At 70.6% G+C, this 56,848-nt stretch carries 52 protein-coding genes and 1 pseudogene (1 of these 53 cut by a window edge); 35 read left to right on the top strand and 18 right to left on the bottom strand.

Annotation, left to right across the window (positions count from 1 at the left end):
- Positions 1–103: 103 nt before the first annotated feature.
- On the bottom strand, positions 104–1,702 hold the full coding sequence (locus OIE40_RS02950; protein WP_264699922.1) for an ABC transporter substrate-binding protein: 1,599 nt from the start codon (positions 1,700–1,702) through the stop codon (positions 104–106).
- 126 nt (positions 1,703–1,828) lie between these two features.
- On the opposite strand from OIE40_RS02950, the gene OIE40_RS02955 reads away from it, so the two are divergent.
- The 6 genes and pseudogenes from OIE40_RS02955 (at position 1,829) to OIE40_RS02975 (ending at position 7,039) form a co-directional block, all read left to right on the top strand.
- A complete protein-coding gene (locus OIE40_RS02955) occupies positions 1,829–2,560 on the top strand; it encodes a FadR/GntR family transcriptional regulator (protein ID WP_264699924.1) in 732 nt (243 codons plus the stop codon).
- A gap of 142 nt (positions 2,561–2,702) precedes the next feature.
- The gene (gene guaB / locus OIE40_RS02960; protein ID WP_264699925.1) at positions 2,703–4,226 is read left to right on the top strand and encodes an IMP dehydrogenase; all 1,524 of its coding nucleotides are present in this window, start codon (positions 2,703–2,705) and stop codon (positions 4,224–4,226) included.
- Positions 4,227–4,292: 66 nt separating this feature from the next.
- Complete coding sequence (locus OIE40_RS02965; protein ID WP_264699927.1) at positions 4,293–5,399, top strand: GuaB3 family IMP dehydrogenase-related protein; 1,107 nt, start codon at positions 4,293–4,295, stop codon at positions 5,397–5,399.
- A 275-nt stretch (positions 5,400–5,674) separates the two neighbouring features.
- Entirely contained in the window at positions 5,675–5,968 is a 294-nt protein-coding gene (locus tag OIE40_RS02970) for a chorismate mutase (protein WP_264699930.1), read from the top strand.
- A gap of 8 nt (positions 5,969–5,976) precedes the next feature.
- A pseudogene (locus tag OIE40_RS16980) lies at positions 5,977–6,255 on the top strand (GNAT family N-acetyltransferase); the annotation flags it as partial.
- 223 nt (positions 6,256–6,478) lie between these two features.
- Positions 6,479–7,039 (top strand): NUDIX hydrolase, encoded by a 561-nt coding sequence (locus OIE40_RS02975; RefSeq protein ID WP_264699932.1) that lies wholly within the window; start codon positions 6,479–6,481, stop codon positions 7,037–7,039.
- On the opposite strand, the gene OIE40_RS02980 is transcribed toward OIE40_RS02975, so the two are convergent.
- Positions 7,028–8,068, bottom strand: a complete 1,041-nt coding sequence (locus tag OIE40_RS02980) for a helix-turn-helix transcriptional regulator (protein ID WP_264699933.1) — start codon at positions 8,066–8,068, stop codon at positions 7,028–7,030. The two genes, OIE40_RS02975 and OIE40_RS02980, sit on opposite strands and share 12 nt — an antisense overlap.
- 62 nt (positions 8,069–8,130) lie before the next feature.
- Here OIE40_RS02980 and OIE40_RS02985 point away from each other — a divergent pair, with 62 nt between their 5' ends.
- Positions 8,131–8,736, top strand: a complete 606-nt coding sequence (locus OIE40_RS02985) for a TIGR03086 family metal-binding protein (protein WP_264699935.1) — start codon at positions 8,131–8,133, stop codon at positions 8,734–8,736.
- Positions 8,737–8,807: 71 nt separating this feature from the next.
- Here OIE40_RS02985 and cysE read toward each other — a convergent pair whose 3' ends face one another.
- Positions 8,808–9,365 carry a serine O-acetyltransferase gene (cysE, locus tag OIE40_RS02990; RefSeq protein WP_264699938.1) on the bottom strand — a complete coding sequence of 186 codons (558 nt, stop codon included), beginning with the start codon at positions 9,363–9,365 and terminating at the stop codon, positions 8,808–8,810.
- A gap of 105 nt (positions 9,366–9,470) precedes the next feature.
- Positions 9,471–10,400, bottom strand: a complete 930-nt coding sequence (cysK, locus tag OIE40_RS02995; RefSeq protein ID WP_264699940.1) for a cysteine synthase A — start codon at positions 10,398–10,400, stop codon at positions 9,471–9,473.
- Between the two features lie 96 nt (positions 10,401–10,496).
- Between cysK and guaA the strand changes: the two genes are divergently transcribed.
- Both guaA and OIE40_RS03005 read left to right on the top strand, forming a co-directional pair.
- Entirely contained in the window at positions 10,497–12,053 is a 1,557-nt protein-coding gene (guaA, locus tag OIE40_RS03000; protein ID WP_264699942.1) for a glutamine-hydrolyzing GMP synthase, read from the top strand.
- A 95-nt stretch (positions 12,054–12,148) separates the two neighbouring features.
- Positions 12,149–14,032, top strand: a complete 1,884-nt coding sequence (locus OIE40_RS03005) for a CASTOR/POLLUX-related putative ion channel (RefSeq protein ID WP_264699944.1) — start codon at positions 12,149–12,151, stop codon at positions 14,030–14,032.
- A 31-nt stretch (positions 14,033–14,063) separates the two neighbouring features.
- Here OIE40_RS03005 and OIE40_RS03010 read toward each other — a convergent pair whose 3' ends face one another.
- Entirely contained in the window at positions 14,064–16,043 is a 1,980-nt protein-coding gene (locus tag OIE40_RS03010; protein WP_264699946.1) for a S9 family peptidase, read from the bottom strand.
- 209 nt (positions 16,044–16,252) lie between these two features.
- Here OIE40_RS03010 and OIE40_RS03015 point away from each other — a divergent pair, with 209 nt between their 5' ends.
- The 5 genes from OIE40_RS03015 (at position 16,253) to OIE40_RS03035 (ending at position 18,893) form a co-directional block, all read left to right on the top strand.
- The gene (locus OIE40_RS03015) at positions 16,253–17,203 is read left to right on the top strand and encodes a ribokinase (protein ID WP_264699948.1); all 951 of its coding nucleotides are present in this window, start codon (positions 16,253–16,255) and stop codon (positions 17,201–17,203) included.
- Positions 17,204–17,213: 10 nt separating this feature from the next.
- Positions 17,214–17,465 (top strand): hypothetical protein, encoded by a 252-nt coding sequence (locus OIE40_RS03020; protein ID WP_264699949.1) that lies wholly within the window; start codon positions 17,214–17,216, stop codon positions 17,463–17,465.
- Between the two features lie 102 nt (positions 17,466–17,567).
- Positions 17,568–18,026 carry an FAD-binding oxidoreductase gene (locus tag OIE40_RS03025; RefSeq protein ID WP_264699951.1) on the top strand — a complete coding sequence of 153 codons (459 nt, stop codon included), beginning with the start codon at positions 17,568–17,570 and terminating at the stop codon, positions 18,024–18,026.
- 31 nt (positions 18,027–18,057) lie between these two features.
- Complete coding sequence (locus tag OIE40_RS03030) at positions 18,058–18,255, top strand: hypothetical protein (RefSeq protein ID WP_264699954.1); 198 nt, start codon at positions 18,058–18,060, stop codon at positions 18,253–18,255.
- 29 nt (positions 18,256–18,284) lie between these two features.
- A complete protein-coding gene (locus OIE40_RS03035) occupies positions 18,285–18,893 on the top strand; it encodes a hypothetical protein (RefSeq protein ID WP_264699956.1) in 609 nt (202 codons plus the stop codon).
- A gap of 28 nt (positions 18,894–18,921) precedes the next feature.
- On the opposite strand, the gene OIE40_RS03040 is transcribed toward OIE40_RS03035, so the two are convergent.
- The 5 genes from OIE40_RS03040 to OIE40_RS03060 all read right to left on the bottom strand — a co-directional run bounded on the left by OIE40_RS03040 (position 18,922) and on the right by OIE40_RS03060 (position 23,092).
- A complete protein-coding gene (locus OIE40_RS03040) occupies positions 18,922–19,881 on the bottom strand; it encodes a nucleoside hydrolase (RefSeq protein WP_264699958.1) in 960 nt (319 codons plus the stop codon).
- Positions 19,882–19,897: 16 nt separating this feature from the next.
- Complete coding sequence (locus OIE40_RS03045; RefSeq protein ID WP_264699960.1) at positions 19,898–21,121, bottom strand: NupC/NupG family nucleoside CNT transporter; 1,224 nt, start codon at positions 21,119–21,121, stop codon at positions 19,898–19,900.
- Between the two features lie 164 nt (positions 21,122–21,285).
- Positions 21,286–21,576 (bottom strand): PspC domain-containing protein, encoded by a 291-nt coding sequence (locus tag OIE40_RS03050; RefSeq protein WP_264699962.1) that lies wholly within the window; start codon positions 21,574–21,576, stop codon positions 21,286–21,288.
- On the bottom strand, positions 21,573–21,764 hold the full coding sequence (locus OIE40_RS03055) for a hypothetical protein (RefSeq protein WP_264699964.1): 192 nt from the start codon (positions 21,762–21,764) through the stop codon (positions 21,573–21,575). Before OIE40_RS03055 ends, OIE40_RS03050 begins: the two co-directional genes overlap by 4 nt.
- Positions 21,761–23,092, bottom strand: coding sequence for a PspC domain-containing protein (locus OIE40_RS03060; protein WP_264699966.1), 1,332 nt, complete (start codon positions 23,090–23,092; stop codon positions 21,761–21,763). Before OIE40_RS03060 ends, OIE40_RS03055 begins: the two co-directional genes overlap by 4 nt.
- A gap of 117 nt (positions 23,093–23,209) precedes the next feature.
- On the opposite strand from OIE40_RS03060, the gene OIE40_RS03065 reads away from it, so the two are divergent.
- The 4 genes from OIE40_RS03065 to pcrA all read left to right on the top strand — a co-directional run bounded on the left by OIE40_RS03065 (position 23,210) and on the right by pcrA (position 28,064).
- On the top strand, positions 23,210–24,469 hold the full coding sequence (locus OIE40_RS03065) for an ATP-binding protein (protein WP_264699967.1): 1,260 nt from the start codon (positions 23,210–23,212) through the stop codon (positions 24,467–24,469).
- A complete protein-coding gene (locus OIE40_RS03070; RefSeq protein ID WP_264699969.1) occupies positions 24,466–25,146 on the top strand; it encodes a response regulator in 681 nt (226 codons plus the stop codon). Before OIE40_RS03065 ends, OIE40_RS03070 begins: the two co-directional genes overlap by 4 nt.
- 87 nt (positions 25,147–25,233) lie before the next feature.
- Complete coding sequence (locus OIE40_RS03075; RefSeq protein ID WP_264699970.1) at positions 25,234–25,578, top strand: hypothetical protein; 345 nt, start codon at positions 25,234–25,236, stop codon at positions 25,576–25,578.
- 62 nt (positions 25,579–25,640) lie between these two features.
- Positions 25,641–28,064, top strand: a complete 2,424-nt coding sequence (gene pcrA / locus OIE40_RS03080; RefSeq protein WP_319805196.1) for a DNA helicase PcrA — start codon at positions 25,641–25,643, stop codon at positions 28,062–28,064.
- Between the two features lie 60 nt (positions 28,065–28,124).
- Here pcrA and OIE40_RS03085 read toward each other — a convergent pair whose 3' ends face one another.
- Positions 28,125–28,913, bottom strand: coding sequence for a M23 family metallopeptidase (locus OIE40_RS03085; protein ID WP_264699972.1), 789 nt, complete (start codon positions 28,911–28,913; stop codon positions 28,125–28,127).
- A 286-nt stretch (positions 28,914–29,199) separates the two neighbouring features.
- On the opposite strand from OIE40_RS03085, the gene sucC reads away from it, so the two are divergent.
- Positions 29,200–30,372: an ADP-forming succinate--CoA ligase subunit beta gene (gene sucC / locus OIE40_RS03090; protein WP_264699973.1), complete on the top strand. Its 1,173-nt coding sequence runs from the start codon at positions 29,200–29,202 to the stop codon at positions 30,370–30,372.
- A 14-nt stretch (positions 30,373–30,386) separates the two neighbouring features.
- Positions 30,387–31,277 carry a succinate--CoA ligase subunit alpha gene (sucD, locus tag OIE40_RS03095; RefSeq protein WP_264699974.1) on the top strand — a complete coding sequence of 297 codons (891 nt, stop codon included), beginning with the start codon at positions 30,387–30,389 and terminating at the stop codon, positions 31,275–31,277.
- Between the two features lie 355 nt (positions 31,278–31,632).
- On the opposite strand, the gene OIE40_RS03100 is transcribed toward sucD, so the two are convergent.
- Positions 31,633–33,426, bottom strand: a complete 1,794-nt coding sequence (locus OIE40_RS03100; RefSeq protein WP_264699976.1) for a hypothetical protein — start codon at positions 33,424–33,426, stop codon at positions 31,633–31,635.
- A 105-nt stretch (positions 33,427–33,531) separates the two neighbouring features.
- Here OIE40_RS03100 and OIE40_RS03105 point away from each other — a divergent pair, with 105 nt between their 5' ends.
- The 4 genes from OIE40_RS03105 to OIE40_RS03120 are packed head-to-tail and all read left to right on the top strand — an operon-like array spanning position 33,532 to position 37,315.
- Positions 33,532–34,824: a cell division protein PerM gene (locus OIE40_RS03105; RefSeq protein WP_264699978.1), complete on the top strand. Its 1,293-nt coding sequence runs from the start codon at positions 33,532–33,534 to the stop codon at positions 34,822–34,824.
- Positions 34,825–34,855: 31 nt separating this feature from the next.
- Positions 34,856–35,434: a phosphoribosylglycinamide formyltransferase gene (gene purN, locus OIE40_RS03110; protein WP_264699980.1), complete on the top strand. Its 579-nt coding sequence runs from the start codon at positions 34,856–34,858 to the stop codon at positions 35,432–35,434.
- Complete coding sequence (gene purH, locus OIE40_RS03115) at positions 35,431–36,978, top strand: bifunctional phosphoribosylaminoimidazolecarboxamide formyltransferase/IMP cyclohydrolase (protein ID WP_264699981.1); 1,548 nt, start codon at positions 35,431–35,433, stop codon at positions 36,976–36,978. Before purN ends, purH begins: the two co-directional genes overlap by 4 nt.
- 31 nt (positions 36,979–37,009) lie before the next feature.
- Positions 37,010–37,315, top strand: coding sequence for a DUF3017 domain-containing protein (locus OIE40_RS03120; protein ID WP_264699983.1), 306 nt, complete (start codon positions 37,010–37,012; stop codon positions 37,313–37,315).
- A 43-nt stretch (positions 37,316–37,358) separates the two neighbouring features.
- Here OIE40_RS03120 and OIE40_RS03125 read toward each other — a convergent pair whose 3' ends face one another.
- The 3 genes from OIE40_RS03125 to OIE40_RS03135 all read right to left on the bottom strand — a co-directional run bounded on the left by OIE40_RS03125 (position 37,359) and on the right by OIE40_RS03135 (position 40,870).
- Positions 37,359–38,039: a uridine kinase family protein gene (locus tag OIE40_RS03125; RefSeq protein WP_264699985.1), complete on the bottom strand. Its 681-nt coding sequence runs from the start codon at positions 38,037–38,039 to the stop codon at positions 37,359–37,361.
- Positions 38,036–39,754 (bottom strand): AMP-binding protein, encoded by a 1,719-nt coding sequence (locus OIE40_RS03130; RefSeq protein WP_264699987.1) that lies wholly within the window; start codon positions 39,752–39,754, stop codon positions 38,036–38,038. The genes OIE40_RS03125 and OIE40_RS03130 overlap by 4 nt, the downstream gene beginning before the upstream one ends.
- A 129-nt stretch (positions 39,755–39,883) precedes the next feature.
- Positions 39,884–40,870, bottom strand: coding sequence for a malate dehydrogenase (locus tag OIE40_RS03135; RefSeq protein WP_264699988.1), 987 nt, complete (start codon positions 40,868–40,870; stop codon positions 39,884–39,886).
- A 150-nt stretch (positions 40,871–41,020) separates the two neighbouring features.
- Between OIE40_RS03135 and OIE40_RS03140 the strand changes: the two genes are divergently transcribed.
- The 4 genes from OIE40_RS03140 to OIE40_RS03155 all read left to right on the top strand — a co-directional run bounded on the left by OIE40_RS03140 (position 41,021) and on the right by OIE40_RS03155 (position 46,532).
- Positions 41,021–41,683: a histidine phosphatase family protein gene (locus OIE40_RS03140; protein ID WP_264699990.1), complete on the top strand. Its 663-nt coding sequence runs from the start codon at positions 41,021–41,023 to the stop codon at positions 41,681–41,683.
- A 60-nt stretch (positions 41,684–41,743) separates the two neighbouring features.
- Positions 41,744–45,193: a pullulanase X25 domain-containing protein gene (locus OIE40_RS03145; protein ID WP_264699991.1), complete on the top strand. Its 3,450-nt coding sequence runs from the start codon at positions 41,744–41,746 to the stop codon at positions 45,191–45,193.
- A gap of 16 nt (positions 45,194–45,209) precedes the next feature.
- On the top strand, positions 45,210–45,716 hold the full coding sequence (locus OIE40_RS03150) for a phosphoribosyltransferase (RefSeq protein ID WP_264699993.1): 507 nt from the start codon (positions 45,210–45,212) through the stop codon (positions 45,714–45,716).
- 159 nt (positions 45,717–45,875) lie between these two features.
- On the top strand, positions 45,876–46,532 hold the full coding sequence (locus OIE40_RS03155) for a pyridoxamine 5'-phosphate oxidase family protein (protein WP_264699995.1): 657 nt from the start codon (positions 45,876–45,878) through the stop codon (positions 46,530–46,532).
- Here OIE40_RS03155 and OIE40_RS17110 read toward each other — a convergent pair.
- Entirely contained in the window at positions 46,478–46,930 is a 453-nt protein-coding gene (locus tag OIE40_RS17110; RefSeq protein WP_425326172.1) for a VOC family protein, read from the bottom strand. The two genes, OIE40_RS03155 and OIE40_RS17110, sit on opposite strands and share 55 nt — an antisense overlap.
- Before the next feature lie 88 nt (positions 46,931–47,018).
- On the opposite strand from OIE40_RS17110, the gene OIE40_RS03165 reads away from it, so the two are divergent.
- Positions 47,019–47,855: an aldo/keto reductase gene (locus OIE40_RS03165; protein ID WP_264699996.1), complete on the top strand. Its 837-nt coding sequence runs from the start codon at positions 47,019–47,021 to the stop codon at positions 47,853–47,855.
- A gap of 94 nt (positions 47,856–47,949) precedes the next feature.
- Here OIE40_RS03165 and OIE40_RS03170 read toward each other — a convergent pair whose 3' ends face one another.
- Positions 47,950–48,801: a formyltetrahydrofolate deformylase gene (locus OIE40_RS03170; protein ID WP_264699997.1), complete on the bottom strand. Its 852-nt coding sequence runs from the start codon at positions 48,799–48,801 to the stop codon at positions 47,950–47,952.
- A gap of 98 nt (positions 48,802–48,899) precedes the next feature.
- Here OIE40_RS03170 and OIE40_RS03175 point away from each other — a divergent pair, with 98 nt between their 5' ends.
- A complete protein-coding gene (locus OIE40_RS03175; RefSeq protein ID WP_264699998.1) occupies positions 48,900–50,117 on the top strand; it encodes an NADP-dependent isocitrate dehydrogenase in 1,218 nt (405 codons plus the stop codon).
- Between the two features lie 109 nt (positions 50,118–50,226).
- On the opposite strand, the gene OIE40_RS03180 is transcribed toward OIE40_RS03175, so the two are convergent.
- Positions 50,227–51,225, bottom strand: coding sequence for an aldo/keto reductase (locus OIE40_RS03180; protein WP_264699999.1), 999 nt, complete (start codon positions 51,223–51,225; stop codon positions 50,227–50,229).
- Positions 51,226–51,282: 57 nt separating this feature from the next.
- Between OIE40_RS03180 and OIE40_RS03185 the strand changes: the two genes are divergently transcribed.
- The 5 genes from OIE40_RS03185 to OIE40_RS03205 all read left to right on the top strand — a co-directional run.
- Positions 51,283–52,443, top strand: coding sequence for an AAA family ATPase (locus OIE40_RS03185; protein WP_264700000.1), 1,161 nt, complete (start codon positions 51,283–51,285; stop codon positions 52,441–52,443).
- Positions 52,444–52,465: 22 nt separating this feature from the next.
- Entirely contained in the window at positions 52,466–53,506 is a 1,041-nt protein-coding gene (locus OIE40_RS03190) for a glycosyltransferase family 2 protein (RefSeq protein WP_264700002.1), read from the top strand.
- 56 nt (positions 53,507–53,562) lie between these two features.
- Positions 53,563–54,888 carry a hemolysin family protein gene (locus OIE40_RS03195; RefSeq protein WP_264700004.1) on the top strand — a complete coding sequence of 442 codons (1,326 nt, stop codon included), beginning with the start codon at positions 53,563–53,565 and terminating at the stop codon, positions 54,886–54,888.
- 39 nt (positions 54,889–54,927) lie between these two features.
- On the top strand, positions 54,928–56,157 hold the full coding sequence (locus OIE40_RS03200) for a phosphotransferase (protein ID WP_413774448.1): 1,230 nt from the start codon (positions 54,928–54,930) through the stop codon (positions 56,155–56,157).
- Between the two features lie 195 nt (positions 56,158–56,352).
- On the top strand, positions 56,353–56,848 hold the 5' portion of the coding sequence (locus OIE40_RS03205) for a methylmalonyl-CoA mutase family protein (RefSeq protein WP_264700008.1). Its footprint extends 1,358 nt past the window's final position; only the first 496 of its 1,854 coding nucleotides appear in the window; it begins with the start codon at positions 56,353–56,355; the stop codon falls past the right edge of the window.

Below are 56,848 nucleotides of genomic sequence, written 5' to 3' on the forward strand. Positions count from 1 at the left end.
CCCCTCCTTCGGCCCATGTTTTGTTGTTTGCCTTTTGGTTGCCCCACGTGGGGGGGGGGGGGGGGGGGGGGGCGCGCCAACCCCGCCCCCCCCCCACCTTCGGTCAGGCCTTACGCGTCGCGTTCAGCAGGTTGACACCGGGAATGTCGAGCGCCTGGACGCCGCCGATCTTGTTGGCATCCCAGGCCGTGAACAGCTTCATGTGCATCACCGGGTAGACGACGGCCTCGTCGGCGATGGTGTCGAGGGCAATGTTCATCTTCTTGGTGGCCTCGCTCTCGGAGGTGGCCCGCAGGGCCGCGTCCAACTGCTCCATCAAGGCCTTGTAGTCGGACGTGTCCGACCACTTGTTCCAGGGCATGAACTGGCTGGTGGGGGAGTAGAACCAGCGCACGTTCAGGTCGGGATCGATCCCGAACTGGTTGGGGTTGCCCGAGAAGGTCACCACGTCGGCGTCGTCGCCCGCAGCCAGCTTGGAGTTGAACTGCGCGGTCTCCACGACATCCAGGGTCGTCTCGACGCCGATGGCATCCCAGCTCTCCTTGATGGTGTTCACCGCCACCTTCGTCCACGAGATGTTCGTGGACATCAGCCGGATCTTGATCGGCGTCGAAACGCCGGCCTGCTTGAGCAGGGCCTTGGCCTTCTCCTGGTTGTAGGTGTACTGGGTGTTGGCCTTGTTGTAGTACGGGCTGGACTCCTGCAGGAAGGAGGTTGCCGGCGTCCCCTGACCGGAGATGGACACGTCGATGAGCTTCTCGGTGTCGATAGCGGTGCGGAGCGCCTGCCGGACCAGCTTGTTGTCGAACGGCGCCTTGCTGGTGTTGAAGGCCAGCCCCAGCATGTTCATGCTGTCCTTGCCCTCGACGGTGAGCCCGCGCTGCTTGAGCTGATCGAGGCCGTCGGTGGGGATGTTGTCGGAGATCTGCACCGGATCGGAAGCGGCCGTCAGGGAGGCGAGCCGCGCGGCCGGGTCGACCGCGACATTCCATTGCAGTTGCTTGACGGTCGGCTTGAGCGGGCCGTTGTAGGTGTCGGCGAGGACGAGCCTGGTGAACGAGGTGTCCTCGTGGGCGGCGACCTTGTAGGGGCCCGAGCCGAGGGCGTTCTTACCCTGGGCCAGGAAGCTCGCGTCCTTACCCTCGAACACGTGCTTCGGCATGATCTTCACGATCGAGAAGCGCTGGAGCGCGTAGGTGAAGGGGAACTTCATGTTGATCTGGACGGTCTGATCGTCGACCTTGTTCACCGAGTCGAGCCAGTCGGAGAAGAATCCGGTGGTGATGATCTTCGACGCCGGATCCAGCACCCTGCCGAAGCTGAACACTACGTCGTCGGCGGTGACGGGCTGACCGTCCTGCCACTTGGCGCCGTCGCGCAGTTTGACCGTCCACGTCTTCGACGTCAGTTCATCGTCAGTGGGCAGCGCGGCGGCGAGAGCGGCGTAGGGTTTCCGGGTCACGGCCTCGGCATCCCACAGGGCCTCATAGATGTGGTTCTGCGCCGCCATGGCGAAAGCGGAACCGGTGTTCAGCGGATCCCAGCTGCTGTTGTTGTTGTAGCCGATCGAAACCTCGATCCGCTCCGCTGCGGGCACGTCGTCCACATTGACGCTCGATGCCGGCCCGCTACAGGCAACAAGAGCGAGCAGCAGCCCGCTGACAGCTGCTCCCCGGCCCAGGCGGCGGGTTGTCGCACTCATACACACTCCTCGACGAGTTGATCTGATGACAATCATCGGACGTCCGATGTTGTATGTCAGATACTCGCATCGATACGATGCAGTGGTCAACTGAGCCCGCAAAGTCTGCGGAACAAAGGAGTATGAATGGCTGCCACCCCCGACACCGCCGGCGCTGCGCTGAACGGCTCTGTGCGGGGCCACCTGTCCGTTGCTGACCTGATAAAGAGCTACATCCTCGACAAGCATCTGAAACCCGGCGATCCGATGCCCACCGAAGCGGAACTGTCGCAGCTTCTGGGCATCAGCCGATCGAGTGTGCGCGAAGCCGTCAAGACGCTGAGTTCTCTCGACATCGTCGAGGTGAGGCACGGTCACGGTACGTTCGTGGGGCGAATGTCCCTCACCGCGATGGTCCAATCGCTGGCGTTCCGTGGACTGCTCAGCCCCAAGGACGATCAGCACGTGCTCAGCGACCTTGTCGACCTGCGCGAACTGCTGGAGTCGAGCCTTGCCTCCGCCTTCATTCACAACCTGCAGCGGCCGGCGGTGCTCACCCTTCGCCGACTGGCGGCCACCATGAGCGAGAAGGCCGCACGATCAGAGGAGTTCACCGCCGAAGACCGCGACTTCCACATGGTGCTGATGGAAGCCAGCGGCAACGCCCTCGCAGTCCAGCTCACCGGCGCCTTCTGGGACGTGCACTCCATCGCGCTCAATCAGCTGGGGGCGCCGAGCGATCTGGTCCAGACCGCCGAGGCGCACGCCGCCATCATCGACGCCATCGAGTTCGGCGACGAGCAAGCCGTCAAGAAGGCCATCGTCGACCACTACAGCCCCGTCCGACGACGGATGGCTCGGGCCGTCGGCGACGACTGAGGCGCCGCACGCGACTGCGGCGGGTTGCGCGTCGCGGTGTCCACCTGGGAGTCGGTGACAGTGTTCGGACGCCTGGACGGCGCCTGCCCGAGGGGGCCCGCGGCATAGACTGACGGTCCCGCTGCTAGGAGTTGATGCCTCGATGACCTCGTCCGACCTGACCCCGTCCGGCGTCCCCGCGCCGTTCGCGACCCTCGGTCTCACCTTCGACGACGTCCTGCTCCAGCCGAACGCCAGCGACGTCATCCCGTCCGCGGCTGACACCTCGACGCAGTTGTCGAAACGCATCCGGGTGAACATCCCGCTGATCAGCGCGGCCATGGATACCGTCACCGAGGCCCGGATGGCGATCGCGATGGCCCGTGAGGGCGGCATGGGAATCCTGCACCGCAACATGCCCGCCGACGAGCAGGCGTCCCAGGTCGACCGGGTGAAGCGGTCCGAGGCCGGCATGGTCGACCAGCCGATCACCATCACCGCCGACCGCACCATCGGTGAGGTGGACGAGCTGTGCGGCAAGTTCCGCATCTCGGGCGTCCCGGTGGTGGACGCCGACGGCAAGCTGCTCGGCATCGTCACCAACCGCGACATGCGCTTCGAGGACGACCCGAGCCGTCGCGTCGCCGACGTGATGACACCGATGCCGCTGGTGACCGGCTGGCCGGGCATCACCAGCGAGGAGGCGTTGCGGCTGCTCGCCCGACACAAGATCGAGAAGCTGCCGCTGGTCGACACCGACGGCACGCTGCGCGGCCTGATCACCCTGAAGGACTATGTGAAGTCCGACAAGTACCCGCTCGCCTGCAAGGACGAGCAGGGCCGGCTGCGGGTCGGTGCGGCGGTTGGCTTCTTCGGTGATTCCTGGCAGCGGGCGATGCTGCTCGTGGAGGCCGGGGTGGACGCCGTCATCGTCGACACCGCACATGGCCACTCCACCGGGGTGCTCGACATGATCGCCCGGCTCAAGGCCGAGCCCGCCGCGAAGGACGTCGACATCATCGGCGGCAACGTGGCGACCTACGCCGGGGCGTCCGCCCTGGTGGACGCCGGCGTCGACGGCGTCAAGGTGGGCGTCGGACCGGGCTCGATCTGCACCACCCGGGTGGTGGCGGGCGTCGGCGTCCCGCAGGTGACCGCCATCCACGATGTGGCCCGCGTCTGCCGGCCGGCCGGGGTGCCGGTGATCGGCGACGGCGGCCTGCAGTATTCGGGCGACATCGCCAAGGCGCTCGTGGCCGGCGCCGACACGGTGATGCTCGGCTCGCTGCTGGCCGGCTGCGACGAGAGCCCCGGCGAGCTGGTGTTCATCAACGGCAAGCAGTACAAGTCCTACCGGGGGATGGGTTCGCTGGGTGCCATGGCGGCGCGCGGACGCCGGGCGTCCTACTCCAAGGACCGCTACTTTCAGGGCGATGTGACCTCCGACGACAAGCTGATCCCCGAGGGGATCGAGGGCCAGGTCGCCTACCGCGGGCCGCTGGCCGCGGTGGCCTACCAGCTGGTGGGGGGCCTGCGGCAGTCGATGTTCTACACCGGCGCCGCCACCGTCGAGCAGCTGCACGAGCGCGGCAGGTTCGTCCGGATCACGTCGGCCGGCCTGCGCGAGTCGCATCCCCACGACATCCAGATGACCGTCGAGGCGCCGAACTACTCGACGCCCGACTGAGCCGGTAGTTTCCTGCCCTGACGACACTCCGACCATGACACTCCCATAAGGCGAAGGAGCCAGCCGATGATCGAGATCGGGCGATCCAAGCGTGCCCAGCAGGTGTACTCGTTCGACGACATCGCCATCGTGCCCACCCGGCGCACCCGGCACATCGAGGACGTCCGGCTGAACTGGACGATCGACGCGCTCACTTTCGATTTCCCGATCGTCGCGGCGCCGCAGGATTCGGTGATGTCGCCGGCCACCGCGAGCGCGTTCGGCAAGCTCGGCGGGTTGGGAGTGCTCAACCTGGAGGGGCTGTGGACCCGCTACGAGGACCCAGAGCCGCTGCTGGCCGAACTCGCCGAGATCGAGGATCCCCTGGCCGCCACCCAGCGGATGCAAGCGCTGTACGCCAAGCCGATCCAGGGCGAGCTGATCACCCAGCGGCTGGCCGAGATCCGCGAGACCGGGGCGCCGGTGGCGGGGGCGCTGTCGCCGGAGAACTGTCGGCCGTTCGCCTCGGTGGTCGAGAAGGCCGGGGTCGACTTCTTCGTCATCCGGGGTACCACGGTGTCGGCCGAGCACGTCAGCAACACCGTCGAGCCGCTCAACCTCAAGGAGTTCATCTACGCCCTCGACGTGCCGGTCATCGTCGGCGGCTGCGCCACCTATTCGGCGGCCCTGCACCTGATGCGGACCGGGGCGGCCGGCGTCCTGGTCGGCTTCGGCGGCGGCGCCACCAAGCGCACCCGCAACGTGCTGGGTGTCGAGGTGCCGATGGCGTCCGCGCTCGCCGATGTGGCCGAGGCCCGGCGCGACTACATGGACGAGTCCGGCGGTCGCTACGTGCACGTGATCGCCGACGGGGCGTTGGGCCGTTCGGGTGACATCGCCAAGGCGCTGGCCTGCGGCGCGGACGCCGTCATGGTCGGCTCGCCGCTGGCGCGGGCGTCCGAGGCGCCCGGTCACGGCTACCACTGGGGGCCGGAGGCGTGGCACCCCACCCTGCCGCGCGGCGAGCGGGTCCGGTTCGGGGCGATCGGCACCCTCGAGCAGATCCTGCACGGCCCCTCGCACACCCCCGACGGCACGATGAACCTGGTAGGTGCCCTGCGCCGCGCGCTTGCCACCTGCGGCTACACCGAGGTCAAGGAGTTCCAGCGGGTCGAGGTCGTCGTCCACGCCTGAGCCGGTGGCCGTCGGCTGCGCCGGCGACGCTTCGCCGGCCCTCCACCCCTCGTCATCCCGGGCTGGGTCCGGACCTCGTGCCGGTCTTTTCATCGCATGCGGGTATACCGATTTTCGACGTCGATGACCATGTAAGCGCTTCCATCGCCGTCCGGGGAGATCGACGTCGAAAATCGGTATATCAACCGGCGGTGATATTCGCCCCGGTCGCCTCGGGCCCAGAGGTGGGATCAAGACAAGAGGCCAGCCGCACACTGCCCGTTAGGATTCGACCCATGAGCGCACCGCACCCGGAACTGGCCAGGCTGCGGGGCAGCATCGACAATCTGGACGCCGCCCTGGTCTGCCTGTTGGCGGAGCGTTTCAAGATCACCCAGCGGGTGGGGGAGTTGAAGGCCGACCTGGGGTTGCCGCCGGCGGATCCGGAACGCGAGGCCGAGCAGATCGAGCGGCTGCGGCAACTCGCCCACGACGCGAACCTCGACCCCGAGTTCGCCGCGAAGTTCCTGACCTTCATCGTGTCCGAGGTGGTGCGGCACCACGAGCAGATCGCCCGCGGGGCGTCCTGAGGGTGGCGGTGACCATCCGGCCAGCGACGGCGGCGGACCGGGCGGCACTGGCCGCCGTCGAACAGGCGGCCGACACCCTGTTCGACGGCGTCATCACGCTGCCGTCGGGCACCGCAGACCTGGCGGCACCGGGTTTCGTCCTCGTCGCCGTTGGCCGCGACGATCGTCCGGTCGGGTTCGTCCAGGTGCTCGAACAGGACGCCCGCTTCCACCTGGAGCAGCTCAGCGTCCACCCCGACGCCCAGCGGCGGGGGATCGGGGCGGCACTGCTGGACGCCGCCGAGCAGGCCGTGATCGCCGCGGCGGCTCGGTCATCACCCTGCGCACCTTCGCCGACGTGCCCTGGAACGCGCCCTTCTACCGCTCACACGGGTTCGTCGAGGCCGAGCTGCCGGTGGCGCTGGCCGCTCTTCAGGACGCCGAGCGCGGCTGGGGCTGCTGGCCGCCGGGCGTCGGGTCACCCCTGCCAAGCAGGTCGCGCCGGACGTCGTCCCGTGGCCGGCGACCAGCGTGCTGCCGCTGCGCGACGGGGTGGGAGGGCTGGAGGTGTTCGTGCAGTTCCGCGCGTCCACGATGGACTTCGCCGCCGGGGCGGTGGTGTTCCCCGGTGGGCGGGTGCTGACCGGCGAGGTGCCGGTCGCCGTCCCCGAGTCGCACGCCGTGGCCTGGGCCGCCACGGATCTGCCGGACGCCGGGGTGCTGGCGGCCGCGGCGATCCGCGAGGTCGCCGAGGAGTGCGGGGTGATCCTGCGCGCCGACGACCTGGTGCCCTGGGACGACTGGGTCACCCCGCCCGGCGGGCGTCGCCGCTTCGATGTCGCCTTCTACCTCACAGCCGCCCGGCCCGATCAGGACTGGCGCAACACCACCACCGAGGCGGTTCGCACCGGTTGGGAGCGACCGGGCGGGCTGCTGGCCGACGCCGACCGCGGGCTGCTGCGACTGATGCCGCCCACCCGCACCCTGCTCAGCGAACTGACCGCGCTGCCGACGGTGGCGGTGGCGCTGGCGTCGGCGCCAGAGATCCGGCCGGTGCTGCACGATGCGGGACGCCCCCGGCTACGGTCCTGACCCGCCGGCGGCGGTGTCGACAGGGTCACCGGGCACGGCCCCGGCGGCCGCGGTGTGTGCCGCCAGGCTCTCCCGGGCGAGCCGGATCACGTCCTGCCGGAGCGAATCGGGGCTGAGCAGACGGGCGTCCCCGCCGTGGGCCAGCACGATGGCCAACGCCGCCTTGGCGGCCCGGAACGACAGCTCGAGCACCGGCCAGCCGCCGTCGGTGCCGACGCGGTCGATGGTGCTGCCGGCCGCCAACTGGAAGCGGGCGTGCGAACAGAAGAAGTCGACGACGTCGGGGTGGACGGCGACGGTGATCCGCCAGGGCCGGGCGCCCTGCTCGAAGCGGGACCGCTGCCGCTCCCAGGCCTGCGCCAGGTCGAAGCCGTCCGGCAGGACGGCAGGTTCGTCGAGCACCTCGGCGGCCACGATGCGCGACACCCGGTAGGTGCGGGATTCGCCGGCCCGGCCGGCCAGCAGGTACCAGCGACCCGTGTTCTCGACCAGACCGTAGGGATCGACCGTGCGGACCGACGGCGCCGTATCGTCGTCGGCCTCGGAACCGGACCGGTAGCTGAGCATCACCCGGCGCCTACGGGTGGCGGCGTCGCGCAGTTCGGGGAGCAGCGGCACCTGTTCGGCGGCGTCGAACCAGCGCCGACGGTCGACCATCACCACCGAGGCCAGCGCCTCGGCCCTCTCCAGCGCCGGGGCGGGAACGGTCGCGGACAGCTTCGTCAATGCCGAGCTCAACTCGCCGCCCAACCCGAGCTCGGTGGCCGCGGTGCCCGACGTCCAGGCGAACAGCGCCTGCGCCTCGCCCGGGCTCAGCCCCGACACCTCCGTCCGGTACCCCTCCAGCAGGGCGCAACCGCCACCGCGGCCACGGTCGGTGTAGACGGGGACGCCTGCCGCCGACAACGCCTCCATGTCGCGCAGCACCGTCCGCTCGGAGACCTCGAGCAGTTCCGCGATCCGGCGGGCCGGCAGCCGGCCGTGCCGGCGCAGCAGCGCCAGCAGTTGCAGCAGTCGATCGGCGCGCATGCGGACGAGTCTCGCAGAAATACCTGACAAGAGATGTCAGGTTAGGCCGCGAGGCTGGTTCCATGACTGAAACCCAGACCGTGCCGGACACCCGGCCCCTGTTGTCCAAGGCCCTCGACCAGGTCACCTGGCTCATCGAGGCTGTCGAGGTAGCCGACCTCGTCCGTCCCACCCCGTGTTCCGAGTGGAGTGTCCGCGACCTGCTCAGCCACCTGGTCGCGATCGACACCCGCATCGCGCACGTCGCGGGTGGCGGCCACTTCGCCGAGGTTCCGACCAGCGTCACCGGCATCGCCGACGACGGCTGGGCCGACGCCTGGCGCACCGGGTTGGTCACGGTGCGGAACTCCGTCGGCGGCCCCGACGTGCTGGGTCGTACCTGGCAGCACCCGGCGGGCGACATGCCCGGCTTCCAGGCGATCGCCATCTACGCCAGCGAGTTCGCCGTGCACGGCTGGGATCTTGCGCGTGCGTTGGGCCGCGACGCCGACCTCGACGAGGCCCTGGCGGCCGCGCTGGTGGGCCCTATCACCGGTGCCCTCCCGGCGCAGCCGCGCAACCTGCCGCAGATCCCGTTCGGCCCGGTGGTCGAGGTGCCGGCCGACGCCGCCCCCTACGCCCGGCTGGTCGGCTGGGTGGGGCGCGACCCGCAGTGGCGGGCCGACTGAACGGCAGTCCGCACCCCTCGGTGAGTCGGCGCACTCCATCGGTGCCCGCGAACTGGTTCGCGGCGGCGCGATCAGGCGATGATGTCGCCGGCGGTCATGTGGGCCGGTATGCCGGTCACCACCGACCCCGGCGGCACGTCCTTGACCACCAGCGCGTTCGCGCCCACCTTGGCGCCGTCGCCGACGGTGATCGGGCCGATGATCTTGGCGCCCGCACCGAGCAGGACGCCGTCGCCGATCGTCGGGTGCCGCTTGAACCGGCCGCGGGAACGGCCGCCCAGGGTGACCTGGTGGTACATCAGCACGTCGTCGCCGATCTCGGCCGTCTCGCCGATCACCACACCGTTGCCGTGGTCGATGAAGAAGCGGCGTCCGATCACCGCGCCGGGGTGGATCTCCACCTGGGTCAGCGTGCGCGAGACCTGTGACAACAGCCGCGCGACCGGTCGGAGCGCCGGCGAGGCCAGCCAGAGCCGGTGGCACAGCCGGTGCGCCCACACCGCGTGGACGCCGGGGTAGGCCAGCGCGACCATCAGCTTGCTGTGGGCGGCCGGGTCCTCGCGCAGGGCGGTCTCGAGGTCCTCGTTGAGCCGGAACCAGGCCGCCGATGCCAGTGCGCGCACATCCATCGCCCCATCCAAGCAGCTTCGGCCCGGCCGGCGGGAGGCGTCCGGAACGCCGAGCGGGCCCCGTCGTGAACGACGGGGCCCGCTGGGCTCGAGCGCGACGGTTGCTCAGTCCATCAGGTCCGAGTACAGGATCGTCGACAGGTAGCGCTCACCGAACGACGGGATGATCACCACGATCAGCTTGCCGGCGTTCTCTTCACGGGCGGCCAGTTCGCCGGCCGAAGCCAGCGCGGCGCCCGAGCTGATGCCCACCAGCAGACCCTCCTGCGCGGCGGCCAGCCGGGCGTACTCGACGGCCGTCTCGGCGTTCTGCGGGATGATCTCGTCGATGACCGACTGGTCGAGGATCTCCGGGATGAAGTTGGCGCCGATGCCCTGGATCTTGTGCGGGCCCGGCTTGCCCCCCTCGAGGATCGGCGATTCCTTGGGCTCGACGGCGATCATCTTCACCTCGGGCTTGCGCTCCTTCAGCACCTGGCCGACACCCGAGATGGTGCCGCCGGTGCCGATGCCGGCCACCACGAAGTCGACCTTGCCGTCGGTGTCGTTCCAGATCTCCTCGGCGGTCGTCTTGCGGTGGATCTCGACGTTGGCGGGGTTCGCGAACTGGCGGACCAGCACAGCACCCTCCTCGGCGCCGATCGCCTCGGCCCGCGAGACGGCGCCCTTCATGCCCTCGGGGCCGGGGGTCAGCACCAGCTCGGCGCCGAAGGCGCGCAGCAGGGCGCGGCGCTCCTTGCTCATCGTCTCCGGCATGGTCAGCACCACCCGGTAGCCGCGGGCTGCACCCACCATCGCCAGCGCGATGCCGGTGTTGCCCGACGTGGCCTCGACGATGGTGCCGCCGGGCTTGAGCTGACCGGACGCCTCGGCGGCGTCGATCATCGCCACACCGATCCGGTCCTTGACCGAGTTGGCGGGGTTGTAGAACTCGAGCTTGCCGACCACCGTCGCCTTGGTGTCACCGAAGATCCGGTTCAACTTCACCAGCGGGGTGCGCCCCACGAGTTCGGACACGTTCTCATAGATCTGCATGCAGCTTCCTCACTACTGGGCGGTGCGGGGGTCTCCCGCGTTCACAAACGTCCGTCGCCAAAAATATCACCATTGGCAACCCTAGACTGACGTCCCATGAGCCACGAGCACGAGCTGGTCCTGGTCGTCGACTTCGGCGCCCAGTACGCACAGCTGATCGCCCGGCGGATCCGCGAGGCGCGGATCTACTCCGAGATCATTCCGCACACCACGCCCGTGGCCGAGATCATCGCCCGCCGCCCCAAGGCGATCGTGCTTTCCGGCGGCCCGCAGTCGGTGTACGCGGCGGGTGCCCCCCAGGTCGATCCGGCGCTGTTCGACACCGGAGTGCCCACCTTCGGGATGTGTTACGGCTTCCAGGCGATGGCCCAGGCGCTGGGCGGCGACGTCCGCCGTACCGGACTGTCGGAGTTCGGCCGCACGCCCGTCCATGTGGCCGAGAACGCCGGCGCGCTGCTCGGTGACATGCCGCCCAACTTCCGGGCCTGGATGAGCCACGGCGACGCGGTCTACGCGGCCCCACCCGGCTTCCTGTGCCTGGCGAACTCCGACGGCTCGCCGGTCGCCGCCTTCGAGGATCTCGCGCGCGGCCTCGCTGGCGTCCAGTGGCACCCCGAGGTGGGTCATTCGGAGTTCGGCCAGGTCGTGCTCGAGAAGTTCCTGGTCGACATCGCCGGCTGCCGCCAGGACTGGACGCCGGCCAACATCGTCGACGACTCGGTCGCCGCCATCCGCGCCGCCGTCGGCGATGCGCAGGTGCTGTGCGCGCTGTCCGGCGGGGTGGACTCCGCGGTGGCGGCGGCACTGGTGCAGAAGGCGATCGGCGACCAGCTGACCTGTGTCTTCGTCGACCACGGCCTGCTGCGCAAGGACGAGGCCGAGCGGGTCGAGCGGGACTTCGTCGCCGTCACCGGCGTCGACCTGGTGGTGCGCAAGGAGGCCGACCGCTTCCTCGGTGCGCTGGACGGCGTCAGCGACCCCGAGACCAAGCGCAAGATCATCGGCCGCGAGTTCATCCGCACCTTCGAGGACGCCGCCCGCGCGCTGAACGCCGAGAAGGACATCGAGTACCTTGTCCAGGGCACGCTCTACCCGGACGTCGTCGAGTCCGGCGGCGGTGAGGGCGCGGCGAACATCAAGAGCCACCACAATGTCGGCGGCCTGCCCGACGACCTGCAGTTCACTCTGATCGAGCCGCTGCGCACGCTGTTCAAGGACGAGGTGCGTGCCGTCGGCACCGAGCTGGGACTGCCCGACGACATGGTCTGGCGGCACCCCTTCCCGGGCCCGGGTCTGGCGATCAGGATCATCGGCGCGGTGACCAGGGAGCGGCTCGACCTGCTGCGCGAGGTGGACGCCATCGCCCGCGCCGAACTCACCGAGGCCGGGCTCGACCGCGACATCTGGCAGTTCCCGGTGGTGCTGCTGGCCGAGGTCCGCTCGGTCGGGGTGCAGGGCGACGGCCGCAGCTACGGGCACCCGGTGGTGCTGCGTCCGGTGACCAGTGAGGACGCCATGACCGCGGACTGGGGGCGGTTGCCGTACGACCTGCTGGAGCGCATCTCCACCCGGATCACCAACGAATGCCGGGAGGTCAACCGGGTGGTGCTCGACATCACCTCGAAGCCGCCGGGCACGATCGAGTGGGAGTAGCCGGGCGCCCTCCGGGGGCCGGGGCCGACCTCCGCTAGGGTGCCAGCACCGGCACCGGGCGAGTGACCGAGGCGCCGGCTCGAGGAGGGGACGCGGTGCAGCGGCCAAGCATGCGGGAGCGGCTGCGGTACGCCTTCGACAACGTGATGTCGCGGGGGACGGTCGCGATCATGGGCCTGCTGGCCCTCGCCACCGTCGGTTTCGTCTTCGCCGTCGCGGTGCTCGTGATGGTGCTGAAGGCGTTCCCCGACGACGCCGACGACGGTGACTTCTGGGACGTCGTGTGGGGCAACCTGATGCGCACCCTCGACCCCGGCACGATGGGCGCCGACGCCGGGTGGGGGTTCCGGCTGCTGATGCTGCTGGTCACCGTCGGCGGCCTGATCATCGTCGCCAGCCTGATCGGCATCGTCTCCGGCGCCTTCGACGACAAGATGGCGCAGTTGCGCAAGGGTCGCAGCCGGGTCATCGAGTCCGGCCACACCCTGATCCTGGGCTGGTCGCCGCAGCTGTTCCTGCTCATCGGCGAGATCTGCCGCGCCAACGCCGGGGGGAGCGGCCGGCATCGTGCCATCGTCGTGCTCGCCGCGCAGGACAAGGTCGCGATGGAGGACGCCATCCGTGAGAAGGTCCCGCATACGGGCCGCACCCGGATCATCTGCCGCACCGGGGACCCCACCTCACCCGCCGACCTGCAGCTCGGCAGCCCGCTGGCGGCCCGCAGCATCGTGGTGCTCAGCGGTGACCAGTCCGACCCGGACGCCGCCGCGATCAAGACCGCCCTGGCCCTCACCCACGCCCTGCCCGAGGGCGCCGGGGTGCCGATCGTCGCGGCGCTGGCCGACCCCGACAATCTGGACGCCGCACGGCTGGTCGGCCGTGAGGCGTCCCGCTGGCTGCCGGCCAGCACCCTGGTCCACCGGCTGACCGCCCAGACCTGCCGGCAGCGCGGGTTGTCGACCGTCTACGCCGACCTGCTCGACTTCGCCGGCGACGAGCTGTACTTCGCCGAGCTGCCCGAGCTGGTCGGGACCAGCTACGCGGAGGCGCTCGTCCGATTCGCCGACAGCGCCGTGCTCGGCATCGTCCGCGGCTCGTCCATCATGCTCAACCCGGCCGGCGAGGTCCTGCTGGCCGAGGGCGACCAGCTGGTGGTGCTGGCACGCGATGCGGCCCCGATCCGGCTCAGCAAACCGGGCCGGAGCGACCCCGACGCGCTCGGCGTTCTGCGGTCGTCACCGCCGACGCCCGAGCACACCCTGATCATCGGCCAGCGGGCCGGTCTGCAGGAGGTGTTGAGCGAACTCGTCGACTACCTGCCCGAGGGCTCCCAGGTGTGCGTGGTGGCCGGCGACGAGCGGATGCTGTCGCTGGCGGCACCCGAGGCGGTCGAGGTGCAGGTGGTGATCGGCGACACCACGAGCAGGACGCTGCTGTGGTCGCTGGAACTGGCCCAGTACGACCACATCGTCGTGCTCGCCGACGCAGACGCGGCCGATCCGCAGGTCGCCGACGCCCGCACCCTGGTCACCCTCCTGCACCTGCGCGACATCGCCGATCGGGCCGACCTGCGGCTGAACATCGTCAGCGAGATGCTCGACGACCGCAACCGCGAGCTGGCCGAGGTGGCCAGGGCCGACGACTTCATCGTCAGCGACCGCCTGGTCGGGCTGATGCTCGCGCAGGCCAGCGAGAACCCACGGCTGATCGACGTCTTCGACGAGTTGTTCCGCAGCGAGGGCAATGAGATCTACCTGCGGCCCGCGGAGCTGTACCTCAGGGCGGAGGCCGAGACGACCTTCTACACCGTGGTGACGGCCGCCGTGGCGCGGGGCGAGACCGCGATCGGCTACCGGCTGGCGGCCGAGTCGTGGTCGCGCGAGGCGTCCTACGGCGTCCATCTCAACCCGGCCAAGGGCGACCGGATCCGGCTGGGCCCGGACGATTCGGTGATCGTGCTCGCGCAGGACGAGCACTAGCCGACCTGCGCCGAGCCGGTCAGGCGACCGGTCACACCGGCAGGTGCCGCGACCACCAGTCCAGGATCGCCTCGAAGCGCTGCCGGCGATGCCACGGGGTGCCCGACCGGGACAGCTCGTGGTTCTCGCCGGGGAACACCAGCAACTCGGCCACGACACCGGCCAGCTTGAGCTCGGTGTAGTACCGCAGGGCCTGTGACAAGGGGCAACGCAGGTCCTGTTCGGAGTGGATGACGAAGGTCGGGGTGGTCACCGCGTCGGTCAGCAGCGTCGGCGACTGGGCGTTCATCCGCTCCCGATCGCCGTTGTACTGCTGCGGGAAGAACCAGCCGATGTCGGACGCCCCCACGAACGACGCCGGGTCGAGAAAGCCCCGTTCGACGATCGCGCCCGCCCAGCGGTGGTCGTGGGCGATGATCCAGGCGGTCAGGTAGCCGCCGTAGGAGCCGCCCATCACCCCGACCCGGTCGCCGTCCAGGCCGGGAACGGTGGCGACCGCGTGGTCGAGGAAGGCGAGCACGTCGGCAGTGTCGCGGTCCCCGAAGGCGCCCTTGATCGCCAGCCCGTGCGCGCGTCCGTACCCGGCCGAGCCGCGCGGGTTGCACATCACCACGGCATAGCCCGCCTGGGCGTACACCTGCGCCTCGTCGAAGAAGGCGGACGTGTAGGCGGCGAACGGCCCGCCGTGGATCATCAGCAGCACCGGGTGCGGGCCGTCGCCGTCCGGAGTCAGCACCCAGCCGTGCACCGGGTAGCCGTCGGGCGCGGCGGCGGTCAGTTCCTTCGGCTCCCGGATCGTGGTGCCGGCGCGCAACGGCGCCGAGAAGTCGGTCAATGGGGTGATCCGGCCCTTTTCGACCAGCCCCACCTCGCCCGGGCTCATGCCGTCGGCGTAGGACGCCACCACGACCTCGCCGCCGGGTGCCGCACCGGTGGCGGACACCCCGGTCAGCACCAGGTTGCGGTCGCGATCGAGCAGGATCTCGGTGCCCTCGGCCGTCACCTTCAGCAGCTGGGAGGCTCCACGCGATTCGGTGATCGCCAGCACGCCCCCCTGGGCCGGGGCCAGTTCGGCGGCGACCAGCACGTCCTCGTCGGTGCGCTGCTCGATGCCGGCTTCGGTCAGGCGGTACACCCCGGACTGTGCCGCCACGAACTCCAGGCCGGACTCGCCGAGGTCGGCCCCCGCGAACCAGACCGTGCCGCCGGTGTCCACCGCCCAGCCGGCGTCGAGCGAGCCGTCGTTGAGCACGCTGCTGCCGCTGCCGTCGACGGCCACCCGCAGCAGGTCGCCGACCAGCGTCTCGGGTTCGGTGAGGCGTCCGGCGGTGACCAGCACCGCCGAACCGTCGGCGGTGAACCGCGGCTGGCCGTGGTCGACGTCGGCGTCGGTGAGCTGCTGGGGCACCGGGAAGCCGATGTCCTTCAGCGCCTCGGGATCGGCGTCCTCGGCGGCTCGGCCGACCGGCGTGACCACCGGCTCGGCGAACACGTCGGGCACGTCGAGCACGAACAGCTGCGAGCGGCGGTCCGGCGTCCAGCCCAGGCCGTTGGCCTGGATGCTCAGGGTGGTGAAGTGCCGGGGGTCCTCGTGGTCGGCGGCGACGTCCTTCAGCGTCCCGTAGCGGCCCGGCGCGGGCACCCGTGCCACGAAGGCCAGGCTCGCCGAGTCGGGCGAGAACGCGAAGTCGGAGACGCCCAGCGGGGCATTGGTGACGCACAGCGCCTCGCCGCCGTCCACGGGCAGCAGGTGCACCTGGGGCCTGTCGTTGGCGCCGGCGCGCAGGAAGCCGATCAGGGCGCCGTCGGGGGAGAACCGCGGCCGGCTGTCACTGCGGCCGCGGGTCAGCCTGCGCACGCCCGAGCCGTCCAGCTCGACCCGGAACAGCTGCCCCACGTAGGCGTCGGCGTCGAAGTCCGGGCGGCTGGTGGCGACCACCGCCCAGCGGCCGTCGGGGTGCAGGGCGGGAGCCGACACGGTGGTGAGCAGCGGCAGTTGATCGGGTCGCATGGCCACGACCCTAGTGGTGCTTCTCCCGGCTGCGGCACGACGTGGCGGGCCCCGGCGCGCACCTCGCGCCACTCTTCCGGGTCGCCATCCGACGGCCCCGGCCCGGCAAGCCGCCACCCGGCGCCACTTCGGACATCGCGCAACCCTCGACCGGCTCGCTCGCTCTCGGCTAGGTTCGTGCGCGACAGGCGAGCTCAAAGGAGAGTGTGATGGCGTCCGGACGTGTGCTGGTGGTCGGTTCGTTGAATGCGGATCTGGTGGTGCGGACGGCGCGCCTGCCAGGCCCCGGCGAGACGGTGACGGGCTCCGACCTGGTGATCGTGCCCGGCGGAAAGAGCTCGAACCAGGCGGCCGCCGTGGGCAAGCTCGGCGGCGACGTGGCGATCCTCGGCTCCGTCGGCGACGACGGCAACGGCGCCATGCTGCTGGCCAGCCTGCAGGACTCCGGGGTCGACACCAGCGAGGTGCGGGTGCTCGGCGGCGTCGCCACCGGTTCGGCGATGATCGCCGTCGACGATCGGGGTGAGAACTGCATCATCGTCAGCCCGGGCGCCAACGGCCGGCTGACCGCCGGCGACGTCAATGCCGCCACGGAGTTCTTCGACACCGCGGACGCCTCCGCCGTGCTGACGCTGTGCCTCGAGGTGTCGCTGGAGGCGGTCAAGGCAGCCGCCCGCAACGCGCGAGCCAAGGGCGCCACCGTCGTGCTGAACATCTCCCCGTACCAGAAGGTGGGTGCCGACCTGCTCGACCTGGTGGACATCCTGTTGGTCAACAACCACGAGCTGGCCGACCTGACCGGGCAGGCCGACTTCGAACCGCTGGGGGACTGGACGGCGGTGATCGAGGCCACCGCCGCCGCGCTCGGCGAGAACGGCCCGCGCACCCTCGTGGTGACCCTGGGCTCCAAGGGTGCCCGGATCATCGATCTGGACGCCGGAACCGCCTCGGCTCAGATCCCCTCGCCCGAGGTGACGCCGGTCGACACCACCGGCTGCGGCGACGCCTTCCTGGCCGCGCTGGCGTTCCGCCTGGCCGCGGGCGACGACCTGCCCGCCGCCTGCGCGTTCGCCGTCCGGGTCGGCGCCTATGCAGCCACCGGCGAGGGCGCACAGAACTCCTACCCGACCGCCGAGCAGCTGGCGAACTGGAAACCCTGAACGACACGTCATGGCCGTCCCGGACGCGATGCCGAGCCGAAGCCGGTTCCGCATCCGGCACGCCTGTGCCGCCTTCGGCGGCCTGCTCGTGATCTCGTACGGGTCGGCGATGATCGACACCTACGGCGGCCTGGCGCTGCGCCCCCGCGACTGCATCCTGCGTCAGCCCGCCGCCAATCCCGAGAGTGCCGTCGTCGACCTGCCCGGCGACCCGGACTGGCTCGGCCAGCGGCGCGTTACGTCAACGACGCCAGCTGCCTGAACCGGACCGAGGTGTACGGGGTGGCGCGGCCGGGCAGCGAGGCCCAACTCAGGCGCGCGGTGGCGTTCGCCCGCGAACACGAGCTGAAGGTGTCGGTGGCCGGTGCTCGGCACAGCATGGGGGGGCCAGGCATCGTGGCCCGGCGCGCTGGCCATCGACATGACCGCGATGAACCGGATCGCCGTCGACGCGGCGTCCGGGACGGTGCGGGTCGGCGGCGGGGCGCGCTGGGGGCAGGTGCTCGAAGCGCTCCACCCGCACGGGCTATCGGTGAGCGGCATGCCCAGCATCGACGTGCTCAGCGTCGGCGGCACCATCTCGGTCAACGCCCACGGTGTCGATTTCCGCACCGGATCGCTGGCCGGCACCGTCCGCAGCCTACGGCTGCTGAAGGGCGACGGCAGCGTCGTCACCCTGGACGCCGGCCACGATAGGAGACCGCGGCGGCGGTGCGGGACGGGGCGGCGGTGCTGCTGCACGCGTCCGTCCGGATCGTGCACGCCGAGCCGGTGCTGCTCGACTACGCCCGCGGCGACCGGTACTCGGTGGTGCTGTACCTGAGTCAGGAGTCTCCGCCGAGGGCAACCGCGACATGGCCCGGCTCACCCGCACCCTGGTCGACCGGGCCCTTGCCCGGGGCGGCACCTTCTACCTGCCCTACCAGCAGCACTACACCCGCGACGACCTGGCGCGGGCCTACCCGCGGATCGAGGAGTTCTTCGCGCTGAAACGCCGCCACGACCCCGGCCTGCTGTTCATGAACAGCCTCCACGGCCGCTACGCCCGCTGATCACCGGCGGGAACCCGTAGGCTGCCGCCGTGAACTGGGTGGAACTGGTGGGCTACGTCGCCTCGGCCCTTATCGTCGTCTCGCTGACCATGACGTCGGTGGTTCGGCTGCGCCTGTTGTCGTTGACTGGAGCGCTGGTCTTCGTGGTCTACGGAGCCCTACTGCCGTCGGTGCCGATCATCCTGACCAACACGGCGGTGATCGCCGTCAACGCCTGGTTCCTGCGCCGCGAACTCGGCCCGCACCGCAACCTCGGCGCCGTTCCGATCGCCCCGGACGCCCCGTTCCTGCAGGACTTCCTGCTCGCCCACGCCGACGAGATCCGGCGGATCTGGCCGACGTTCGGCACGCTCGGTGAAGAGGACTTCGTGCTGCTGCTGATGCGCGACGGCCTACCGGCCGGAGCACTGGCCGGGCATCGGGACGGCTCGGCGCTCCGGCTCACGCTCGACTACGTGATGAGCGCCTACCGCGACTCGCGCATCGCCGCGTGGCTGTACACCGGCCCCGGCGTCCGGCTGCTGCGGGACGGGGGGATCGACACGGTGATCGTCGAGCACCCCGTTCCGGGCCACACCGACTACCTGCGCGACCTCGGCTTCCGCTCCGTCGACGGCACCCTGGTCAAGGAGTTGTGAGCCGCCGGCGCCGCGCCGCGGCGGCCCCTCAGCCGCGGTAGGACAGCAGCCGCTCCAGCAGCACCGGTGCGAGCGGCTGATCGGTGTCCAGCACCACCCGGACGTGCGCGCCCTCGACGTCGCGCGGCCCGTTGCGCTGCCCGCGCAGGTCGCAGATGGTCTGCCCGCGGCCGGGACCCTGGGTGTCGTCCACCACCACCGGCACGTTCGGCGCCCGGGTGGCGGTGATCTGGCCGACGGCGATCGCGGCCGCCAGCGGGTCGTGCAGGGCGCACATGCGGCGTCCGTACTCGCCCACGTAGAAGTCGTAGTACAGGTCGAGGATGCCCGCCAACGCCTGGTTCAGCGGCGACTCGGACGCGGCCAGCGCCAGCCGGTCGGACTCTTCGAAGGCGTTCTCGAGGGTGACGTCGAGCGGCACCAGGACCACCTGCCAGGGCGCCTCCACGACCAGCTGCGCCGCCTCCGGGTCGTTCCAGATGTTCGCCTCGCCGACCGCGCTCAGGTTGCCCGGCACCAGGGCGGCGCCGCCCATGATGGTCACCTCGCGCACCAGGTCCGCGATCGACGGGTCCTGCTTCAGCGCCAGCGCCAGGTTGGTCAGCGGGCCGATCGCGATCACGTCCAGCTCGCCCGGGTGCGCGTGGGCGAGCCGGACCAGCATGTCGGCCGCCGACTCGGCCTCGGGCCCGCGGTCGGTGTGCGGCAGTTCGACGTCGCCGACGCCGTTGTGCCCGTGGATGTGCGGGACACCGCCGCTGTAGCCGTGGGTGAGCGGATCCATCGCGCCCACCGCGACCGCGACGTCGCCCTTGCCGCCCATCGCGAGCAGGTCGAGGGTGTTCACGGCCGCCTGCCGGGCGTCGATGTTGCCGCTCACCGTGCCGATGCCGGCCAGTTCGATCTCGGGCGAGGCCATCAGGTAGACCAGCGCCAGCGCGTCGTCGATGCCGGTGTCGCAGTCGAAGTAGACGGGGCGGGGAGCCATTGGTCGTCCTCTCGGTTCAGCTGCCCACGACGCCGACAATGGCGGCGTTGAGCAGGTTGGTCATGGTGGCGGCCAGCAGCGCGAGCAGCCCGTACTTGGCCACCTCGTGGCGGCGCTCGGGCACCAGGCTGCCCAGCGACCCGACCAGGATGGCGATCGAGCCGAAGTTGGCGAAGCCGCAGAGCGCGAAGGTGGTGATCAGCACCGTCTTCGGGTCGAGGGTGCCGGCCTGCACCAGCGGGCCGAAGTTCGAGAAGGCGACGAACTCGTTGAGCACCGTCTTCTGGCCGATGAAGTTGCCGGCCGTTCCGGCCTCGTGCCAGGGGACGCCGAGCAGCCAGGCGACCGGGGCGAAGATCCAGCCGAACACCTGGTCGAAGGAGAGGCCCGGCGCGCCGAACCAGCCGCCGATCCCGCCCAGCGCCCCGTTCAGCATCGCGATCACGGCGATGAAGGCGACCAGCAGGCAGCCGACGATGACGGCCAGGTGGCCGCCGGTCAGGGCGCCGCGGGCGAGGGCGTCGATGATGTTCACCGATTCCGTGTCGCGGACGTCGCGCACCGAGGCGTCCAGGTCGGACTTCTCGGTCTCGGGCCACAGCCCCTTGGCAATGAGCAGCGAGCCGGGCGCGTTCATCACGGCGGCGGCCAGCAGGTACGGCATCGGGGCGCCGAGCAGCGAGTAGCCGACCAGGACGGTGCCGGCCACCGAGGCCAGGCCACCGACCATGCAGACGAACAGCTCCGACTTGGTCAGCCGCTTGAGGTAGGGCTGGATCACCAGCGGCGCCTCGCTCATGCCGAGGACGACCACGGTCGCGGCCCACACCGACTCGATCTTGGACGTGCCCAGCACCCACTTCAGCGCGGTGCCGACGATCTCGACGAACCACTGCAGCACCCGCAGGTAGTAGAGGACGCCGACGATGGTGCCGAAGAAGATGATCACGGGCAGCACCTGGACGGCGAAGATGAACCCGTTCTTCTCGGTGTCGATCAGCGACCCGAAGACGAACTCGGTGCCGGCCTTGGTGTAGTCGATGATGTGGGTGACGCCGTTGGCAAATTGCTCCAGGGCGTAGGCGCCCGGCCCCCACTTGATCACCAGGAACCCGGTGATCACCTGCAGCGCCAGGCCGGCGCCGATGATCCGCCAGTTGATCCGGCTGCGGTGCTTCGACAGCAAGACCATGATCCCGAGAATCAGGATGATCCCTAACAGCCCTTGAAAACGCTCCATTGCAGCCTCCTTGCGGGTCTGGACGTTCGTGACCATAGGGTGCTTGCGCAACAGCGTGCAAGGGTGGACGCGGTTGCTCGGTCACCCGGTTCGGCCCCGCCCGGCCGCCGGGATCACGACGAAGGGCCCGGACGCGGTGCGCGTCCGGGCCCCTCGTGATCGGCTCAGCGGAGGTCGTCGGGGTTCTGCTGCGGACGATCCGCCGGGGTGGTGGTGCCGCCGCCCTGGCCGAAGGCGCTCTTCACCTCGTCGAAGCCGGTGCGGCCGCTGGTGTCGGTCGGCAGCACGGCCCAGAGCACCAGGTAGGCGATCCAGCCGACCTGGGTGAAGATGGCCAGCAGCACGGTCAGGATGCGCACCAGCCCGGAGTCCAGGTTCAGGTAGCGGGCGAGTCCGCCGCAGACGCCGCCGAGGAATTTGTCGGTGGTCGATCGGGTCAGGGTCTTTCCGTTCATCGGGTTCCTTTCGTCGAGGTACGGGAAAGTAGGAGGCCGGCCAGGCCGATGGCGACCAGGCCGAGAGGGGCGACGATCCGGACCAGCGTCCAGTCGATCGTGTCGAAGGCGGCGATCAGCGCCACGACGGCCAGGCCGATACAGGCCAGGCCCACGTTGAAGGCGGCCACATCGATCCGGCGCCTCATGGCGTCACCACCAGCTTGCCGACCCCGGCGTGCAGCACCAGCGTCAGGGTGGGGGCGGACGCGTCGGTGATCCGGCCGTACTCGCCGGAGACGTCGGCGCCCTCGTGCCGGCCGTCGGGGCCGGTGAACTCACCCAGGCCGACCGACCATTGCACCACCACGTTGCCGGTGGCCGGCAGTCGGACGGTCGCCTCGCCGACGCCCTGGGAGAACTCGAAGCTGCGGGTCTGGTCGATCGTCAGCCCGGTCAGGTCGAGCGTCACGTCGCCGGCGCCGTGGTCGACGCCCCCGGTCGGGAGCTGCGCCATGGCGGTGTAGCTGTAGATCCGGTCGCCGACCGGCCCCCCGACCTGTCCGGCGGGCAGGGTCATCACGACGGTGACCAGCGCCGCCAGCAGGGCCAGGGGCAGCAGGCCGCGCGCCCGGCGTCCGGCGAAGGCCGAGATCAGCAGCCCCACCCCGAGCGTGCCGACCACCGCACCCGCGTAGGCGAGCGGCGGGACGGCCACGCCGAAGACGGCCGAGAGCACGGTCAGCACCGCCAGGCCGGTACCGGTGAGCACCAGTACCAACGGCCACACCCAACGCGGACGCCGCCGGCGGTCACCCCGCGGCACCGGTGGCGTCCAATCGGGAACGGCGGGCGGGGGCGGCGGGGTGGGCCGGTACTCGACCAGCCGCTGGGTGCGGTAGGGGTCGTTCAGCGGGCCGTTGTGGAAGGGGGTCGGCTCGTAGAGCGACTCGGGATGGCCCGTCGGGTTGATCGGAGCGGACGGTGCCGCGCCGGCGGCCGGAGGCGTACGGTTCTGCTGTTCCTGGGCCATCCGCTCGCGCCACGCAGCGGCGGCCTTCTCGAAGTCGGTCTGCGGCTGGCCGGGGGTCGGTGCGCCGGGACCCGGCTGGGCGGCGCCCGGCCCGAGCGCGGCGTGCTCGTCGGCGCCGCGCTGCGGCGAGCGCTGCCGCCGGTAGAAGCCGAAGTACCACAGGAAGCCCAGGCCGACCACCGGCACGATCCCGAACGGCAGCCACGACCCGACTAGGGCCATGATCAGTACACCCAGGCAGACCACGGCACCGATCGCCGCCGCCGGCGGCCAGGAACGGGTGAACGGGGCGACCCGGTACAACGGGAAGTCGGTGTTGCCCTCACGCGGGACCAGCAGGACCGCGCCGACGTAGAGGGCGATACCGACGCCACCGAGCAGGCCCAGCAGCACCATCGCGATGCGCAGCACGGTCGGGTCGACCTGCCAGCGGCGGGCCAACCCCGCACAGACACCGCCCAGCACGGCGCCCGAGGACGCGCGGCGAAGCGGGGTGAGTTCCATGCCCCCACTGTTGTCGAGGATTCGCTCGTGCCCATCGGGGGAACCCCTGGAAGCCTCCCCCATCCGAGGTGCCCGGCGGTGGCCCGCGTCGCCGACTCGTGTGAGGCTAGGGGCGTCATGACCACACCTGGCACCGAGGTCCCGGCCGTCCCGCACCGCGCCGACCGTCGCCTGCGCACCGCGTGGCTGGCCGGGGTGTGCAGCGGACTGTCCGCCCACCTGGGCTGGCCGGTGCTGGTGCTGCGGCTCGGCTTCGTGCTGCTCGCCGCCAGCATGGGGGTGGGGGTGGTGGTCTACCTGGTGCTGTGGCTGGCTCTGCCGCGGGCCACCGAGGTGCCGCGCGCCCCGGGCCTGGAGGCCGCGCGGCGCGGCGGGCTGCGGACCCAGCAGGCCACCTCCCGACCGCCGGCCGATCTCGGCGCGCTGACTGCGGTGGGGCTGGTCGGCGCGGGACTGCTGTGGTTCGTCCAGTCGACCGGCCTTGGGTTGCCGGCCCAGGTGTTCTGGCCGGCGCTGGCGCTGACCGCCGGGCTGATGCTCATCTGGTGGCAGGCCGACCACATTCCGAACCGGTCGATGCGTGGACTGACCGGCTGGCGGCGCTGGTTCGGGCCGTTGCTGGCGCACTGGTCGCGGATCGTGGTCGTCGTCGCCGGCCTGGTCTGCCTCGGGACGGCGATCGGCTTGATCGTCGCCGTGGTGCCGGTGGCGTCCGAGACGGTCCGGACGCTGCTGGTGCTGGCCCTGGTGGTCGGGGTGCTGCTGCTGGCGGCGGCGCCGTGGATCGTGCGGGTGCGGCGGTCGTTGGCGGCCGTCCGTGAGGAGGCGATGCTGGCCGACGCCCGGGCGGACATGGCCGCCCACCTGCACGACTCGGTGCTGCAGACCCTGGCGCTGATCCAGCGCCAGGCGTCCGACCCGAAGGCGGTGGCGTCGCTGGCCCGGCGCCAGGAGCGTGAACTGCGCAGCTGGCTGTACGGCGAGCCGACCGAGGCGGCGACTGTGAAGGGGGCGCTGGTCGCCGCGGCCGCCGAGGTCGAGGACGACCACGGCGTCGACGTCGAGATCGTCGTGGTAGGCGACCGGGCACTCGACCCACAGACCCGCTCGCTGGTGCAGGCGGCCCGCGAGGCCATGGTGAACGCCGCCAAGCACGCGGGGGTGGGAAAGGTCGACGTGTACGCCGAACTCGAGGACGAGGCCGTCGAGGTGTTCGTCCGCGACCGCGGCCGCGGCTTCGTGCTCGACGAGATTCCCGCCGACCGGATGGGTGTGCGGGGCTCGATCATTGAGCGTTTGCGGCGTGCCGGAGGCAGTGCGACGATTCGAACAGCCCCTGACGAGGGCACCGAGGTACGACTGGAGATGACGCGATGACCGAGCAGCCCCCTGCCCCCCAACAGCCGACCGGCGCCGTGGCCACCCGGGTGGTGATCGTCGACGACCACGCCATGTTCCGCAGCGGGGTCAAGCACGACATCGGCTCGCGGGTGCAGATCGTCGGCGAGGGCGAGGACGTCGCGACTGCCGTCGCCGCCGTGTTGAAGGCCCAGCCGGACGTGGTGCTGCTGGACGTGCACCTGCCCGGCGGGGGTGGCCTCGAGGTGCTCAAGCAGGTGCATGCCACGCAGCCCGAGACGAAGTTCCTGGCGCTCAGCGTGTCGGACGCCGCCGAGGACGTGATCGGCCTCATCCGGGCCGGGGCGCGGGGCTACGTCACCAAGTCGATCTCGGCCGACGAACTGGTGGACGCCATCGGCCGGGTCGCCGAGGGTGATGCGGTGTTCTCGCCGCGGTTGGCCGGCTTCGTGCTGGACGCCTTCTCGGGCTCGATCGACATCTCCAGCGTCGACGAGGAGCTCGACCGGCTGTCGCAGCGCGAGCGCGAGGTGATGCGGCTGATCGCCCGCGGATACGCCTACAAGGAGATCGCCCGCGAGTTGTTCATCTCGATCAAGACCGTCGAGACCCACGTGTCCAGCGTGCTGCGCAAGCTGCAGCTGTCCAACCGGCACCAGCTGACCCGCTGGGCCACCGACCGCCGATTGGTCTGAGCCTTCCCTCGCCGCAGGGATCCCGGCGTTCGCCGTGATGACGGACGGCGTTTCGGGCACGTTGCCAACATTGGCTAGCCTCGAGCCATGGAGGTCCTCAAACACCTGTTCGTGCTGTTCCACCTGCTCGGTTTCGCCGCCATCTTCGCCGGCACCGCGACCCAGCTGGCGGCGTCCACCCCCCGGGTCAACCGCTTCATCATGGACGGTGGCTGGACCCAGCTGCTCACCGGGTTGGTGTTGGTGGGGCTCAACGAGATGGGGCCGGATCCGGTCAACCACGCCAAGGTCGCGGTCAAGCTGGTCGTGCTGCTGGTCATCGTGGTGGTGGCCTTCGTCAACCGGAAGAAGCCGGCCATCGGCAAGGGGGTGCTGTTCGGGCTGTTCGGGCTGACCCTGCTCAACGCGGCGGTCGCGGTGCTCTGGGCCTGACCGGTCTCGACGGGCCCGGCGGCGAGGTGGTTGTCGGGGGCTCGGCATAGGGTGGGTGGGCAATGACCGACACCCTGTTTCCCGACCTGTTCGGCCTCGGCCCCCAGGGGTCGAACCCGGCCGTGCCCTCGCGTCCGGCGAGCGACGAGCCCTCGACGGACGCGCCCTCGCGGCGCACGCGGATCACCGAGGAGGAACTGCTCGCCGACCTCAACCCTCCGCAACGCCAGGCGGTGCTGCACGAGGGCTCGCCGGTGTTGGTGGTGGCCGGTGCCGGGTCGGGCAAGACGCGGGTGCTGACCCGGCGGATCGCCCACCTGGTCAGCTTCCGCAACGTGCACCCCGGGTCGATCCTGGCCATCACGTTCACCAACAAGGCCGCGGCCGAGATGCGTCACCGGGTCGTCGACGTGGTCGGCAACCGGGCGAAGCTGATGTGGGTCTCCACCTTCCACTCCGCGTGCGTGCGCATCCTGCGGGCCGATATCCAGCGGTTCGGCATCAGCCGCACGTTCTCGATCTACGACGACACCGACGCCAAGCGGTTGATGACGCTTGTGCTGAAGGACGCCGAGGTCGACCCGAAGCGCTACCCGGTGCGCGCGGTGATGAACTGGGTGTCGAACTGCAAGAACGAGCTGGTCGACCACGAGACGGCGGCGTCGAAGGCCGAGACCGCCGTCGAGCAGGTGTACGCCGACGCCTACCGCGAGTACCAGCGCCGCCTGGTCGCCGCCAACGCGCTCGACTTCGATGACCTGATCATGACCACCGTGCACCTGCTGCAGGCCTTCCCCGACCTGCGCGAGCAGTACCGCCGCCGGTTCCGGCACGTGCTGGTCGACGAGTACCAGGACACCAACCACGCCCAGTACGCGCTGGTCCGCGAGCTGTGCGCCGAGCTGCCGGTGCCGGCGGGCATGGCCGCCGTAGAGCCGCCCGAGCTGATGGTGGTGGGTGACTCCGACCAGTCGATCTACGCGTTCCGGGGGGCCACGATCCGCAACATCCTCGCGTTCGAGGCCGACTTCCCCGGGGCGTCCACGATCATGCTCGAGCAGAACTACCGCTCGACGCAGACCATCCTGAACGCCGCCAACGCGGTGATCACCCGCAACACCGGACGCCCCGAGAAGCGCCTGTGGTCCGAGGCCGGCGACGGTGAGAAGCTCGTCGGCTGGGTCGCCGACACCGAGCATGACGAGGCGCAGTACGTCGCAGACGAGATCGACCGGTTGACCGACGCCGGGGTGGCCAAGCCCGGTGACGTCGCTGTGTTCTACCGCACCAACGCGCAGTCGCGTGCCTTCGAGGAGGTGTTCATCCGGGTCGGCATGCCGTACCGGGTGGTCGGCGGCGTCCGGTTCTACGAGCGGCGCGAGATCCGCGACGCCATCGCCTACCTGCGGGCCATCGCGAACCCGGCCGACGACGTGTCGGTGCGGCGCATCCTCAACGTGCCGCGCCGCGGCATCGGCGACCGGGCCGAGGCGGCCATCGAGGTGCTGGCGGCGGGGGAGCGCATCCCGTTCGGCGCGGCCCTGGCGCGGGCGTCCGAGGCTCCGGCACTGGCCACCCGCTCACGCACCCAGATCGAGTCGTTCGTCGCGCTGCTCGCCGAGCATCGGGCGATGATGGACGACGGCGCCGCGGCCGACACCATCCTCACCTCGATCCTCGAGAAGTCCGGCTACATCGCCGAGCTGAACTCCTCCGACGACCCGCAGGACGCCACCCGCCTCGAGAACCTGATCGAGCTGGTGTCGGTCGCGCAGGAGTTCGTCTCAGCGGCGCACACCATCGACCTGCCGCCCGACGGCGGCGAGCTGGCGGCGGCGGCCCCCGAGCCGGACGACTCGCTGCCGGCCTTCCTGGAACGGATCGCGCTGGTCGCCGACTCCGACCAGATCCCGGACGCCGACGGCGAGGGCACCGGCGTGGTCACGCTGATGACCCTGCACACCGCGAAGGGGCTGGAGTTCCCGGTGGTGTTCCTGACCGGTTTCGAGGACGGCATCTTCCCCCACCAGCGGACGCTGGACAGCGCCGACGAGCTGCAGGAGGAGCGCCGGCTCGCCTACGTCGGAATCACCCGGGCCCGGCAGCGGCTGTACCTGACCCGCGCCGTGGTGCGCACCATGTGGGGCGCGCCGCAGCACAACCCGCCCAGCAGGTTCACCGAGGAGATCCCGCAGCACCTGTTCGACTGGCGCCGGCTGGGCACCGCGCAGGTCGGGTTCACCTCACGCGCGAAGGCCCGCACCGAGCAGGCGTGGCGCAACACCCTTAGCTACGGCTCGAAGTCACCGCTTCCGAAGGTCGTACCAAGCGTCGAACCTGGCGACCGGGTACTGCACACCACGTTCGGCCTGGGCACGGTGGTGGCCACCAGCGGAATGGGTGACCTGGCGAAGGCGGACGTCGACTTCGGCAGCAACGGGGTCAAGCGACTCAGCCTCAAGCATGCGCCGATGGAGAAGCTGTAGCAGCCGTGCACGAAGGCCCGCCGCGGGGAGCGTCGCGCTTTCGTTCGGGGGTGGGAGAGGCTATCTGCCCAGGTACGTGGTCGGATCGACGGCCTTGCCGTCGCGGTAGACGGAGAAGTGCAGGTGGCAGGCCGTGGAGATGCCGGTGTTGCCGACGGTGCCGAGCAGTTCGCCCTTGTGCACCTTCTGGCCGACCTTCACCACGATCTTCTGCATGTGCAGGTAGGCGGTCTCGAGCTTGACCCCGTCGACCTGGCCGCCGTTGATCTTGACGTTGTGGCCGGAGCCGCCGTTGTAGCCGGTGGGCACGACCTTGGTCACCTTGCCGTCCTGTGCGGCCCAGATCGGCTGGCCGCAGGTGCCGCCGATGTCCTGGCCGTTGTGCATCCGGTAGTAGTGCAGGATCGGGTGCAGCCGCATGCCGAAGCCGGAGCCGAACTTGCCGGCGGTGGGCCGCAGGAACGAGGACTGATCCTTCAGCATGTCCGACTGCTCGGAGATCTGGGCCGCGGCCTTCCCCAGGGCCTCGGTGCGGGTGGCCAGCGCCGACTGCTCACGGCTGGTGGCGAGCGCGTCGGCGGTGGCGTCCAGTGCGTTGGCGCGGGTCTGGGCCAGCGCCTGCACGGTCTGGGCGGCCCGGTCGCTGGTCCGGCTGACGCTGGTGCCGCGGTTGCCGACGGCGGCGGTGTCCGTGCCGCCCACCGGGGCGGGAGCGGCCGCGGAGGTGCTGGTGCCGAGGTGGGCCAGGCCTGTGGCGACGACGCCGACGGCCAGCGTGGCAACGGCGACGCGTACGGCCCTGGAACCGCTCCGGCCTTCGACCGGGGCATCAAGCTCGACTGGGCGCACGCGCATAGCTCCTCTTGCGGGGGTTGTCGGACCGAGACCCGATCCGTGGTAATACTTTAACATTTCTTAGGGAGATTCTCAGAATCGAGCGGGGTCCGCGTCCGAACCCTGAGACGGCCAGGTCGTGGGGCCTCGCGCGGGGGTTGGCCGGGCCGACCCGTTGCCCTGTGCCCCTGCGGACCGGGAGGGCCGACCGTCGTCTGATGTGCGACCCCGGCGAGGGGAGCACTAAAGTGGCCCTTGGCCCTGACGCGGCCAGAGCTTTGCATGACGGACGGAGTTGTCGGTGGATCTTTTCGAGTACCAGGCGCGGGACCTGTTCGAGGCCCACGGGGTCCCGGTGCTGCGCGGAATCGTGGCTCGCACCCCCCAGGAGGCCGAGGACGCCGTCCGCACCCTGAACACCCCGGTCGTGGTGGTCAAGGCGCAGGTGAAGACCGGAGGTCGTGGCAAGGCGGGGGGCGTCAAGCTGGCCCGCAGCCCCGAGGAGGCCCGCGAGCGGGCGTCCGACATTCTCGGGCTCGACATCAACGGTCACACCGTCGAGCAGGTGATGGTCACCGAGGGCGCCGACATCGCCGAGGAGTACTACTTCAGCCTGCTGCTCGATCGTGCCAACCGCACCTACCTGGCGATGTGCTCGGTCGAGGGCGGCATGGACATCGAGACCCTGGCCGAGGAGCGTCCCGAGGCGCTGGCCCGCATCGAGGTCGACCCGATCACCGGTCTGAACGACGCCAAGGCCGACGAGATCGTTGCCGCCGCCGGCTTCGCCGAGGCCGACCGGGCCGAGGTGGCCCGGGTGCTGGTGCTGCTCGGTGAGGTCTACCGCGACAACGACGCCACCCTGGTCGAGGTGAATCCGCTGGTGAAGACCGGCGACGGCGCCATCCTGGCCCTCGACGGCAAGGTGTCCCTCGACGCGAACGCCGCCTTCCGGCACCCCGAGTGGGACAAGCTCTCCGACGAGTCGCGCGACGACCCGCTGGAGATCCGGGCCCGCGAACGCAACCTGAACTACGTCAAGCTGGACGGCAGCGTCGGCATCATCGGCAACGGCGCCGGGCTCGTGATGAGCACCCTGGACGTCGTGGCCGGGGCCGGCAAGGAGTTCCCGGGCAGCCCGACCCCCGCCAACTTCCTCGACATCGGCGGCGGCGCGTCCGCCCAGGTGATGGCCGACGGGCTCGACATCATTCTCTCCGACCCGCAGGTGAAGGTGGTGTTCGTCAACGTCTTCGGCGGCATCACCGCCTGCTCCGAGGTGGCCAAGGGCATCATCGCCGCCCTGGGCATGCTCGGCGACAAGGCGACCAAGCCCATCGTCGTCCGCTTGGACGGCAACGCCGTCGAGGTCGGCCGGCACATCCTCACCGAGGCGGCCCACCCGCTGGTGACGATGGAACTCACCATGGACTCGGCGGCCCGCAAGGCCGCCGAACTGGCCAGCACGAACTGAAAGGACATCTGTCGATGACGATCTGGCTGGACCAGAACTCCAAGGTGCTCGTCCAGGGCATGACCGGCTCCGAGGGCCGCAAGCACACCCAGCGGATGATCAGCTCCGGCACCCGCATCGTCGGCGGCGTCACCCCTGGCAAGGGTGGGCAGACGGTGACCTTCGAAGAGGATCCCGTGACGGTGTACGACTCGGTCGCCGAGGCCAGGCAGGCCACCGGTGCCAACGTGTCGGTGATCTTCGTGCCTGCCGCCTTCACCAAGAAGGCCGTCTTCGAGGCGGTGGACGCCGGCATCGAACTGGTGGTGGTGATCACCGAGGGCGTGCCGGTCAAGGACACCGCCGAGTTCCGCAGCTACGCGGCGGCCAGCGGCAGCACCCGGCTCATCGGCCCCAACTGCCCGGGCCTGATCAGCCCCGGTAAGTCCAACGTCGGCATCATTCCGGCGAGCATCGCGCCGCACCCGGGCCGCATCGGCCTGGTCAGCAAGTCGGGCACGCTCACCTACCAGATGATGTTCGAGCTCAATGACATCGGGTTCTCCACCGCGGTCGGCATCGGCGGTGATCCGATCATCGGCACCACCCACATCGACGCGCTGGCGGCCTTCGAGGCCGACCCCGACACCGACTGCATCGTGATGATCGGCGAGATCGGCGGCGACGCCGAAGAGCGGGCCGCCGCCTACATCGCCGAACACGTGACCAAGCCGGTGGTCGGCTACGTGGCCGGCTTCACCGCCCCCGAGGGCAAGACGATGGGCCACGCCGGCGCCATCGTCTCGGGCTCCAAGGGCACCGCACAGGCCAAGAAGGCCGCTTTGGAGGCGGCCGGCGTCAAGGTCGGCCGGACGCCGAGCGAAACGGCGTCTCTCGTCCGCGAGATCATGGAGGGGCGCGCCTGACGCAGGCGTGGTTCCGGGCGTGACGCAGGCGTCGTTCCGGGCCTGGCCCGAGGATCTGCTGCCGGCCCGCCGCGGCCGTTCTCAGCAACGCGGCTACTCGCAGGAAGCGTGACTGCTTTCGTGTTGTGACACGAAAGCAGTCGGCGTTCCCGAAAGCTCTGGGCGTTGCTGAGAACCGCAGAACCCCGGGATCCGCAGGCGGCCTTGGGACGCGGCGACGACCTCCCCTGGCGGCCTGGAATGGAACCATCCCCACGGTCCACGCCGACGCCCGCGGCTCACGGGACGCGGCGACGACCTCGCCTTGACGGCCCGGCCTGGAATGGGACCGTCCCCACGGTCCAGGCCGACGCCGTCAGGCGCTCTGGGTGACCCGCTGGGCGGCCCGGCCCACGACCGCCCGCCAGGCCTCGTCGGTGAAGTCGAACGTGCCCGACGGGTTGGCCAGCAGGTAGACCATGCGCTCGCCGACGGCCGCGATCCCGACCCGGAAGGTGACCGTCGTCGAGCTGCTGATCCGCTGCGTCACCGTGAAGCTCGTTCCGGTCAGCTCCTCGCCGTCGGGTCCGGCGGCCGTGACCGCGGCGTCCTTCACCGTCGCGGTGCGGGTGCGGTCGCCGCAGTCGTTGAAGTTGGCCGTCAGCTTCTTGACCATGGCGGACGCCTGTGAGGACTTCGCGAACGTGTAGACGGCCTGGTCGACCCCGAACGACTGGGGGGCGTCCGGGTCGTCGGTGAGCAGGTAGGTTCGGTGCGCCGAACTGGTGGAGCCCGGCAGCTTGTTCAGGTCGACGTCCTCGCACTGGCTGCCGACCAGGGAGGGCGAACCCGGATCGGTCGCCGTCCACGAGCCGGCGCCGTTGCTCACCAGCGGCAGGTCGACCCAGGCCAGCCAGCCGGCGTCCTGGGTGGGCGGGGGAACGGTCGCGACCACCTTCGGCGTGTCGGGGCAGGTGCCGCCGGCCGGCTCGCACTGCCGGCCCAGTGACGGGACCACCGCCCTGGCGAGCGCGGTCACGCCGATGCCGGTGTCGCCGTCGAGCGAGGCGTCCACCAGGTTCACGAAGCGGCCCGTGCGCGCGATCAGCAGCGTGTGCGAGGTGTCGTCGGTCAGCTTCACGGTGAGGGAGGCAGCGGCGTCGGAGAGCGTGTCGAGGCGGTAGGCGCCGCGCAGCAGCGAATCCTCACAGCCGCCCGCCTGCGCCAGCAGGTCCTCGTAGACGGTGCCGGCCGACGCGGCATCCGGCCAGGCCTGGACGTACTGCTTCAGCGCTCCGCCCGCCTTGTTCGCGGTGAAGGTGCGGGACAGCTCGGCCTGTGCGGCCCCGGTGGTGCCGAACTCCACGCAGGCCGGCTGGGCCGGGCCGCTGGGAGAGCCGCTGGTCGTCGTGCTCGCCGCAGCGCTGGGCGTCCCGCTCGCCGTGGCGCCGGTCGTCGTGCTCGCCGCAACGCTCGGCGTCGCGCTCGCGGTGCCGTCCTGCGTCCACGTCGTGGAGGCGCGCAGCTTGCCCAACTCGGACGCCGTGAGCAACTGAGCCTCATCCGGGCCGGGTGCCGGCGCCGATGCCGACGGGCTCTGCGAAGCCCCCACCGACGGCTCGGCGCCAGGGGTGCCGGACCCCTCCGAGTGCCGGCCACCGAACCACACGCCCAGGCCGACCAGCACGGCAAGCACCACGACGCCCGCCAGCAGCGCCAGCAACCGGTGCCGGTCGCCGAAGCCCGTCGCTGCGGCCCCCCGTACGGTGGGCGGGCCGGCGGGCGGCTCGGTGGTCGGGTGTGCGGACGTCGGTTCGTCGCCGGAGTCGGCATCGGCCGCGGGCGGTGAACTCACGCTGGCGGCGGAGCGCCGCGGCGCGGCGGTCACCCAATCCTCCGTACGCTCCTCGGCCGAGAACCGGCGGCCGGCCGCGGCCGGCTGGACGCCCTCGGGCAGGGTGGCAGCGGGCGGCGGGATCGGCGTCCCGACGGGCGGTTCGGCCGGCGCCTGGGGCTGGTCGACGTCGCCTTCGGCCGGTACCCAGTCCCGTTGCGGCTCCGGCTCCGATGGCGTGGCGTCGGGGTCGAAACCACGGCCGACGACCCCGTCATCAGGCTCGTCCACCGGGTCGAAACCGCGCCGCGGGCCGTCCGGATCGCTGTCGCTCATCTGGTCCTCATCGTCGTCGCTGGGGTCGGGGACCCGGCCGAGTTTAGTGCGGGCGGGCGTGTCAGGCCCACTGGCCCTGCGTCCCTCCGCGACGATGGGGGGACCATGCCCGAACCCTTCCAGCGTCGCCGCCCCCGCGTCCGGCTGACCGTCTCAGAGGTCAACGCCCCGCACCGCTCGGTGCCTACGCCCGAGCTGCCCCTGGTGCCGATGGCGCTCGCCGCCGGGGCCCTGTCGGGGCTCGTCGGCTGGCTGCTGGTCACCGGCCTGGTGATGGCCGCGTGGTTCACCGCCATGGCGATGCCGCTGCCCACCGCACTCGGCTTCGCCGGCCAGGTGTGGCTGTCGGCGCACGGGCTGGGCGCCACCGTCGGCACGGTGACGGTCACCCTCGCCCCGCTCGGCTTGACCGCGCTGCTGCTGCTGGTGACCCGTACCGTGACCCGCCTGGTCCTGCGGGCGACCGCGCCCGAGGATCTGCTCGGGCACGGCGTGCTGCGGGCCTGGGGCCTGGCGGCGGGCGGGTACGCGCTGTTCGCGGCCCTGATCGCCATCGTCTCGGGCAGCGCGCCACGGGCCGGCTGGGCCTTGGTCGGCGGCGCCGTCGTCGGGGCGCTGGGCTGCGGCTGGGCACTGGCCGGACGCCTGCGCAGCCTGGTCCGGCTGCCGGCCGTCCTGGACGGCCTTGGCCGGGCAGTGCTGGCAGGCGTCGGCGCGATGAGCGCGTTGGCCGCACTCGTGCTGCTGATCGGGCTGCTGCTGGGGGTCGACCGGGTCGGTCTGATCGAGCAGTCCCTCGCCCCGGACGCCGTGGGCGCGTGGCTGCTCGTCGCGCTGCAACTGCTCTACCTGCCCAATCTGCTGGCCTGGTCGGCGAGTTGGACGCTGGGCGCCGGCCTGAGTGTCGGCACGGGATCGTTCGTCTCGCCGATCCTCACCACCGCGGGCGTGCTCCCGGCCATTCCGGTGTTCGGCGCCGTCCCCGCGGCGGGTGCCGGCGGCCCCTGGAGCTACGCCTGGCTGGCCAGCGGCGTGGCCGTCGGGGCTGTCGCGGGCTGGGCGGCGTCCGCTCTTCGCCGCTCCCGCGGCGCACTGCCGCTGTGGCTGGCACGCGGCGCGGGTGCAGGCTTCGGCACCGCGGTGGTGGTGGTCGCGCTGGGACTGCTCTCGCGTGGCGACCTGGGCGTCGACCGGCTGGTCGGGCTCGGTCCCGTGCCGGCGAACCTGCTGCTGCTGGCGCCGGGGACGATGCTGGCCGGTGGCGCGCTGGCGGCCGTCGTGCACTGGTTGCTGCGCGGCCGGCACCTGCCCGCCGGGGACGCCGAGGCGCCGACCGAGTCGCTCGACGCGCCGACCGAGTCGCTGGACACCGTGACCGTGGTGCTGGGCCGCGACTGAACCCATCGCTGCGGCTGGATAGGCTGCCGCCATGGCCTTCCGCATCGCCGTGCTGATCTCGGGCACCGGCAGTCTCCTGCAGGCCCTGCTGGACGCCCGCGACGCGGGCGCGCTCGACGCCGACATCGCCGTGGTCGGCTCCGACAACGCCGCCGCGCAGGGCCTGGCCCGGGCCGCGGCCGCCGGGGTGCCCAGCTTCGTCCACCCCTACGTCAAGGGTTCGGACCGGGCGGCCTGGGACGCCGAACTGACCGACCTCGTCGCGGCCCGTGACGTCGACCTGGTGGTGCTGGCCGGCTTCATGAAACTGGTCGGCCCGGTGTTCCTGGCCCGCTTCGGCGGCCGCACGATCAACACCCACCCGGCGCTGCTGCCGAGCTTTCCGGGCATGCACGGCCCGCGCGACGCCCTGGCCCACGGGGTGAAGGTGACCGGCACGACCGTGTTCGAGGTGGACGCCGGGGTCGACTCCGGCCGCATCCTGGCGCAGGAACCGGTCCGGGTGCTGGCCGACGACACCGTCGAAAGCCTGCACGAACGCATCAAGGTGGCCGAGCGCGTGCTGCTCGTCCGCACCGTCAACGAACTCGCCGCCAAGGGGAACCCATGACCGACCGACTGCCGATCCGCCGCGCCCTCGTCTCCGTCTACGACAAGGCCGGACTGGTCGACCTGGGACGCAGCCTCGCCGAGGCGGGGGTCGAGATCGTCTCCACCGGGTCGACGGCCAGGACCCTGACCGACGCCGGCATCGCCGTCACCCCTGTCGAGCAGGTCACCGGTTTCGCCGAATGCCTGGATGGCCGGGTGAAGACCCTGCACCCGCACATCCATGCCGGGTTGCTGGCCGACCTGCGGCTGGAGTCGCACCGTGCCCAACTCGCCGAACTGGGGATCGAGCCGTTCCAGTTGGTGGTGTCGAACCTGTACCCGTTCACCGAGACCGTCGCCTCCGGGGCGGCACCCGACGAGTGCATCGAGCAGATCGACATCGGTGGGCCGAGCATGGTGCGGGCCGCGGCGAAGAACCACCCGTCGGTGGCGATCGTCACCTCGCCCGATCAGTACCCGTCGGTGTGTGAGGCGTTGTCGGCGGGCGGGTTCAGCCTGGCCGAACGTCGGGCGCTGGCCACCGTGGCGTTCCGGCACACCGCCGCCTACGACATCGCGGTGGCGTCCTGGATGGGCGAGGAGTTCACGCCGGACGCCTGGCCGGCCTGGATCGCCGGCACCTGGCACAAGATCGGCGGGCTGCGTTACGGGGAGAACTCGCACCAGGAGGCGGCGTTGTACCGCTACCCGTACGGCCCGTCCGGTATCACCGGCGCCGAGCAGCTGCACGGCAAGGAGATGAGCTACAACAACTACACCGACGGCGACGCCGCCTACCGGGCCGCCTACGACTTCACTGAGCCGGCGGTCGCGATCATCAAGCACGCCAACCCGTGCGGCATTGCGGTCGGTGCCGACATCGCCGAGGCGCACCGCAAGGCCCACGCCTGTGATCCGGTCAGCGCCTTCGGTGGCGTGATCGCCACCAACCGGCCGGTCAGCGTGGCGATGGCCGAGCAGGTGGCGGAGGTGTTCACCGAGGTGGTGATCGCGCCGGCCTACGACGACGGCGCCCTCGAGATCCTGACCCGCAAGAAGAACGTCCGGCTGCTGCGGGCGCAGCCCTACCAGCACCGTCAACGGCAACTGCAGCCGATCTCCGGCGGTGCCCTGCTGCAGCAACCCGACCGGATCGACGCCCCCGGCGACGACCCGGCCAACTGGACCCTGGCGGCCGGCGACCCCGCCGACGCCGCCACCCTCGCCGACCTGGCCTTCGCGTGGCGCGCCTGCCGGGCGGTGAAGAGCAACGCCATCCTGCTGGCCGCCGACGGCGCGTCGGTTGGGGTCGGCATGGGTCAGGTGAACCGGGTCGACTCCTGCCGGCTCGCGGTCGAGCGGGCCGGTGCGCGGGCGTCCGGGTCGGTCGCGGCGTCCGACGCTTTCTTCCCGTTCGCCGACGGGCCGGGCATCCTCATCGAGGCCGGGGTCACCGCGATCGTGCAGCCGGGCGGTTCGGTGCGGGACGCCGAAACCGTCGAGGCCGCGAAGGCCGCGGGGGTCACGATGTACTTCACCGGTACCCGGCACTTCTTCCACTGAGCGGCATCGACGCCGTGGCACGATCGTCGCTATGACCGCACCGGCCCCCGAACGTCCGCCGAAGACGTTCGTCCAGCAGGTGCTGGGGCAATGGCCGCTCGCCAGCGTGTTGGTGGGTGTGTTCGTCGGGCTGGCCGTGGTCGCCACCAGTCACTGGCGGGCCGGTACCACCCTGATCGGGCTGTCGATCACCATGGGAGGGTTCTTCCGGCTGCTGCCGCAGCGCCGGGTCGGCCTGCTCGCCGTCCGGAGCAGGCCACTGGACACGCTCGTGCTGCTCGGGGTCGGGATAGGGATCGCCGTGCTGGCCTGGGCGGTGCCGGCGCTGAGGAACTGATCCGACGCCGTCCCGCCGCCGTGCGGCTGGGCCCGGCCCCTGCTCAGGGTGTGGCGGCGCGCCACAGGATCGGCTGATCCAGGCTGGGGCGGACCCCGGCGACGATCGCCGCGGCCCGCGACCAGGGCGCCTCGCGTTCCAGGAACGGGTCCTCCTCCGCCATCCACCGGTCCCAGAACGCGATCGCCTGGTGCTGATCGCCGTTCACGCCGCTGGTGGTGTCCCGGGCGATGCCAAGGTCACGGGCCACGGTCGTGTCGGACTGCACCCAGATGGCCGCGTCGATCAGCGGCCGCATGGCCCGCTGCGAGCTGCCCACCCCTTCGACGATCAACAGGCTGCGGCCCGGCTCGACGCGCACCGACCCGGGCCGCTGGTGGGCCACCCAGCCCGGCGGCCGGTAGTCGACCGCGAGGCCGGCCCGGACCGGTTCGATGATCGAGCCCCGGAAGTCCTCGGCCCAGTCGAACATGGAGTGGTTCCAGGCCACGTCGTCGGTGGAGACGACTGCGGCACCCGGGATCGCCGCGGCCAACACCGACGCCAGGGTGGACTTGCCGGCCCCGCTGCGGCCGTCGACGGCGATCACCTGGGGGCCGGCGCCCTGGCCGGCGACCAAGCCCAGCAGGTCGGCGGCCGACACCGGCTCCCACGCCGTGACGGCCGGCTCGGCCGAACCGGGTCGCATCCGCAGCGTCCCCGGTGCCGTCGGCCGCACGCTCACCGCAACTCTGACCAGTGGAACTGGTCCGCCGACGGCGGGTCGTCGCCGGCGACCCGTGCCGCCTCCTGGCCGCGCAGGTCGACCCGCCGGATCTTGCCCGAGATGGTCTTCGGCAGCTCCTCGACGAACTCGATGATCCGGACCAGTTGGTAGCCGGACAGGTACGCCCGGGCGTGGTCGAAGATAGATTTCGCCGTCTCCGCGGACGCCTCGAAGCCGGTCGCCAGGGTGAGGAACGCCTTCGGCACGGCCAGCCGGACCGGGTGCGGGCTCGGCACCACCGCCGCCTCGGCCACCGCCGGGTGTTCGAGCAGGACGCTTTCCAGCTCGAACGGCGAGATCTTGTAGTCGGACGCCTTGAACACGTCGTCGGCCCGGCCGACATAGGTGAGGTAGCCGTCGGCGTCGCGCGCCGCTATGTCGCCGGAATGATAATAGCCCCCGCGCATCGCCTCGGCGGTGTACTCCTCGTCGCCGACATAGCCGCTCATCAGGGCGAGCGGGCGTCGGGCGAGAGCGAGGCAGATCTCGCCCTCGTCCTGGCCGGGCTCGCCGGTGGCCGGGTCGAGCAGATCGACGTGGTAGCCCGGCATCGGACGCCCCATCGAGCCGTCCTTGACCCGCTGGCCAGGCGAGTTGCCGATCCAGCAGGTGGTCTCGGTCTGCCCGAAGCCGTCGCGGATCGTCGCCCCCCAGGCGTCCCGGACGCGGGTGATCACCTCAGGGTTGAGCGGCTCGCCCGCGCCCACCAGTTCGCGCGGCGGCTTCGACAGCTGGCTCAGGTCGGCCTGGATCAGCATGCGCCACACGGTCGGCGGTGCACAGAACGTGCTGACCTGGTGGGTGTCCATCACCCGCATCAATGCGGCGGCGTCGAAGCGGGCGTAGTTGTAGATGAACACGGTCGCCTGGGCGAGGAACGGGGAGAAGAAGTTGCTCCAGGCGTGCTTGCCCCAGCCGGGGGAGGAGATGTTCAGGTGCACGTCGGCCTCGCGCACACCCAGCCACCACATCGTCGACAGGTGCCCCACCGGGTAGCTCACCTGGGTGTGCCGGACCAACTTCGGCCGGGCGGTGGTGCCTGAGGTGAAGTAGAGCAGGCAGGTGTCGTCGGCGGGGGTGGGGCCGTGGGGGGTGAACGTGTCGTCCGCCCGGTGGGACGCCGCGAAGTCGACCCAGCCGTCGATCGGGTGGTCGACTCCGATCCGCACCACGGCGTCCGAAAGGCCGGTGAATCTGTCGGCGAGCGCGGCGGGCGCGATGGCGGCCACCGCGCCGGCCCGGTCGACCCGGAACTCCAGCTCGGAGGCGGTGAGCAACGTGGAGGTGGGGATCGCGACCGCTCCGATCTTGAGCAGCCCGAGGAGTGCCTCCCACAACTCGATGGTGTTGTTCAGCATGACGATCACCGCGTCGCCGCGATGGACACCGAGGCCGGTCAGCCAGGTGGCGACCTGATCGGAGCGACGGGCCAGCTCGCCGTAGCTGGTGCTGACGGCCCGCAGGTCGGCATCGACGATCGTGACGGCGGCACGGTCGGGGTGCTCGCCGGCGACAACATCGAACCAGTCCAGCGCGAAGTTGAACTCGGTCAGCTCTGGCCAGCCGAAGCCGTCGACGGCGCCGTCGAAGTCGGTGGCGTGGGCGAACAGGAAGTCGCGGGCCGCGCGTACGGCGTCGGTGGCGGCGTTCGCGGGGCGTCCGGTGAAGGGCATGGCCTCATCCAAGCACTGCCTGCCGCGATCCTGTGATCCGGGAGGCAAAGATGGTGGTGATCCGGACACCGAGTTCGGTGCCCAGATCGCCACCTTGGGTGATCAGATTTCTGCGGCCGCGCCGAGAACTCAGATCAGGCCGAGCTCGGTGACCGCCTTGGCCTCGTCCTGCAACTCGGCGACGCTCGCGTCGATCCTGCCGCGGCTGAAGTCGTCGATCTCGAGGCCCTGGACGATGCTGTAGGTGCCGTCGGCCGTCGTGCACGGGAACGAGCTGATGATGCCCTCGGGCACGCCGTAGGAGCCGTCGGAGGGCACCGCCATCGACACCCAGTCGCCGGCGGGGCTGCCCTGCACCCAGTCGCGCATGTGCTCGATAGTGGCGTTGGCCGCGGACGCCGCCGAGCTGGAGCCGCGGGCAGCGATGATGGCCGCACCGCGCTTGGCGACGGTCGGGATGAAGTCGTTCTCGATCCAGGGCTGGTCGTTCACCAGTTCGGCGGCGTTCCTGCCGTCGACCTCGGCGTGGAACAGGTCGGGGTACTGGGTCGCCGAGTGGTTGCCCCAGATGGTCATCTTCTTCACGCTGGTGACGGCTGCGCCGGTCTTGGCGGCGAGCTGGCTGATCGCCCGGTTGTGATCCAGCCGGGTCAGCGCGTTGAACCGCTCGGCGGGAATGTCGGGGGCGTTCTTCATGGCGATCAGGGCGTTGGTGTTGGCCGGGTTGCCGGTGATCAGCACCTTGACGTCGTCGGCGGCCACCGCGTTCAGGGCCTTGCCCTGGGCGGTGAAGATGGCGCCGTTGGCGCTCAGCAGGTCACCGCGCTCCATGCCCGCGGTGCGCGGCCGGGCGCCGACCAGCATGGCCAGGTTGACGCCGTCGAAGACCTTGTTCGGGTCGTCGCCGATCTGGACGCCGGCCAGGGTGTCGAAGGCGCAGTCGTCCAACTCCATCACCACGCCCTCGAGGGCCTTCAGGGCCGGGGTGATCTCCAGCAGTCGCAGCTCGACGGGCTGGTCGGGGCCGAGTAGGGCGCCGCTGGCGATACGGAACAGCAGGCTGTAGCAGATCTGGCCGGCGGCGCCGGTCACGGCAACCTTCACGGGTGTGGTCACAGTGGTTCTCCTCAACAACGAGTGATGACGGTTTCACGCTAGCAGCGCCCACCCGCGGCGTCCGGCGGTCCGGCAGGCCGACCAGCCAGCGGTCCGTCCGGTCTCGGGGTGCGGCCATCGCACCGCGGTGGCGTGACTAGGCTCACCACCGTGCTGTTGTTGCTCGCCCGTCACGGCCGGACCGCCTCGAACGTCGCCGCACTGCTCGACACCGCGCCGCCGGGACCCGATCTGGACGAGGTCGGACGCCGGCAGGCCGAGGCGCTGGTCGACCGGCTGGCCGGCTACCCGATCGACGCGGTGTACAGCTCCGACCTGGTCAGGGCCGTGCAGACCGCGCAGCCGCTGACCGCCGCCCGCGAGTTGCCGCTCACACAGCTGGCCGAGCTGCGGGAGATCTCCGGCGGCGACGACGAACTGTCGCCCGACCTGCGCCGCTACATCGAGGCGTTGCGGGCCTGGGGCTCGGGCGATCCGAACGTCCGGATCCCCGGCGGCGAGACCGGCACGGAGTTCATCGCCCGCTACAACACGGCGGTCCGCCGGGTCGCCGACGAGGGGCACCGCACGGCCCTGCTGGTCAGCCACGGCGCGGCGATCCGCACCTGGGCGACGGCGGTGATGCCGCAGGTGCACGCCGAGTTCGAAGCCGTCCGCGGCATCCCCAACACCACCGTGATCGTCGCCGAGGGCGAGCCCGGCGGGCGCTGGGAACTGCAGCGGATCGACTTCCCCGAACCCGACCCCGACGACGGCTTCACCCAACCCGGTGTGCTGCCCGGCGACGACCCCGACGTGGCGGCCGGCACCTGACCCTGGTCATTGTCGGTGGCGGCGGTTAGTGTCCCTCCAGACCTCGAGAAGGGAACCGCCGTGCAACGTCGCCGCAGCGTCACTGCTCTGATCGTCCTGGCCCTGCTGTTGGGGTGGCTGACCGCGGCCACGCCGGCGCGGGCCGAGGAGCGCACCGTCACCCTGGTCGGCGACCTGCAGTCCGAACTCGGCTGCAGCGACGACTGGCAGCCGGTCTGCACGGCGACCGACCTGGCCAAGGGCAGGGGCAGCAACTACGCCGCCGAGTTCACCGTGCCGGCCGGTCGCTACGAGCTCAAGGTGGCGATCAACCACTCCTGGGACGAGAGCTACGGCGCCGAGGGGGGCTCGGCGAACATCCCGCTGGCGCTGAGTGCGGCGGCGAAGCTCCGATTCAGCTACGACGATTCGACCCACCTGACCACGATCAAGCCGGTCGACCTGCCGGGCTCGACCACGACGTCCGACCGCAAGCTGGCGGTGGGTTCGCTGCGCGAGTCGCTCACCCGCGAGCGCTTCTACTTCCTGATGGCCGACCGGTTCGCCAACGGCAGCAAGGCCAACGACACCGGCGGGCTGACCGGCGGCCGGTTGACCACCGGCTACGACCCGACCGACTCCGGCTTCTACCACGGCGGCGATCTCAAGGGCGTGACCAAGAAGCTCGACTACATCAAGGGCCTGGGCACCACCGCGATCTGGCTGACCCCGTCGTTCAAGAACAACCCGGTGCAAGGCTCCGGCGACGACGTGAGCGCCGGCTACCACGGGTACTGGATCACCGACTTCACCCGGATCGACCCGCACCTGGGCAGCAACGACGACATGAAGCAGCTGATCGCCAAGGCGCACGCCAAGGGCATGAAGGTGTTCTTCGACATCATCACCAACCACACCGCCGACATCATCGACTACACCGATCCGACGGCCGGCGGCAGCCCGCCCTACACCTACATCTCCAAGGCGGACGCGCCGTACAAGACGGCCTCCGGGCAGGCCTTCGACGATCGCGACTACGTGAACTCGGAGTTCCCGGCGCTGGACGCCGCCACGTCCTTCCCGTACACGCCCACGTTCCGCACCACGGCCGACGAGACGGTGAAGGTGCCCCAATGGCTGAACGACCCGACGCTGTACCACAACCGGGGCAACTCCACCTTCGCCGGTGAGTCCTCGACCTACGGCGACTTCGTCGGCCTCGACGACTTGTTCACCGAGAACCCCGAGGTCGTGCAGGGGATGGAGGAGATCTACTCGACCTGGGCCGACTTCGGCATCGACGGGTTCCGGATCGACACCGTCAAGCACGTCAACACCGAGTTCTGGCAGCAGTTCGCGCCGACGGTGCTCGACCACGCCAGGGCGTCCGGCAACGACGACTTCTTCATGTTCGGCGAGGTGTACGACTCCTCGCCCACGTTCACCAGCCAGTACACGACCACCGGCAAGCTGCAGGCGACCCTCGACTTCGGCTTCCAGAACGCTGTGACCGGTTTCGCCCAGGGCAAGGCGACCACCGGGCTGCGCGATCTGTACGCAGGCGACGACTGGTACACCGACGCCGACAGCAACGCCTACCAGTTGCCCACCTTCACCGGTAACCACGACATGGGCCGGCAGGCGATGATGCTGCGCCAGGCGGGCTTCAGCGCGAAGGAGACGTTGACCCGGCTCAAGCTGGCCAACTCGCTGATGTACCTGACCCGGGGCCAACCCGTCGTCTACTACGGCGACGAGCAGGGCTTCGCCGGCAGCGGGGGTGACAAGGCGGCCCGCCAGGACATGTTCGCCAGCAAGGTGGCCTCGTACAACAGCGAGGAGGTGATCGGCGGGGCGTCCGGCTCGAAGAACCGCTACAACACCGACTCGACGCTGTACCGGCAGATCGCGAAGCTGGCCCGCATCCGGGCCCAGCACCCGGCGCTGGCCGACGGGGCCCAGATCGCCCGCTACTCCTCCGACACTGCCGGCATCTTCGCCGTCAGCCGGATCGACACCTCGGCGCAGCGCGAGTACCTGGTGGTCAGCAACAACGCGACCACGGCCAAGAAGGCCACCTTCTCGACCTATTCGGCGAACACCCGCTTCGACGAACTGCTCGGCTCCGGTGGCGACGTCAGCGCCGACCGTTTCGGCCGGGTGAGCGTGACGGTGCCGGCACTGAGCGTGCGCGTGTTCCGGGCGGCGAGCCGGATGCCGGCCTCGAGCGCCGCGCCGGTGATCGTTCCGCTGTTCAAGGCCGGGGGCACCGTTGGCGGCCGCGCCGAACTGGCGGTCGCGCTGGCCGACACCAGCCGGTTCGCCGAGGTGAGCTTCTACAGCCGCCCGGCCGGGACGACGCAATGGCAGTTGCTGGGCACCGACGACAACCCGCGCTACCGGGTCTACCAGGACGTCTCCGCGCTGCCCACGGGCACCCTGCTGGAGTACCGGATCGTGGCCAGGGACTTGGCCGGCCGGTACTCGGCGACGTCGAGCTACGCATTCGTCGGCGAGCCGTCGGCAGGTGCCAGCACGATCACCAACGACCCGCCCGAGAAGCAGCCCGACGCCGTGTCGGTGCCAGGTTCGTTCAACGCGGCGATCGGCTGCGCCGACGACTGGGACCCGGCCTGCGACCAGGCCCAGTTGGCGCTCGACGACCAGAGCAAGATCTGGGCCACAACCCTTGACGTCCCCAAGGGCGACTACGCCTACAAGGCCGCGATCGACAAGAACTGGGACGAGAACTACGGGGCCGGCGGGGTCCGCAACGGGTCGAACATCAACCTCAAGCCCGAGGGCGGTGCGGTCAGCTTCTACTACGACCCCGCGTCGCACTGGGTGACGAGCACGGCCGAGGGGCCGATCCTGACCGCCCCGGGCAGCTTCCAGAGCGAACTGGGCTGCTCGTCGGACTGGAAGCCGGACTGCCTGCGGCCGTGGCTGCAGGACGCCGACGGCGACGGCACCTACGCCTGGGCGTCGACGAAGATCCCCGCCGGTAGCTACGAGTTCAAGGTGGCCCACGGCCTCGGCTGGGACGAGGCGTACCCGTCCGGCAACGTGTCCCTGACGGTGCCCGCGGACGGCATGCTGGTGACGATCACCTACACGCTGGCCACCCACCAGGTCGCGACCTCGGTCACGCAGGCAACCTCGACCCCCGACCTCAGCGTCGCCAAGGCGGTGCTGCTGCGCGACGACCTGATCGCCTACCCGGGCGACGGGTTGCCGCTCGGGGTCGACCAACGGGCGTTGAGTTGGCGGCTGCACTGGTCGGCGAAGGGCGGCCTGGCGATCGACGCGGACGCGGTGACCGGTGGCCGGGTGGCGACGCTCACCCGAGACTGGAAGGGTCTGCCGGCCGGCATCCTGGCGACCAGGCCAGAGCTGCGTGGCTACGTGGCCCTGCGCCCCGATGCGACGACCGCGGGACGGATGAAGCAGATCATGGCCGGGCAGGTCGCCGTCGGCCTGTACGACGATCAGGGCAGGCTGCTGGACGCCACCGGGGTGAAACGCGGTTAGCGCCTAGGCTGCCCCCATGACGGCCTACCACGCCGAGGCGTCCGATACCGAGGGCAAGGAGATCCTGACCTGGCAGGGGTTCGGTGACGCCAGTCGCGAGCTCGCCCAGCGGATCGCCGACGACGGCTTCCGTCCCGATGTGATCGTCGCGGTCGCCCGCGGGGGCCTCGTGGTGGCCGGCGCGCTGGCCTATGCCCTGGGCGTCAAGCTGGCCGACGCGATGAACGTCGAGTTCTACACCGACGTCGAGGAGACCCTGCCCGACCCGGTGCTGCTGGCCCCGCTGCTCGACATCGACAGCATCGCCGGACGCCCGGTGCTGGTCGCCGACGACGTCGCCGACTCGGGCCGCACCCTGCAACTGGTGATGGACATCCTGCTCGCTGCCGGCGCCGAGGTGCGCACCGCGGTGCTGTACACGAAACCCACCTCGATCTACCCGGTCGACTACGCGTGGAAGGACGTCGACGCCTGGATCGTGTTCCCGTGGTCGGCGCTACCGCCTGTGACGGCGACTCGCTGAGGTCCCCTGGGATCGGTGGTCGGCGCTGGGTCACGTGATCGGCCGGCAATGCCGAGTCGTGGCGTGACTGCCGCTCTGCACGGCGGCATCGGCGCCAGGAGGCGGCATCGGCTGGTGGGCCCGCACCGGCGTCCGCGGCTCAGGGCCTAGGCTCGGGTCGTGAGCTGGGCTGAGATCACCTCCGTCGAGGAACTGGAGCAGATCGTCGGTGTGCCCGCGTACCGGGCCGCCGCGAAGGTGCGGGAGGCGCTGCTACCGCTGGACCGCGAGTGGCTGGCGGCGTCCCCCTTCTGCATGGTGGCCACGGCCGATGCCCTGGGTCGCTGCGACGCGTCCCCCAAGGGCGACCCGGCCGGCCAGTTGGTGCACGTGCTGGACGAGCGCACGATCGCCATCGCGGAGCGCCCCGGCAACCGCCGGGTGGACGGCTACCGCAACATCATCGCCAATCCGCACGTGGGGCTGAACTTCTTCATCCCCGGACGGGGCGACACGCTGCGGATCAACGGCCGTGCCCGGCTGGTCCGCTACGCCGACTTCTTCGATGAACTGGTGGTGAAGGGGCATCGGCCGATCCTGGCCCTGGTGGTCGAGATCGACGAGGTGTTCCACCACTGCGCCAAGGCGTTCCTGCGTTCGCAGCTGTGGAACCCCGACACGTGGAACCCGAACGCTGTGCCCAGCACGGCGGTGATCAGCAAGGCCGTGCTCCCGGACAGCCCCGAGACGCTGGAGCAGCTCGAGGCCTACTACGGCACCAACTACGCCGCCACCATGTACACCGAGACCCTGGCCGCCGGGAACCGATCCGACTGAGCGACCCCGTCAACTCCGCTCGGCGTCCGAGCGCAGGACGCAGAACTCGTTGCCCTCCGGGTCGGCCAGCACCACCCAGCCGGTGCCCGGTCCGTGGTGCCGCGCCGGTCGGCCACCCGCGTGGCGCCGAGCCCCAGCAGCCGCTCGACCTCGGCGTCGCGGGGACGGTCGGTGGGCACCAGGTCGAGGTGCAGGCGGTTCTTGACCGCCTTGGCCTCCGGCACCTCGATGAACAGCAGCCGATGCGATTCGTCGGGTGACAGCAGCATGCACTCCTCGTGGCCGGGCTCATTGGGGTCGTCGGCGACGTCGTGGTAGTCGAGCACCCGCTTCCACCACTGCGACAACTCATAGGCGTCGGCGCAGTCGACGCTGGTGTGCGAAACCCGGCTGGTCACGCGGTCAGCCAAGCACAGCGGCCCCTGGTGCTGCGAGCGAGTGGGTAAGGATGGGGGCGACCCCACCGACCTGGCGAAGGAGACCCAGATGATCCCCACCGTGACCGCCCACTCCGGACTGACCCTGCCGGTGATCGGCTTCGGCACCTACACCCTGAAGGGACGCGAAGGCGCCGAGACCGTGGCCCGCGCCATCGACAACGGCTACACGCTGATCGACTCGGCGTTCAACTACGAGAACGAAGGAGCCGTCGGCGCCGGGGTGCGGCTGGCGGGCAGGGACCGCTCCGAGGTGATCGTCACCTCCAAGCTGCCCGGACGCCGCCAGCGCCACGACGAGGCGCTGGTGACGATCGAGGAGAGCGTCTACCGCACCGGACTGGACTATCTCGACCTGTACCTCATCCATTGGCCGAACCCGATCACCGATCACTACGTCGAGGCGTGGACGGCGATGGTCGAGGCCAGGCAGCGGGGCCTGGTGCGCGCCATCGGGGTGTGCAACTTCCTGCCCGATCAGCTGGACCGGCTGGGTGCCGAAACCGGCGTGCTGCCCGAGGTGAACCAGATCGAGTTGCACCCGTACTTCCCGCAGGCCGAGCAGCTCGGCTACGACGCGGACCACGGCATCATCACCGAGGCCTGGAGCCCGCTGGGCCGTGGCCGGGAGGGCCTGCTCGCCGACCAGGTGGTGGTGGCGCTGGCCGATCGGTACGACACCACCCCGGGGCAGCTCGTGCTGGCCTGGGCCATCACCCGCGGCGCGGTGCCGCTGCCCAAGGCGTCCGGGCAGCAGCGACAGCTGGAGAACCTGGCCGCCGCCGAGCTGGCGTTGGACGACGCGGACGTCGCGGCGCTGACCGCGCTGGGACGTCCGGACGGACGGATCGACGACCAGGACCCCGCCGTCTACGAGGAGTTCTGACGGCGCCGGCCGACGACGCCGACTGCGACCGCCCCGGCGGGGCCCGGAGGTGTTGGCCCGGTGCACGGAGGTCTTCGGGCTCGACCGGCCCGGTTCAGCGGAAGATGACCGTGCGCTGCCCGTCGAGCATGATCCGGTGCTCGGCGAACAGCTTCACCGCGTCCGACAGGGTGCGGGATTCCTGTTCCTGACCGATCGCGACCAGGCCGGGCACGTCGATCGAGTGGTCGACCCGACGCACGTTCTGTTCGATGATCGGGCCCTCGTCGAGGTCGGCGGTGACGAAGTGGGCGGTGGCGCCGATCAGCTTCACCCCGCGGCTGTGTGCCTGCCGGTACGGGTTGGCGCCCTTGAACCCGGGCAGGAACGAGTGGTGGATGTTGATCGCCATTCCCGCCAGCCGCTCGCACAGCTCCTGGGACAGGATCTGCATGTACCGGGCCAGCACCACCAACTCGATGTCGTGCTGCTCGATGGCCTCGACGACCCTCGCCTCGAAGGCCGCCTTGGTCGCGGGGAGCACCACGTAGTCCTCGAACGCCACCCCGTAGAACCTGGCCAGGTCGGCCAGGTCGGGGTGGTTGGAGAGCACCAGCGGCACGTCGAGCAGCAGGTCACCCGAGCGGACGCGGAACAGCAGGTCGTTGAGGCAGTGGCCCATCCGCGACGCCAGGATGAGCGTGCGCCGTGGGCGTCCGACGTAGTCGAGGGCCCAATCGGCGTCCAGGGACGTGGCGATCGGGGTGAGCGCGCGCTCGAACACGGATCGATCGAACCCGGACTGCACCTGCACCCGCATGAAGAACCGGTTCGACTCCGTCGAACTGAACTGCTGCAGCTCGGTGATGTTGCCGTAGGCCTGTGCGATGGCGCCGGTGACGGCATGGACGATGCCGGGCCGGTCCTCGCAGGTCAGGGTCAGCAACCAGTGGTTGGAGTCGATCACGCCCAGCAGGGTAGCCGCCCGCCCCGATCCGGGCGGACGCCAAGCGTCCGGTGGGCAACCGATAGGCTGAACCCGACACGCGAGCGGAAGGGCTATCCATGGCGAAGATCAAGGTCGAGGGCACCGTCGTCGAGCTGGACGGCGACGAGATGACCCGGATCATCTGGCAGTTCATCAAGGACCGGCTGATCCACCCCTACCTCGACGTGAATCTCGACTACTACGACCTCGGCATCGAGAGCCGGGACGCCACCGACGACCAGATCACCGTGGACGCCGCCAACGCCATCAAGCGCGAGGGGGTCGGCGTCAAGTGCGCCACCATCACCCCCGACGAGGCGCGGGTGAAGGAGTTCGGCCTGAAGAAGATGTGGGTCTCGCCCAACGGCACGATCCGCAACATCGTCGGCGGGGTGGTCTTCCGCGAGCCGATCATCATCAGCAACATCCCCCGGCTGGTGCCCGGATGGACGAAGCCCATCATCATCGGCCGTCACGCCCACGGCGACCAGTACAAGGCCACCAACTTCAAGGTGCCGGGTGCCGGCCAGCTGACCATCACCTTCACCCCCGCCGACGGCTCCGAGCCGATCCAGCACGTGGTCGCCGACTACGGCGACGACGGTGGTGTCGCGATGGGCATGTACAACTTCAACAAGTCGATCGAGGACTTCGCCCGGGCGTCCTTCGCCTACGGCCTCAACCGCAACTACCCGGTCTACCTGTCCACCAAGAACACGATCCTGAAGGCCTACGACGGCTCGTTCAAGGACATCTTCCAGGCAGTCTTCGACGCCGAGTACAAGGCGCAGTTCGACGCCGCCGGCCTCACCTACGAGCACCGGCTGATCGACGACATGGTGGCCGCCGCGATGAAGTGGGAGGGCGGCTACGTGTGGGCGTGCAAGAACTACGACGGCGACGTCCAGTCCGACACCGTGGCGCAGGGCTTCGGCTCGCTGGGCCTGATGACGTCGGTGCTGATGACCCCCGACGGCAAGACGGTCGAGGCCGAGGCGGCGCACGGCACCGTCACCCGGCACTACCGCCAGCACCAGCAGGGCAAGCCCACCTCGACCAACCCGATCGCCTCGATCTTCGCGTGGACGGGCGGGTTGAAGCACCGCGGCAAGCTGGACAACACCCCCGAGGTCACCGGCTTCGCCGAGACCCTGGAGAAGGTCTGCGTCAGCACCGTCGAGTCCGGGAAGATGACCAAGGACCTGGCGCTGCTGGTCGGTCCGGAGCAGGGCTTCCTGACCACCGAGGAGTTCCTGGCCGCGCTCGACGAGAACCTGGCCAAGGCACTCGCCTGAGCCTGGGTCCCGCCCCGTCCGCCCCGCCACTCCCTGGGCGCTCGCCCAGCTACCGAGCGCTCGCCAAAGTTGGCGAGCGCTCGGTAGTTAGGCGAGCGCGGGGGAGGGCTCAGGCGTCGATCGAGCTCATGTCGCCGTAGCGGGCGCCGGCCACGGCGTCGCGGGGGACGGCGTCGGTGAGTGCCGCCAGGTCGCCCGCCTCGAGCCGGACGCCGAGGGCGCCGACGTTCTCCTCCAGGTAGCGCACCCGTTTGGTGCCGGGGATCGGGACCACGTCCTCGCCCTGCGCCAGCACCCAGGCCAGTGCCAGTTGTCCCGGTGTGCAGCCATGGGCGGCGGCCAGTTCGCGGACCCGGTCGACCAGCTTCAGGTTCGTCTCCAGCGCGTCGCCGCTGAACCGGGGGAAGTAGCCGGTGGCCCGGCTGTCACCCTCGGCCGGGGTTGCGGAGATCGCGCCGGTGAGCAGCCCGCGGCCCAACGGCGAGTACGGCACGAGGCCGATGCCCAGCTCGCGCAGGGTCGGCAGGATGGCGTCCTCGACGTCACGGGTGAACAGCGAATACTCGGTCTGCAGTGCCGTGATCGGGTGCACCGCGTGCGCCCGCCGGATCGTCTCCGTGGACGCCTCGGACAACCCCAGGAAACGCACCTTTCCGGCGTCCACAAGCTCCTTCATCGCCCCGACGGTGTCCTCGATGGGCACCGTGAAGTCGACCCGATGCTGGTAGTAGAGGTCGATGTGGTCGACGCCGAGCCGTTGCAGGGAGGCGTCGCAGGCGCGGTGGACGTATTCGGGTCGCCCGTTGACGCCCAGCCGGGTGCCGTCGGGGAGCCGCTCGTTGCCGAACTTGGTCGCCAGTTGCACCTCGTCACGGCGTCCGGCGATCGCCTCTCCGACAAGCTTCTCGTTGGTGAACGGGCCGTACATGTCAGCCGTGTCGAGCAGGGTGACGCCCAGGTCGAGGGCGCGATGGATGGTGGCCAGGCCGCCGGCCTGATCGGGGCTGCCGTAGAACTCCGACATGCCCATGCAGCCCAGGCCGAGGGCCGAGACGGTCAGGGCGGCAGCGCCGGAGCCGATGGTGCGGGTGGGGATCGGTTGGCTCATGGCCCCAGCTAACACCCGACCGCAAGAAGTGTCCGCGGGCCGGTCTAGGGTGCGGCTGTGCTCACCACCCTGGCCGTCCACGGCTACCGGTCGCTGCGCGAGGTCGTCCTCACCCTCGACCGGCTCACCGTCGTCACCGGCGCGAACGGTACCGGCAAGTCGAACCTGTACCGGGCGTTCCAGTTGCTCGCCGACACCGCGTCGGGCCGGCTGATCGGCTCCCTCGCCGCCGCCGGGGGACTGACGTCGGTGCTGTGGGCCGGTCCCGAGACGATCAGCGGCGCGATGCGGCGCGGCGAGGTGCCGGTGCAGGGAACCGGGTCTCGCAAGGCCCCGATCAGCCTGCAGCTGGGCTTCACCACCGACGACTTCGGCTACCTGATCGATGTCGGCCTGCCGGTTCCGAGCGACACCCTGTTCTCGCGTGACCCGGTGATCAAGCGCGAACTGGTGTGGGCCGGCCCGGTGCTGCGTCCGGCCGCCACCCTGGTGCAGCGCACCGCGCGCGGCGTCCAGGTGCTGGGTGACGACGGACGCCGCAGCGTCGAGATCGCGCTGCCCCCGTGGGCCAGCCTGCTGGGCGAACTGGTCGACCCGCTGGGCTACCCCGACCTGTCCGCCGTTCGCGACGTCGTGCGTGGCTGGCGGTTCTACGACAGCTTCCGGGTCGACGCCGACGCTCCGGCCCGTCAACCGCAGGTCGGCACCCGTACCGAGGTGCTGGCCCACGACGGTCACGATCTGGCCCCGGCGATCGCCACCATCGTCGAATCGGCGTGGCAGGGTCCCTTCAGCGCTGCCGTGGCGGACGCCTTCCCCGGTACCCGGGTCGGCATCGCCGACCTGGGTGGTCGGTTCGAGGTGCAGCTCACCCAACCGGGGTTGTTGAGGCCGCTGACCGCCCGCGAGCTCTCCGACGGCACCCTGCGCTACCTGCTGCTCACCGCCGCCCTGTTCAGCCCCCGCCCACCGGGGCTGATGGTCCTCAACGAGCCCGAGACGTCCCTGCATCCCGACGTGCTGCCCGCCCTGGCCCGGCTGATGGTGGCGGCGTCACAGCGCTGCCAACTGGTCGTGGTCACCCACTCGGCGAGCCTGGTCGACGCGCTGGAGGCCGCCGGCGCCACCCACCACGAACTGGTCAAGCCACTCGGCGAAACCGAGGTCGACGGGCAGGGACTGCTGACCCGCCCGACGTGGCACTGGGGTTCGCGGTGACCTGACCGCTAGCCTCGGCCGGGTGAGCGTGTATCCCGCCGTTTCCTACGTGATGCCGGTGCTGAACGAAGAGGGATACCTGGCGGACGCGGTCGCCGCGGTGCTCTCGCAGGACTATCCGGCCGAGGCCGAGTTGGTGATCGCCCTGGGTGCCTCCACCGACGACACCACAGCGATCGCCCACCGGCTCGCCGCCGCCGACAGCCGCATCGTGCTGGTCGACAACCCGGTCAACGACATCCCGGTCGGGCTGAACCTGGCCATCGCCGCCAGCCGCAACCCGATCGTGGTCAGGGTGGACGCCCACGCCGAACTGCCGGAGGGCTACACCCGCACCATGGTCGACCTGCTCAACCAGCACGGTGCGGTCAACGTCGGCGGCGTCATGCACGCCAAGGGCCGGACGCCGTTCCAGTCGGCGGTCGCCCGCGCGTACAACTCGCCGTGGGGCCTGGGCGGCGGCCAGTACCACGGCGCCAAGGTGCCGGGCCCCTCCGATTCGGCCTACCTCGGCGTGTTCCGCCGTGAGGTGCTCGACGAGGTCGGCGGTTACGACGAGACCCTGCGGCGGGCCGAGGACTGGGAGCTCAACTCCCGCATCCGCGCCGCCGGGCACCTGATCTGGTACACCCCGGACGTCGCCGTCACCTACTGGCCGAGGGCCACGCCGGCGAGCCTGCGCCGGCAGATGTTCGCCACCGGGGTGTGGCGCGGGCACCTGGTGCGCGAGCAGGGCGGAACGCCGCCCAAGTACCTGGCGCCGCCGCTGACCGTGCTGGCGCTGGGTGCCTCCGCCGTGGTCGGGGTGGCCCAGGCCTGCGGAGCGTTGCAGGGGCGGGCGTCCGCCGCAGCCTCGATCGTGCATGTGGCGCCCGTCGCCTACGCAGGCGGGCTGATGGCCGTGTCGGTGAAGTCCCTGGGCGCCACGAACGCCAAGGCGGCTCTGCTCAACGTCGCCGTGCTGGGCATCATGCACCTGTCCTGGGGGGCGGGGTTCCTGCGCGGCCTGGTCGCCGGGGCGCACACGACGGTCGACACCTCCCGGGTCAGGGGGAAGGGCTGAGCGAGGGCGGTCGGCGGCGCCCGATAGGCTGTGCCCCTCCACAGTGAAAGGTCCCGATGAATCCGATCGTCAGCAACATCCTGCTGATCTTCCTGTTCATCATCATCGGCGGCGTCTTCGCCGCGGCCGAGATGGCGCTGGTGTCCCTGCGCGAAAGCCAGGTCAAGCAGCTGTCCACCCGCGGCACCCGCGGGCGCACCGTCGCCAACCTGGCCGCCGAACCCAACCGGTTCCTGTCTGCTGTGCAGATCGGCGTCACCCTCTCGGGCTTCCTGTCCGCCGCGTTCGGCGGCGCCACGCTCGAGGAGCCGGTGGCCGAGCTGCTGCGCGGCTGGGGCGTCCCCGAGTCCGTCGCCAGCCCCGTCGCGCTGATCACCATCACCGCGATCATCAGCTACTTCTCGATCGTGATCGGCGAGCTGACCGCGAAGCGGCTGGCCATGCAGCGGGCCGAGACGTTCGCGATGGCGCTGGCCCCGCTGGTCAACGCGATCGCAACCATCGCCCGGCCCGTCATCTGGTTCCTCGGCGTCTCGACGAACTTCCTGGTCCGGGTACTCGGCGGTGACCCGCAGGCCTCGCGCGAGGAGGTCACCGACGAAGAACTGCGTGCCATGGTCACCGCCTCGTCGACCCTGGGCGACGAGGAGCGGCAGATCGTCGACGAGGTGTTCGCGGCCGGTCAGGTGAGCCTGCGCGAAGCGATGGTGCCGCGCACCGAGGCCGACTTCCTGGCCGGCGACCTGCCCGCCCACAAGGCCATCCGCACCTTCCACGACCAGCCGCACAGCCGTTACCCGGTGATCGGCGAGGACGTCGACGACGTGCTCGGGTTCGTACACGTCCGTGACCTGTTCGACCTCGACCCGGCCGCCCGCAACGCTCCGGTGCGGCAACTGGTGCGGCCCATCGTGTCGCTGCCGCACACCATGAAGATCCTGCGGGCCCTGTCCGAGATGCGGGCCGCCAACGCGCACCTGGTGATCGTCTCCGACGAGTACGGCGGAACGGCGGGCATCGTCACCATGGAGGACCTCGTCGAAGAGCTGGTCGGCGACATCTCCGACGAGTTCGACGAGCCCAGCCAGGCCAAGGCGTCCCCCTCGAGCGCAGAGCTGGACGGCCTGGGCACCCTGGAGGAGTTCGGCGAGGACCACGGCTACGTGCTGCCCGAGGGCCCCTACGACACGGTGGCCGGTTTCGTGATGGCACACCTGGGGCACCTGCCCGAGGTGGGGGACAGCATCGAGGTCGACCTCGAGCCGGTGGAGGCCACCGACGAGGGCGCCGAGCGGTTCCGGTTCACCGTTTCCGAGCTCGACGGACGCCGCGCGGCGCGGCTCACCCTGCACAGGCTCGGCACGGCCGCTCAGGCTGAGTAACCTACCTGCGTCGGCTCCCGTGACCGGCGCCGGACGGAGGTGCGCCCCTTGGCCCAGCAGGACCCGGACGGGTCGCGCCTGCTCACCTCGGACGAGGTCGGGGAGCTGCTCGGGGTGGCGGTCGAGCACGCCGGTGGACGGCTGCTGAGTTGGTCGCTCGACCACGTGGACGCCAATCCGCAGCAGTCCACCACCGCCACCTACCTGGCCAGTGTCGACTGGCCCTACGGCGAACGCGAGGAACTGCTCGGGGTGAGCGCCCGGGCGTCCGGCCCGGCCGCCAGCGACACCCGGGCCGAGATCTTCGCCGACGGCGACCGTGAGGTGGCGGTCTGGATCTACCCCAACGACCCCGACCTGCCGGGACTGGCCCGCGCCGCCTACACCGAGCAGATGGCCGAGATCCTGACCGAGCACGACGTGCTGGGCCGTCCGGTCGGCGCCGACGACCTGCAACTGCGGATGATCGGCTACCGCCCGCGCCGCCGGGCCGTGCTGCAGGTCGATGTCGTCGACCCCCCGGTGCGGCTGTACTGCAAGGTGCTGCGCGAGCGCCTGTTCGCCGACGTGTTGAAACGCCACGAGCTGCTGCTGGAGGCGGGCGTCCCGGCGCCCGGGATCGCCGCCACCACCGCCGACGCGTTGCTGTTGCTGCGCAACCTGCCGGGGCGTCCGCTGGCCAAGGCGATCTTCGACAGCGAGCCGCCGTGCAGCGCCGAGCAGCTCATCCACCTGCTGGACGCCATGCCGATGAGCGTCACCCAGCTCGAACGGCGTCCCCCTTGGTCGGACGCCGTGTCGCACTATGCGCAGATGGTCACCGCGGCGGTGCCGTCGGCCGCCGACAAGCTGGCCTGGCTGACCCGGCAGATCAGCGACGGCCTGGCCCCGATCCCGCTCGGCAACGAACCCACCCACGGCGACTTCCACGAGGGCCAGGTGCACGTCGCCGACGGGCGGATCGTGGGCGTCCTGGACGTCGACACCGTCGGACCCGGACGCCGCGCCGACGACCTGGCCTGCCTGATCGCCCACCTGTCGACCATCCAGCGGATGTCGCCCAGCCAGGAGGCGACCGTGCACCGGTTGATCCGTGACTGGGTGCCGGTGTTCGACACCCGCGTCGATCCCACGGAACTGCGGCTGCGGGCCGCGGCGGTGATCATCTCGCTGGCGACCGGACCGTTCCGCGGTCAGGAGCCCGACTGGGAGTGGGAGACGCTGAGGATGATCGCCTCGGCCGAGGCGCTGGTGCGGCAGGTGAGCTGACGGCGCTCCGCGGAAGACCGCCGAGGTTGCGCCCGTGGAGACATCGATGCCACTGGCGGACGCCGCGGCCGCGCATCCCGGCGGGATCGTCCATCAGTCGGACCGCATCTCGGTCGGCGAGACCGGCGCTTCCGCTTCCTGACCCTTTGCCCGGTCGGGCAGCGCTGCGGGGGGCCGAGTCCTAGGCTGACGACCATGACCGAATCCCCGCTCACCCTGGCCGGCGACTTCGCCTCGCCGAGCCGCCAGGATTGGGAGGCCGAGGTCCTCAAGGTGCTCAACAGGCGCCGTCCCGAGGGCAAGGAACTCTCCATCGAGCAGGCCATGAAGCGGTTGACCACGACGACCGTGGACGACCTCGTCATCGACCCGCTCTACACCTATTCCGACCGCGACCTGGGGCACCCCGGGGTCACCCCGTTCACTCGCGGCACCAGCCTGCGCACCGGGACGATCCATTCCTGGGACATCACCCAGCTGCACGAGGATCCGGACGTCGGCTACACCAACGCCGCCGTGCTCACCGACCTCACCCGCGGCGCGGTCTCGCTGTGGCTGCGCGTCGACCCCGACGCCATCGCACCGGGCGACGTCGCGGGGGTGCTGGCCGGGGTGATGCCCGAGCTGGCCCGGCTGCGGGTCAGCAGCCGCACCCAGCAGGTCGCCGCCGCCAAGGCACTGGCCGACTTCT

Source organism: Micropruina sonneratiae (assembly GCF_025972045.1).
GTDB classification, from domain to species: Bacteria; Actinomycetota; Actinomycetes; order Propionibacteriales; family Propionibacteriaceae; genus Micropruina; species Micropruina sonneratiae.

Excerpts from the sequence above, each read along its gene's own strand:
- OIE40_RS02970 (WP_264699930.1), top strand. The coding sequence starts at position 5,675 with ATGAGCGCACCGCACCCGGAACTGGCCAGGCTGCGGGGCAGCATCGAC.
- OIE40_RS03030 (WP_264699954.1), top strand. The coding sequence starts at position 18,058 with ATGGCCCGGCTCACCCGCACCCTGGTCGACCGGGCCCTTGCCCGGGGC.
- OIE40_RS03175 (WP_264699998.1), top strand. The coding sequence starts at position 48,900 with ATGGCGAAGATCAAGGTCGAGGGCACCGTCGTCGAGCTGGACGGCGAC.
- cysE (WP_264699938.1), bottom strand. The coding sequence starts at position 9,365 with ATGGATGTGCGCGCACTGGCATCGGCGGCCTGGTTCCGGCTCAACGAG.
- OIE40_RS03060 (WP_264699966.1), bottom strand. The coding sequence starts at position 23,092 with ATGGAACTCACCCCGCTTCGCCGCGCGTCCTCGGGCGCCGTGCTGGGC.
- pcrA (WP_319805196.1), top strand. The coding sequence starts at position 25,641 with ATGACCGACACCCTGTTTCCCGACCTGTTCGGCCTCGGCCCCCAGGGG.
- OIE40_RS03065 (WP_264699967.1), top strand. The coding sequence starts at position 23,210 with ATGACCACACCTGGCACCGAGGTCCCGGCCGTCCCGCACCGCGCCGAC.
- OIE40_RS03180 (WP_264699999.1), bottom strand. The coding sequence starts at position 51,225 with ATGAGCCAACCGATCCCCACCCGCACCATCGGCTCCGGCGCTGCCGCC.
- OIE40_RS02980 (WP_264699933.1), bottom strand. The coding sequence starts at position 8,068 with ATGCGCGCCGATCGACTGCTGCAACTGCTGGCGCTGCTGCGCCGGCAC.
- OIE40_RS03105 (WP_264699978.1), top strand. The coding sequence starts at position 33,532 with ATGCCCGAACCCTTCCAGCGTCGCCGCCCCCGCGTCCGGCTGACCGTC.
- OIE40_RS03050 (WP_264699962.1), bottom strand. The coding sequence starts at position 21,576 with ATGAACGGAAAGACCCTGACCCGATCGACCACCGACAAATTCCTCGGC.
- OIE40_RS02950 (WP_264699922.1), bottom strand. The coding sequence starts at position 1,702 with ATGAGTGCGACAACCCGCCGCCTGGGCCGGGGAGCAGCTGTCAGCGGG.
- purH (WP_264699981.1), top strand. The coding sequence starts at position 35,431 with ATGACCGACCGACTGCCGATCCGCCGCGCCCTCGTCTCCGTCTACGAC.
- OIE40_RS03100 (WP_264699976.1), bottom strand. The coding sequence starts at position 33,426 with ATGAGCGACAGCGATCCGGACGGCCCGCGGCGCGGTTTCGACCCGGTG.
- sucD (WP_264699974.1), top strand. The coding sequence starts at position 30,387 with ATGACGATCTGGCTGGACCAGAACTCCAAGGTGCTCGTCCAGGGCATG.
- OIE40_RS03010 (WP_264699946.1), bottom strand. The coding sequence starts at position 16,043 with ATGCGACCCGATCAACTGCCGCTGCTCACCACCGTGTCGGCTCCCGCC.
- OIE40_RS03055 (WP_264699964.1), bottom strand. The coding sequence starts at position 21,764 with ATGAGGCGCCGGATCGATGTGGCCGCCTTCAACGTGGGCCTGGCCTGT.
- OIE40_RS03075 (WP_264699970.1), top strand. The coding sequence starts at position 25,234 with ATGGAGGTCCTCAAACACCTGTTCGTGCTGTTCCACCTGCTCGGTTTC.
- OIE40_RS03020 (WP_264699949.1), top strand. The coding sequence starts at position 17,214 with ATGGCCGTCCCGGACGCGATGCCGAGCCGAAGCCGGTTCCGCATCCGG.
- cysK (WP_264699940.1), bottom strand. The coding sequence starts at position 10,400 with ATGCAGATCTATGAGAACGTGTCCGAACTCGTGGGGCGCACCCCGCTG.
- OIE40_RS03165 (WP_264699996.1), top strand. The coding sequence starts at position 47,019 with ATGATCCCCACCGTGACCGCCCACTCCGGACTGACCCTGCCGGTGATC.
- OIE40_RS02955 (WP_264699924.1), top strand. The coding sequence starts at position 1,829 with ATGGCTGCCACCCCCGACACCGCCGGCGCTGCGCTGAACGGCTCTGTG.
- OIE40_RS03130 (WP_264699987.1), bottom strand. The coding sequence starts at position 39,754 with ATGCCCTTCACCGGACGCCCCGCGAACGCCGCCACCGACGCCGTACGC.
- OIE40_RS03120 (WP_264699983.1), top strand. The coding sequence starts at position 37,010 with ATGACCGCACCGGCCCCCGAACGTCCGCCGAAGACGTTCGTCCAGCAG.
- OIE40_RS03015 (WP_264699948.1), top strand. The coding sequence starts at position 16,253 with ATGGCGTCCGGACGTGTGCTGGTGGTCGGTTCGTTGAATGCGGATCTG.
- OIE40_RS03150 (WP_264699993.1), top strand. The coding sequence starts at position 45,210 with ATGACGGCCTACCACGCCGAGGCGTCCGATACCGAGGGCAAGGAGATC.
- OIE40_RS03070 (WP_264699969.1), top strand. The coding sequence starts at position 24,466 with ATGACCGAGCAGCCCCCTGCCCCCCAACAGCCGACCGGCGCCGTGGCC.
- guaA (WP_264699942.1), top strand. The coding sequence starts at position 10,497 with ATGAGCCACGAGCACGAGCTGGTCCTGGTCGTCGACTTCGGCGCCCAG.
- OIE40_RS02985 (WP_264699935.1), top strand. The coding sequence starts at position 8,131 with ATGACTGAAACCCAGACCGTGCCGGACACCCGGCCCCTGTTGTCCAAG.
- guaB (WP_264699925.1), top strand. The coding sequence starts at position 2,703 with ATGACCTCGTCCGACCTGACCCCGTCCGGCGTCCCCGCGCCGTTCGCG.
- OIE40_RS02965 (WP_264699927.1), top strand. The coding sequence starts at position 4,293 with ATGATCGAGATCGGGCGATCCAAGCGTGCCCAGCAGGTGTACTCGTTC.
- OIE40_RS03040 (WP_264699958.1), bottom strand. The coding sequence starts at position 19,881 with ATGGCTCCCCGCCCCGTCTACTTCGACTGCGACACCGGCATCGACGAC.
- OIE40_RS03045 (WP_264699960.1), bottom strand. The coding sequence starts at position 21,121 with ATGGAGCGTTTTCAAGGGCTGTTAGGGATCATCCTGATTCTCGGGATC.
- OIE40_RS03195 (WP_264700004.1), top strand. The coding sequence starts at position 53,563 with ATGAATCCGATCGTCAGCAACATCCTGCTGATCTTCCTGTTCATCATC.
- purN (WP_264699980.1), top strand. The coding sequence starts at position 34,856 with ATGGCCTTCCGCATCGCCGTGCTGATCTCGGGCACCGGCAGTCTCCTG.